Consider the following 57,671-nt stretch of genomic DNA (forward strand, 5'->3'; position numbering starts at 1 on the left):
TGTTGCTTAGAGTTAATCTTAACGGAGGGATGGCATTACGAAACATAAGGATCGGATGTCATTCCTTAGAATAGTATAAGGAGTAAATAAAAAGCATGGGTTTAATACAGAAGTTATTCGGAACACATAGTGAGAATGAATTGAAGAGAATTTATCCAATTGTTGACAATATCGAGGCGTTGGGACCACAGATGGAACAGCTTTCAGACAGTGAACTGCGGGACAAGACCCGTGAGTTTAAAGAGCGTCTGTCCAAAGGAGAGACGCTGGATGATATCCTTCCGGAAGCATTTGCGGTTGTGCGTGAGGCGGCAACCCGTGTTCTGGGCATGCGCCATTACCGGGTACAGCTCATTGGTGGTATTATCCTGCATCAGGGACGTATTTCTGAGATGAGAACCGGTGAAGGTAAGACCCTGGTTTCCACACTCCCGGCATATTTAAATGCGCTTACCGGTGAAGGTGTGCACGTGGTAACGGTCAATGATTATCTGGCAAAACGTGACGCTGAGTGGATGGGACAGGTTCATGAATTCCTGGGACTGAAGGTCGGCGTGGTATTGAATGGCATGGATAATGATGAACGTCGGGCAGCATATAATTGCGATATTACCTATGTGACCAATAATGAACTTGGATTTGACTACCTGAGAGATAATATGGTGATCTACAAAGAGCAGCTTGTTCAGAGAGGCCTCAAGTATGCCATTATTGACGAGGTAGACTCCGTTCTTATTGATGAGGCGAGAACCCCTCTGATCATTTCCGGACAGAGCGGCAAATCCACAAAACTGTATGAAGCCTGTGATATTCTTGCCCGCCAGCTGGAGCGTGGTGAGGCAAGCGGTGAGTTTTCCAAGATCAATGCCATCATGGGAGAGGATATTGAGGAGACGGGAGACTTTATCGTAAATGAGAAGGAGAAGAACATCAATCTTACCGAGGATGGTGTAAAAAAGGTTGAGAAATTCTTCCATATTGAGAATCTGGCCGATCCGGAGAATCTGGAGATCCAGCATAATATTATTCTGGCTCTGCGTGCGCATAATCTGATGTTCCGTGACCAGGATTACGTGGTAAAAGATGATGAGGTACTGATCGTTGACGAATTTACCGGACGTATTATGCCGGGACGCCGTTATTCGGATGGTCTTCATCAGGCAATCGAGGCGAAGGAGCATGTGAAGGTAAAGAGAGAAAGCAGAACTCTGGCTACCATCACATTCCAGAATCTGTTTAATAAATTTGAGAAAAAATGTGGTATGACCGGTACAGCTCTTACGGAGGAAAAGGAGTTCCGTGAGATTTACGGTATGGACGTAATTGAGATCCCGACTAATGTTCCGGTAATCCGTGTAGATATGGAGGATGCGGTATATAAGACGCAGAAAGAGAAGTTCCGTGCTGTCTGTGACGAGGTGGAAGCAGCTCACGCAAAAGGACAGCCGGTTCTGGTCGGTACCATTACTATTGAAGTATCTGAACTGTTAAGCGGCATGCTTAAGAAACGCGGAATCAAGCATAACGTACTGAATGCCAAGTTCCATGAGATGGAGGCTGAGATCGTAGCTCAGGCAGGACAGCACGGAGCAGTTACCATTGCTACAAATATGGCCGGACGTGGTACGGATATTAAGCTTGACGATGCGGCAAGAGAAGCAGGAGGACTTAAGATCATCGGTACGGAGCGTCATGAATCCAGACGTATTGATAATCAGCTCCGCGGACGTTCCGGACGTCAGGGAGATCCGGGAGAATCCCGTTTCTACATTTCTCTGGAGGACGATCTGATGCGTCTCTTCGGTTCAGAAAAGCTGATGAATGTATTTAATGCCCTTGGTGTGGAAGATGGTGAGCAGATCGAGCATAAGATGCTGACCAGCGCAATCGAAAAAGCACAGGAGAAGATTGAGAATAACAACTTTGGAATTCGTAAGAACCTGTTAGAATATGACCAGGTTATGAATGAACAGAGAGAGATTATTTACGAGGAAAGACGCAAGGTTCTGGATGGAATGAGTATGAGAGATTCCATTTACCATATGATTAATGAGTATGTGGAAAATCTGGTAGATACTACAATATCTCCGGATACTGATTCGGAAGACTGGGATCTGACAGAGCTGAATGTAAGTCTCCACTCTACGATTCCAATGAAGCCTGTTACACCGGAAGAGGTTGTGGACATGCGTCAGAAGGAATTAAAGCATATGCTGAAAGAGCGTGCAGTAAAGGCTTACGAGGAGAAAGAGACAGAATTTCCGGAGATCGAGCATCTGCGTGAGATTGAGCGAGTGGTCCTTCTTAAAGTTATTGATGGAAAATGGATGGCTCATATTGATGATATGGACCAGCTTCGTCAGGGAATTGGGCTGCAGGCATATGGACAGCGCGATCCGAAGGTGGAATACAAGATGCTGGGCTACCAGATGTTTGATGATATGACGAAAGCCATTACGGCAGAGACCATTCGTACACTCTTCCATATTAAAGTGGAACAGAAGGTAGAGCGTGAGCAGGTTGCCAAAGTAACCGGAACCAATAAGGATGACAGTGTGGCTAAGGCACCGAAGAAACGCGAGAATAAAAAGATTTATCCGAATGATCCATGTCCGTGCGGAAGCGGTAAGAAATATAAACAGTGCTGCGGACGCAAGTAGGAATTTTTAAAATATAACAGATAGAAAGAGGTGGGAAAGTGGTTGAACTGGATCAGTTTAAAAGTATCTTAAGCTCTTATGTGGAACCTCTTGCTGAAATGAGGGATTCACTTTGACATCCCTGGCAGGGAACACAGATTAGAAGAGCTGGAGCGAAAGATAGAGGAACCGGGATTCTGGGATGATGCGGAGAATTCCCAGCATGTCATGAAGGAACTGAAGAGTCTGAAGGACGGGCTGGAGACGATTCATAGTCTTTATGGGGCTTATGAAGATCTGGAAGTTCTTCTGGAGATGGCATACGAGGAAGAGGACGCCTCCATGATTCCGGAGATAGAGAAAGATATTCAGAAGTTTGAGGATGCTTATGAGAAACTTCGTATTCAGACTTTGCTGTCAGGTGAATATGATAAATATAATGCAATTGTGACGCTGCACGCAGGGGCAGGCGGTACAGAATCCTGTGACTGGGCCAGCATGCTTTACCGTATGTATAATCGATGGGCAGAGCAGAAAGGTTTTGGAATACAGGTGCTGGATTATCTGCCTGGAGATATTACAGGAATTAAGAATGTTACATTCGAGGTCAGCGGAGAGAACGCCTATGGGTATCTCAAATCTGAGAAAGGCGTGCACCGGCTGGTGCGTATTTCTCCATTTAATGCGGCAGGCAAACGGCAGACATCATTTGCCTCCTGTGACGTGGTACCTGATATTGAGGATGACATCGATATTGAGATTGCAGATGATGACTTGAAAATTGATACTTACCGGGCGAGCGGTGCGGGGGGACAGCATGTCAATAAGACATCTTCGGCTATCCGGATAACCCATCTGCCTACCGGAATCGTGGTGCAGTGCCAGAATGAGCGGTCACAGCATCATAATAAAGAGAAAGCTATGCAGATGCTGAAGGCGAAGCTGACGCTTTTGAAAGAGCAGGAGCAGGCGGATAAGGTATCCGACATCCGCGGCGAGGTAAAGGAAATCGGGTTTGGTAACCAGATACGCTCTTATGTAATGCAGCCCTATACTCTGGTCAAAGACCATCGGACGGGCGAGGAGAGTGGTAATGTCACGGCAGTGCTGGACGGTGCACTGGATCCGTTTATCAATGCTTACCTGAAACAGACTAACTAGAAAGGGATACAAAGGGAGGAATTATGGTAAATATAGCAGTACTTGGATATGGAACAGTTGGATCAGGAGTTGTGGAAGTAATCCGGACCAATCAGAAACTGATTGACCAGAGGGTTGGAGAAGAGCTTCGCATAAAATATGTTCTGGATTTGAAGGAGTTTCCGGGAGACCCGGTTAATGAAGTGCTTACCCATGATTTTGAACAGGTTGTGGGCGACGAGGATGTAAAGATTGTTGTAGAGGTTATGGGAGGAATAGAGCCTGCCTATACATTTGTTAAAAGATGTCTGGAAGCAGGCAAAAGTGTGGCAACTTCCAATAAGGCGCTGGTGGCTAAGCATGGTGCCGAGCTTCTTAAGATTGCGAAGGAAAAGAATATCAACTTTCTCTTTGAGGCGAGTGTGGGAGGTGGAATTCCGATTCTGCGCCCGCTGCATTCTTCTCTTACCGGAGATGAGATTGAGGAGATTACCGGTATTCTGAACGGAACTACCAACTATATGATGACAAAGATGTTCTATGAAGGAGCAGACTATGATGAGGTTCTGAAGGAAGCTCAGGAAAATGGATATGCAGAGCGCAATCCGGAGGCAGATGTGGAAGGACATGACGCATGCCGTAAGATTGCAATTCTTTCTTCCATCATTTCCGGTCATCAGGTAGATTTTGAAGATATTTACTGTGAAGGTATTACAAAGATCACAACAGAGGATATGAAATATGCCAAGGCTATGGGTATGACAATTAAGCTGCTTGCTTCCTGTAAGAGAGAGGGAGATAAGCTGAATGCAATTGTTTGTCCGTGTCTGCTGCGTGGAGAGCATCCGTTGTTCAGTGTGAATGGTGTGTTTAATTCTGTATTTGTTCATGGAAATATGCTTGGTGATGCGATGTTCTATGGCAGTGGTGCAGGAAAACTCCCGACTGCAAGTGCTGTTGTTGGTGATATAGTAGAAGAAGCAAAGAATCTGGATCGGAATCTTGGAGTTATGTGGAGCGCAGATAAGCTTGTTCTGGAAGATAAGAATGATGTCAGCAGACGCTTCTTCGTGAGAGTGGAAGGTTCTGTGGATGAATGGCAGGAACAGATCATCAACGCCTTTGGTATGGTTCAGTTTGTGAAGGCAGAAGGGGTAGATGGAGAATTCGGATTCGTGACAGAGAAGATGCCGGAGGGTGTATATGAAGAGAAAGCAAAGGAATGCCCGGCAGTAATCAAAGCCATGATTCGTGTAGAGGATTAGACAGGCATCCTGCCGAGGGGCAGGAATTCAGACAGAAACGCGAAGGAATGAGGAGACAGCTATGAAATACGTAATTGTACTGAGTGATGGAATGGCGGGAAGACCGCTTGAGGAACTGGGTGGGAAGACCACACTGGAGGCAGCAAAAACTCCGGTGATGGATCGACTTGCTGTAAATGCAGAGATTGGAATGGCAGCTATGGTGCCGGAGGGAATGGCTCCGGGAAGTGATACAGCCAATCTTTCTGTAATGGGATATGATCCGAAGATTTATTATACCGGACGCTCTCCGCTGGAGGCGTTGAGTATCGGTGTGGATATGGCAGCAGATGATGTGTCATTCCGGTGTAATATTGTAACTCTTTCTGAAGAAGAGGGAGCTTATGAGAATCGTACCATTATCGACCACAGTTCGGATGAGATCAGTACCGAAGATGCAGCTGTTCTTGTGGAGGCCCTGAAAGAAGGACTTGCAAGGGAAGGATATGAGTTCTATGTGGGAACCAGCTACAGACATCTTCTGATCTGGAAGCAGGGTCAGGTAGTAGAACTGACTCCTCCTCATGATATTTTAACCAGAAGGATTGGAGATTATCTTCCGAAAGATGCAGTGCTTCGTGAGATGATGGAAAAGAGCTATGAGATTCTGGAGCATCATCCAATCAATGAGGAACGCCGTAAGAAAGGACTGAATCCGGCCAATTCCGCATGGTTCTGGGGTGCCGGAACCAGACCTGCACTTACTTCTTTTGAAGAAAAGACCGGTAAGAAGGGTGTCATGATCTCGGCAGTGGATCTGTTAAAGGGAATTGCTGTAGGTGCAGGCATGGATAAGGTCCTGGTAGAAGGAGCCAATGGCGGTTTACATACGAATTACGAAGGCAAAGCGCAGGCAGCAGTAGATGCTTTGACAAAGGATGGATATGATTTCGCATATGTACATGTAGAGGCACCGGATGAAATGGGACATCAGGGAAGTATTACAGACAAGATCCAGGCTATTGAGAATGTAGATGGCCGGGTGCTGGGACCAATTGTTGACGGATTAGAGAAGGCCGGCGAGGAATATCGAATTCTGGTACTCCCGGATCATCCGACTCCGATCTGCGTCAGAACTCACACAGGAGAGCCGATTCCTTATCTGCTTTATGACAGCAGAAAGGCAGTGGCAGGAATTACAGAATATAATGAAAAAGAAGCAGCAAAGAGTGAGGAACGTTGGCCGGATGGCTATCGGCTGATCGAACATCTGCTGGAGGAGGAGACATGTTAATTGTAAAGAAATTCGGCGGAAGCTCAGTGGCTGATAAAGAACGTATTTTTAATGTAGCGAATCGTTGTGTGGAGGATTACAGAGCAGGGCACGATGTTGTAGTCGTGCTTTCTGCAATGGGAGACACAACGGATGATTTGATTGAACTGGCTCACAGTATTAACCCGGAACCAAAGAAGAGAGAACTGGATATGCTACTGACCACGGGAGAGCAGGTATCCGTAGCCCTTATGGCTATGGCTATGCAGTCTATGGATGTGCCCGCAGTGTCACTGAATGCATTTCAGGTACAGATGCATTCTACATCCAGATATGGAAATGCAAGATTCAAGAGAATTGATACAGATCGTATCCAACATGAGCTGGATTCCAGAAAAATTGTAATTGTTACGGGATTCCAGGGCGTGAATAAATATGATGATATTACCACTCTGGGACGTGGAGGTTCTGACACTACGGCAGTGGCGCTGGCAGCAGTGCTCCATGCAGACAAATGTGAGATTTATACAGATGTAGACGGTGTATATACCGCAGATCCGCGCGTAGTTAAGAATGCGATGAAACTGGATGAGGTCACATACGATGAGATGCTGGAGCTGGCAACTCTGGGTGCCAAGGTGCTGCATAATCGTTCGGTGGAGATGGCTAAGAAATATGGGGTTGAGCTGGTGGTAAGATCCAGTCTGAACCGTTCAGAAGGTACAATAATCAAGGAGAAGGTAAAGATGGAAAAAATGTTGATCACAGGCGTTGCTGCCGATAAGAATACTGCAAGAATCTCTGTTATCGGAGTAGAAGATAAACCGGGAACAGCTTTCAAGATTTTCAATACGCTTGCAAGAAATAATATCAATGTAGACATTATCCTGCAGTCAGTAGGACGTGAGGGAACCAAGGACATCTCCTTTACAGTATCTCAGGACGACTTGAAGGATGCACTGGCAGTTCTGGAGGAACATAAAGAAGCACTCACAATTCAGGAAATTACATTCAATGATCATGTTGCAAAGCTTTCCGTAGTAGGAGCCGGCATGATGAGTAACCCTGGTGTGGCTGCAAAGATGTTTGAGTCTCTCTTTAATTCCAGAGTAAATATTAACATGATTTCCACATCCGAGATCAGAATCACCGTTCTGGTCGATGAGAAAGATATTGATAAAGCGGTAAATGCAGTACATGATGGGTTTGCATTAACGGAATAGAAGATAACAAAAGAGAAGAATCCCGGATGTGTGGATATCTTCTCTTTTTTTGAATTATTAAGTATTCGCTTTTATAAAACCATTGAGAATACACCTGTTATCCTCAGATAGAGAGCGGTAGCCTGAAATCAACTTTGTTTCGGCTTCTGTCAAATAGAGTGTATTGCTGGTCTGTGTATCGATTGCCATGTAGTAGGGTTCGGAAGTTTCTTTAATCAATTGGGAAGGAGAAGCAAGGTTTTCATTTACCAGTTTATCCAACGATACATGAAAAATGCCGGATAACCGTATCAGAGAATCAAGATCCGGGGTGCGCTTGCTGTTCTCATAATTTGAATAAGCCTGTCTGGAAATGTTAAGAGCGGCGCTTAAATCATCCTGAGTCATATTATTCAGTTTTCTTAAGTAGCGCAGATTATTCGCAAGCTGTATATTCGGCATTGCCATACCTCCATTCCTTTTGAACTCAGTATAACAATTTACCGATTAAATGGATAATTATGCAACAAAACATAGCAATATTATAAATAGCAACAAATAGTTGCTATGCTACATTTTGCTCAATGTACTGTTGTGATATTCAGTGGAAAATGTCACATCCTCCCCGAACCATTCCGGGGGAACGAATGCGAGAGCAGTCTCTTCATCCGGGAATTCTACTTCTGCCAGCATCAGCGGCTCCAGATCCCCATGGAAAATGTCCAGTTCTATATTCAATGTGTCAGTCAGGGGTATTACATGACGGGTCTTGCTGATGAGTCTTCCGTCAACCTTTGTCTTCAGGTGCTCATATGCCTTTTCATTCAGGGGAAGGTTATACTCTTCCCGAACCATCAGCCCTTTGGATTTGTAGGTCAGGATATAATCATCGTTGTCACGGCGGATGCGTACCACCGGGTCTGTATTCAGATAACCCTGCTCCATGATGTGGGTTGACGTTATGTTCAGGTTGCCCGGCAGGGAAGAAATCAGGAATTTACGCTCGATTTCCATGGTTTAGTCTCCTTTCAGATTGCATTTTCATAAGTTGTTTGTTACTATTGATTATAGCATGGTTTTGAGATGATTTTAAGGAGGAAGAACATGAAAAAAGTAGCAGTTTTACTTGCAGATGGTTTTGAAGAAATAGAAGCGTTAACAGTAGTGGATATTTTACGGCGTGACAGAGTATATGTGGATACCGTATCTATTACAGAGGATTATATAGTACATGGAGCACACGGAATCAATGTGCAGACCGAAGACCTGTTTGAGGAAGTGAACTTTGCAGAATTTGACATGGTAGTGCTTCCGGGGGGACTGCCGGGAACGACTCATCTGAATGAGCATGAAGGGGTTCGCAGGGTTGTAAAAGATTTTGCTGATAATGGAAAATTTGTGGGAGCCATCTGTGCAGCTCCGAGTATTCTCGGAGGAATGGGACTTCTGAAAGGAAAGAGAGCTGCCTGCTATCCGACGGTAGAGGATAAGCTTCTCGGGGCTGTGATCATGAAGATGCCGGTAGTTCGTGATGGCAACATTATTACAGGCAGAGGTATGGGCACTGCTATTGAATTTGCCCTGAAGCTGACAGAAGTACTGATGGGGCGTGAAGATGCGGAAGAAATTGCTGATTCTATCCTTTTTACCGGGAAAATATAATTCATATCTAGCCAACAGCAAAGATTTATGATATAATCATCTAATGAGTGTATGTAGAATGCTTGCCGTTTATGCTACCGGAAGGCAAGATAGAAATAGGAGGAAATGAAGAATGAGTTTACAGGTAGAAAAGTTAGAGAAAAACATGGCGAAACTTACGATTGAAGTTTCCGCAGATGATTTAGAAAAAGCACTCCAGAGTGCGTACAACAAACAGAAGTCCAAAATCAACATCCCGGGATTCCGTAAAGGAAAAGTTCCGCGTCAGATGATCGAGAAGATGTACGGACCGGAGATCTTTTATGATGATGCAGCAAATGCTCTGATTCCGAAGGCATATGCAGATGCATACGATGAGTGTGAACTGGATATTGTATCACAGCCGAAGATCGATGTTGTACAGATCGAGAAGGGCAAACCGTTCATCTTTACAGCAGAAGTTGCAACAAAGCCGGAAGTAACACTGGGAGAATACAAAGGATTGAAGGTTGACAAAGTATCTAACCGTGTAACTCAGAAGGAAGTAGATGCTAAGATCCAGGAAGAAGCTGAGAAGAATGCAAGAACTATCGTTGTTGAGGACCGTGCGGTACAGGATGGCGATGAGGTTGTTCTTGATTTCGAAGGATTTGTTGACGGAGTTGCATTCGAGGGTGGAAAAGGCGAGAATTATCCGCTTACAATCGGTTCCGGTTCCTTTATTCCGGGATTTGAGGAGCAGTTAGTCGGCGCTGAATCCGGAAAAGAAGTAGAAGTGAATGTAACATTCCCGGAAGATTACCATGCAGAAGATCTGAAGGGAAAACCGGCTGTATTTAAGTGTACTGTACATGAGATCAAGGCAAAAGAACTGCCGGAGATCGATGACGAGTTTGCAGCAGAGGTATCTGAGTTTGATACACTGGAAGAGTATAAAGCTGATGTAAAGGCTAAGATCAAAGCACAGAAAGAAGCAGACGGTAAGGCTAAGAAGGAAGATCAGGCTGTAGAGCAGGCAGTTGCTAATGCAACTATGGAGATTCCGGATGCTATGCTTGATACACAGGTTCGTCAGATGGCAGATGATTTTGCACAGAGAATGATGCAGCAGGGACTGACTATGGAGCAGTATTTCCAGTTTACAGGACTTACAGCTGAGAAAATGATGGAAGACTTACGTCCGCAGGCTCTGAAGCGCATCCAGACACGTCTTGTACTGGAAGCAATTGCTAAGGCTGAGAATATTGAAATCAGCGATGAGAAGCTGGATGAAGAGATCGCTAAGATGGCAGAAGCTTATAAGATGGAAGCAGATAAGCTGAAAGAATTCATGGGCGAAGCTGAAAAGAAACAGATGAAAGAAGATATGGCAGTTCAGGAAGCAGTAACATTCCTGGTAGAGAATGCTGAAGAACAGTAGGATCAGAGACCAATTGCAGCAAAGTGAACAGGAGGCGTGTAATATGAGTTTAGTACCATATGTCGTTGAACAGACCAGTCGTGGAGAGCGCTCCTACGACATTTATTCAAGATTATTGAAGGACAGAATTATTTTCCTTGGTGAGGAAGTGACAGATGTTGCTGCCAATATTATTGTTGCACAGCTTCTTTTTCTGGAAGCAGAGGATCCGGAAAAGGATATCCATCTGTACATTAACAGTCCGGGAGGTTCTGTAACAGCAGGACTTGCAATTTATGATACCATGCAGTATATCAAATGCGATGTAGCTACCTATTGTATGGGTATGGCAGCGAGCATGGGCTCATTCCTTTTGTCAGGAGGAGCAAAAGGTAAACGGTTTGCAATGCCGAATTCAGAGATTATGATTCATCAGCCGTCCGGCGGTGCACAGGGACAGGCAACTGAGATTCAGATCGCAGCAGAGCATATCCTGAAGATTCGTCAGAGACTGAACCAGATTCTGGCAGAAAACACAGGACAGCCTCTGGAAGTAATCCAGCGTGATACAGAAAGAGATAATTTTATGTCTGCAGAAGAGGCAAAGGCTTATGGCCTGGTTGATGAGGTGATTAAAAACCGTAAATAAAGCAGGGGGCGGGTAGGTAAAAAACTTGTTTTGCTTATCTGCCCTTTGTGTCTATAATAAAAAATTCGTAACTGTTCCTTCAGAATAATATGAGAGGTGGAAATAAATGGCGGGAAGAAATGACGATCATATCAGATGCTCTTTTTGTAAGAAGCCCCAGAGTCAGGTGAGAAAGCTGATCGCTGGTCCGGACGGAGTCTTTATCTGTGATGAGTGTGTGGACGTATGCGCGGAGATTATCGAGGAAGAATTAGAATATGAACGCAATAGAAATGCGAATCCTTTCGATGATATTAATCTTTTAAAACCGGAAGAAATAAAAGCATTTCTCGATGAATATGTAATCGGTCAGGAAGAAGCAAAAAAAGTACTGTCCGTTGCTGTGTACAATCACTATAAACGTATTATGGCGCAGCGTAATCTGGGAGTGGAGCTTAGTAAGAGCAATATTCTGATGCTGGGCCCGACCGGATGCGGCAAGACCCTTCTGGCACAGTCACTGGCAAAAGTTCTGAATGTTCCGTTTGCGATTGCAGATGCCACGGCTCTGACAGAGGCCGGATATGTGGGCGAGGACGTAGAGAACATCCTTCTAAAGATTATCCAGGCGGCAGATGGTGACATTGACCGTGCGGAGTATGGAATTATTTATATTGATGAGATTGATAAGATTACAAGAAAATCGGAGAATCCGTCTATTACAAGGGATGTCTCCGGCGAGGGCGTACAGCAGGCGCTTTTGAAAATCATAGAGGGGACAATTGCCAATGTACCTCCTCAGGGAGGAAGAAAGCACCCGCATCAGGAACTGATCCAAATTGATACTACCAATATTCTTTTTATCTGCGGTGGTGCTTTTGAAGGACTCGATAAGATTATTGAGACCAGAATTGATAAGAAATCTATCGGATTTAATGTGGAGATTGCGCAGAACCATGAAGATAATATCGATCGTCTTCTGAAACAGGTGCTTCCACAGGATCTGGTAAAATTCGGACTGATTCCGGAGCTTGTAGGACGTGTTCCGGTAACCGTGTCTCTTGAGATGCTGGATAAAGAAGCCCTGATCAGGATTCTGACAGAGCCGAAGAATGCGATTGTAAAGCAGTATCAGAAGATGCTGGAATTAGATGGTGTAAAACTGACATTTGATAAAAATGCACTGGAGGCTATCGCAGAGACAACGCTTAAGAGACGTACCGGTGCTAGAGGACTCCGTGCGATTATAGAAAATATTATGATGGACACAATGTATCATGCCCCGTCGGATGAGACTTTAACGAGCTGCCGCATCACCAGAGATGTTGTGGAAGGCAGAAACAATCCAGTTTATGAGCATGATGACCTCAGGACGGAGAGTGCATAATCGTTGGGGCGGGCACGCAGTAAAAGTGTGCCCGCCCCGATTGTATACCAGATGAGGGATGACTCCCGCCTCTGTAGGCGGTGTGCAGCAATTATGTATCAGTGGCGGGTTTCAATCCCCCATCTGATATACGCTCCGCGAGGATGCGCAGGAATTCGGATTGGAAATATGTCTGCTATGCAGACCCGAATTCCGCGCCAAGACTCGCGAGCGAGTCTTGAATAAATGGAGGATTTTAACAGATGAGCAGAGAAGTGAGGAGTATGCCGATGGTTGCGCTCCGGGGAATGACAGTTCTTCCGGAGATGGTCATCCATTTTGATGTAAGTAGAGAACGTTCCAAAAAAGCGGTGGAGGAAGCGATGCTGGAAGAAGGACAGCGTATCTTTCTTGTTGCACAAAAGGATATTGATGCAGAAGAACCGACACAGGAAGATGTATTCAGTGTGGGTACTGTTGCGGTAATTAAGCAGATTATTAAGCTGCCCAAGAACATTCTGCGGGTGCTTATTGCAGGAGAAAAACGGGCAGAATTAAATGTGATAGAGTTTCAGGAGCCTTACCTTCGGGCAAATATTACAGTAATAGAAGATATTGATGAGATAGAAGAAAAATTCGGCATGGAATCGGATAATCCGAATGTGGAGGCAATGGCCAGAGGATTGAGGGAAATTTATCTGGAATATACCATGCGTCAGCCGAAATATCCTAAGGATATGGCAAAACAGATCAGTGAATATACAGATCTCAGGAAACTCGTGGACAGTGTTGCCGCGAATGTACCACTGGATTATCGGGATCTTCAGGAGATTCTGGAGGAAGCCAATGTGCTGGATCGTTATCAGCTTCTGGCCTTCAAGCTGGTCAATGAAATGCAGATCATGGATATAAAAGAGGACATTCAGAATAAGGTAAAAGAACGTGTGGATCAGCATCAGAGAGAGTATATCCTGAGGGAACAGCTGAAGCTGATTCGGGAAGAGCTTGGCGAGGATAACACGGTATCAGACGCAGAGGAGTTTCAGGCTGCAACAGAAAAGCTGGAGGCATCGCAGGAAGTAAAGGATAAACTGACGAAAGAAATTAACCGATTTAAAAGCTCCATGCAGAGCCCGGCAGAGAGTGGAGTGTTGCGTACCTATATTGAGACTATGCTGGAAATGCCATGGGATAAGATGGTTGAAGATCATGAGGATATCGGATATGCAAAAGAACTTCTTGATAAAGAGCATTATGGACTGGAAAAAGTGAAGGAACGGGTGCTGGAATTTCTGGCTGTCCGTACGCTGACCAGAAAGGGTGAGAGTCCTATACTTTGTCTTGTGGGACCGCCGGGAACCGGTAAAACTTCTATTGCAAAATCTCTGGCGAAAGCGCTGAAAAAACCATATGTGCGCATTTCTCTCGGAGGCGTGAGGGATGAGGCGGAGATCCGCGGTCACAGAAAAACCTATGTAGGAGCCATGCCGGGGCGCATCGCCAATGGTCTCAAAAGTGCCGGGGTCAAGAACCCGCTTATGCTTCTTGACGAGATTGATAAGGTAAGCTCTGATTATAAGGGAGATACATTTTCCGCCCTTCTGGAGGTGCTGGACAGTGAGCAGAATCACAAGTTCCGTGATCACTATCTGGAAGTGCCTATGGATCTGTCGGAAGTGCTTTTTGTTACAACGGCGAATACGCTCCAGACTATTCCAAGACCTCTTCTTGACAGAATGGAAGTAATCGAGGTCAGCAGTTATACGGAGAACGAGAAGCTTCATATTGCGATGGAGCATCTGATCCCCAAGCAGCTTGACAAGCACGGACTCACACCGGAGCAGCTGTCTATCAGTAAGGGCGCAGTATGGAAAATGGCCAGAAATTATACAAAGGAAGCCGGTGTTCGTCAGCTGGAACGCAAGATCGGTGATATTTGCCGGAAGGCAGCCAGAGAAATCCTGGAGGAAGGAAGAAAGAAAATCCGTGTGACAGAAACAAACCTGCATAAATATCTGGGACGGGAGCTGTACACCTACCAGATGGCAAATCTGACGGATGAGGTGGGAATTGTGCGCGGGCTTGCATGGACCAGTGTGGGAGGTGATACTCTCCAGATAGAGGTGAATGTAATGCCGGGCAAGGGAGAAATCATGCTGACCGGACAGCTTGGAGATGTGATGAAGGAATCTGCCAGAACCGGTATCAGCTATATTCGTTCTGTGAGCAGAAATTACGGTATTGACGATGATTTCTTTGAGAAACATGATATACATATACATATTCCGGAGGGGGCTGTTCCAAAGGATGGACCGTCTGCGGGAATTACCATGGCAACGGCAATGCTGTCTGCCATTACAGAGAAAAAGGTACGTGCCGATATCGCCATGACCGGTGAGATCACCCTCCGTGGCCGGGTACTTCCGATTGGAGGGCTGAAGGAAAAGCTTCTTGCAGCCAAGAGTGCCGGGATGAAGACGGTACTGGTGCCGAAGGAAAATGAAAAAAATGTGGAAGAATTATCCGGAGAAATCACAAAGGGGCTGGAGATCATCCCGGTATCTCACATGAAGGAAGTGCTTGAGAAAGCGCTTATCTGCGAATAAATACAATACCGCTTGCGGAAAGAAAGGAGCAACATTATGATAATCAGAAGTCTGAATCTGGAAACAGTATGCGGAATTACCAGTAAACTTCCTGAAAATGATAAGCCGGAGATTGCATTTGCGGGAAAATCCAACGTAGGGAAGTCTTCCCTTATTAATGCGCTGATGAACCGGAAATCATTTGCCAGAACATCCGCCACACCGGGAAAGACCCAGACGATCAATTTTTATAATATTAATGATGAAATGTACCTGGTGGATCTTCCCGGATATGGATATGCGAAAGTATCCGAGAAGGAGAAGATGAAATGGGGACAGATGATTGAGAGTTACCTTCATAATTCCAAACAGCTGAAAGCAGTATTTCTTCTGATCGATATCCGTCATGAGCCTTCTGCAAATGATAAAATGATGTATGACTGGGTCGTGGAACAGGGATATCATCCGATCATCATTGCAACCAAGCTTGACAAACTGAAAAGAAGTCAGGTGGATAAACATGTGAAAATGGTGAAACAGGGATTGAACCTGATTCCGGGAACAAGAGTAATCCCGTTTTCGGCAGAGACAAAACAGGGACGGGACGAGATCTGGGAACTGGTGGAGACAGAGTTTCTTGAGAAAAAAGAGGTGGAATAGATGCAGATGAGCGTCAGGGAAAGATTGAACGACAACCGGCCTTACTGGAAGGTTCTGGTAAGTCTGGTATTCAGTCTGATAGGAACCATATTATTTATATATCTGGGAATCCGGGCATTAATCTATTTTATGCCGTTTGTGATAGGATGGTTTCTGGCTTTTATCGCAAGTCCTCTGGTAACCTGGCTGGAGCAGCGGTTGAAGATCGTAAAAAAACTGGGTTCAGCGATTACCATTATTCTGGTGCTGTGTGCCTGTGTGGGAGTTATATACTTTGCTGTAAGCAGGGTCTGGGCGGAAATTGCGTCACTGATTCAGAATTTTCCCGAAATGTATGAGGATCTGGAGGCCGGTTTTATGGAAATCGGGATAAAAGGGGAACAGTTATTTGCAAGACTGCCCCAGGGTGTCCAGAATGGCTGGCAGGCGATGATGCAGAACCTGGATCAGACTATGGGAAAACTGATCGGAGAGATGAGTGAGCCGACCATGGAAGTTGCAGGAAGTGTTGCCAAGAGGATTCCTTCCATATTTGTCGCTACGATAGTAACATTTGTATCGGCTTACTTTTTCATTGCACAGAGAGAAGAAATTATTATCTGGGCAAAGAAAATTTCACCGAAACCAATTGTAAGCCGAATGACGATGGTTATGGATAACCTGAAATATGCTGTGGGCGGATATTTTAAGGCCCAGTTTAAGATCATGGCAGTGGTATTTCTCATGCTTTTGGCAGGATTTTCTCTGATAGGAGTCCATTTTTCCATCCTGCTGGCACTGGGAATCGCTTTTCTGGACTTCCTGCCGTTTTTCGGAACCGGTACGGCACTGATCCCATGGGCGGTATATAAATTTCTGGTGGGCAATTACCGGATGGCGATCGCACTTCTGATTCTTTATGCGGTAACACAGGTTGTGCGCCAGCTTATTCAGCCGAAACTGGTGGGAGACAGTATGGGAATGAATCCTCTTCTTACGCTGGTACTTCTGTATATCGGGTATAAACTTGGCAGCGTGCTGGGGATGATCTTTGCAGTACCCATCGGTATGATCGTGGTTAACCTTTATCAGGCAGGAGCTTTCGACTATATTTTAGATGATGTGCGGATCCTGATGGAAGGAATCATGAGCCTGAGAGAGTAAGGAGGAGTGGCATGGCAAAGAAAAAAACAAAGATGCAGTTCCGGTACTATACGATGGCACCAGGTTCCCAGGTACTGGCACTTTTGGGCGAGGACGAGTGGAGAAGAGAATACGGAAAAGATGAGCAGGGAAGATATATCCCGGAGCTCCACTTTCACAATTATATGGAGGTTGGTATCTGCCACGACGGGCGGGGCAAAACTATACTGAGAAATGAGGAATATGAATTTAAAGAAGGAAGTATCGCGATCGTGCCTCCTAATTTCCCACATAATAATGTTTCGGAATACGGAACGACCGGTTTCTGGGAGTGGATGTTCTTTGATATGGAGAACATTCTGCTGGATATGAAGGAAATGTCTCATAATAACCTGGATGTGGAATATCTGAAAAATACAATCTATGATGCACCACTTTTCTTTCGGCAGGAAGAATATCCGCAGATCGCGAATCTGATTCTGGAGATCCGGGATGAGTGTGAGAGAAAAGTTTATATGTATCATGAGAAACTGAGAGGACTTCTGCAGGCTTTTACCGTGGAACTTCTGCGGATTCGAAACATCAGGGATGAGATGTCAAGAAAAAATCCCAGAAACATCCAGATCGTACCGGCAATAGAGTATGTGAAAGCACATTATGCCGAAGAAATCCGGATTCAGGATCTGGCAGACGTGTGCAACATCAGTACCAGTCATTTTCGAAAAATATTTCAGGAGTGTATGCATATGCCGCCCAACGATTATGTGAATGCGATCCGGGTATACGAGGCTGCCAGAATTCTCCTGAAAACCCATTTATCAATGGAAGAAACTGCTTACCGGGTAGGGTATGAAAGCGTATCTACATTTACCCGGAATTTTAAGAAAATTATGGGTATGACCCCGTATCAGTGGAAGAAATCTCCGGATAATTATGCGGGTCAGATGCTGAACTTTAAAATCAGTGCTTTGAAAGGGTGGTAGAATATGGATTACAGAATGGTGAAGGAAGTACATAAGCGGGTAAAGCCTTCTACAAAGATTTTAAAGGTCGTGATGATCGTACTGTGTGTGCTGTTTATGCTTTTTGGAATTGTATTTGACCGGGGAATGCTGTTCCTGGCTCTTCTTATGGCGGGGATGTATTTTCTCTATGATGCTTATGTAATTAAGGATTATGAATATGTGATGGAGGGAAATACCTTTACAATCTCGGTCATTCATGCAAAACGCCGGCGCAGGGAAGAACATGTGCTGGATCTGAAGGATATGGAGGTTCTTGCACCGAACTGGCATGAGGCTGTGGCGAAATACCGTCTGAAGGGCGGAACGGAGAAAATCCCCAAATATGACTATACGTCTTATGAGCCGGAAATTCCCTACTATACGATGATTATTGTGGAGGGGAGAAAGAAGATAAAACTGCTTTTGGATCTGGAAGAAGATATGCTATTTGCAATAAAACGCATGTATCCGAAGAAGGTTTTTGTGCAGAAGTTAGAAAAATAATCGAATTTGCCTGTTTTTTAATTGAATATGCGTGCAATCGGGGAATAAAAACGGTATAATAATGCATAGAGAAAAAGAAAAGGAACGATGTTTTGTTGTGCAGATTGCACAACATGCGTTCTAAGAAAAAGGAGGACAATCATATGAAAAAGAAACTTATTTCAATGCTTCTTGCCGGAACTATGGTGCTTTCCCTGGCAGCTTGCGGTAACAATGGCGGCGGAGATTCCGGAAGTGGGGATTCCGAAAGCGCATCCATGGGAACCAGTGATGACGAGAACACCCTGACAGTTGCAGCATGGGACCCGGGATTCAACATTCCGGCACTTCAGGCAGCAGCAGAGGACTACAAGGCAAACGTGAACGAGAATTTCGTTCTTGAGATCAAAGAACAGTCCGGTTCTTCCGACATTGAGACAGCTATTACAACAGCTGCTTCCGCAGGAAATTACGAGACACTGCCGGATATCGTTCTGTTCCAGGATCACTGGTTTGCAAACTACTACACCAACTATCCGGATGCATGGCAGGATATCAACGATGCAGATGTAAAATGGGATGATTTCTCACAGGAGAAACTTGGATATTCTACAATTGATGGTACTCACTATGGTATGCCTGTAGATAACGGTGCGGTTATTACAGCTTATCGTGTAGACCTTCTGGAAGAGTGTGGATATACAATTGATGACTTGACAGGAATTACATGGGATGAGTTTATTGAGATCGGTAAAGTTGTAAAAGAAAAAACAGGCAAGTATCTGATGTGTATGGACGGAGACGGAAATGACCTTGTTTATCTGATGATGCAGGCTGAGGGTGAATCCCAGTTCAAGGATGGAAAGCCATACATCGTTGGAAACGAAACTCTGAAAAAGGTTGTTGAGACAATCGTTAAGATGGCTCAGGAGGGAGTTCTTCTTCTTTCCAACAGCTGGTCAGATTATACAGACCAGGCAATCCAGGGCGACCAGGTTGCAGGTGTTATGAATGGTAACTGGATCATTCCTACAATGGAAAAAGTTGAAGCTAACAGCGGAAAATGGGAGATCACAACAATGCCTACACTGACAGGTGAAGAAGGATATGCTTCCAACGGAGGTTCTTCTCTGTATATCACAGCTAACTGCAAGAAGACAGACCTGGCTAAGGATTTCCTTGCATACACATTTGGCGGAAGCACAGCTACATATGACAAGGCACTTACAGACGGTGGTGTTATTTCCTGTTACGCTCCGGCTGGAGAGTCTGAAGTATACAATCAGGGTGTTGCATTCTTTAACGACCAACCAATCTATTCCACAATCGTAGAGATGGGAACTCATGTACAGCCGGTTGAGCAGAGTGATTATCACTATACATGCCGTACACAGATCGCTGCAGCAATTATCAACATCATTAACGGTGGAAACATCGATGATGAACTTCAGCTTGCAGAGGATCAGCTGAACCACGAGATGGGTAACTAATATCAGGATAATTGAGAAACAGGTTTAGATAAACGGGGAAAACGGTTTTCCGTTTTCCCCCTTTTATTTCTGAGAGGGGGACTCTAAGTGGAAAAGAAAAAAGGTTTGACCTTACTTCAGAAGCAGTCCAGAGCAGGATGGATTTTCCTGACTCCGGCAACTGTGTTGATCGCAGTTATGAGCTTCTGGCCGATGATCAGTGCGTTTATTATGTCATTGAAGACAGGTTCTAGTGCAAACATGCAGTGGAATCAGCCGATATTTAACAACTATGTGAGAATGTTTTCAGATAAGCTGTTCCTGCGTTCTGTAGGTAACACCTTCCTTTATCTGATCATTCAGGTTCCGATTATGCTTGTGCTTGCTATTTTATTAGCACAGCTTTTGAACAACAGAGATCTGAAACTGAAAGGTTTCTTCCGTACATGTGTATTCTTACCATGTGCAACCGCATTGGTTTCTTACTCTTTGATTTTTAAATCTTTATTTGCAACAGAAGGTCTGATTAACACGATTCTTGTTAATCTGGGCATTTTTTCAGAGAATTATAACTTCCTGGGAAATCCGGCCAGTGCAAAGGCAGTTATTATCATTGCGCTGATCTGGAGATGGACAGGATACAACATGGTATTCTATCTTGCAGGTCTGCAGAACATAGAATACTCTGTATATGAGGCGGCTAAGATTGATGGTGCGAATGGCTGGAAGACATTCTGGGGAATTACCGTACCGCTTTTGAAACCAACGATCATTATGACGTTTATCATGTCAATCAACGGTACATTACAGCTCTTCGATGAGTCTGTGAACCTGACCAATGGTGGTCCTGCAAACTCCACCATTACAATGTCACACTATATCTACAATAATACATTCGGTACAGGTGTTGCCAACTTCGGTTATGCAACGGCGATGGCATTCTTTGTATTCGTTATGGTAGGTATTCTGGCTTTAATTAACATGAAAGTAGGTGATACACGTGACTGAGAAAAAGAACAGAAGTATGATTCAGCGTCGATTGATCCCGACATACATTTTCCTGACGATTGTATCATTTCTTTCCGTATTCCCGTTTTACTGGATGATTTCTGCTGCAACGAATACGTCTTATGATGTATCTCAGGGACGTCTTCTTCCGGGTAGTTATCTGGCAACGAACTTTGCCAATCTGACCGCAGGACGTGATCTGTGGGGAACTATGGGAAATTCATTTATTTATGCATTTGTACAGACAATACTGGCATTGCTGGTGTGCTCTCTGGCAGGATTTGGTTTTGAGCTTTATCATGACAAGAAGAAGGATATGGTATTTACCATTCTGCTTCTTGCAATGATGATTCCTGGAGTTGCTACCATGATTCCTTTGTTTAAGATGGTAGCTGCAGCAGGATTCCTGAACTCTGTATGGGGCTTTATTTTGCCGGCAATCTCTACTCCGTTCCTGATCATGATGTTCCGTAATAATTCACGAAACTTCCCGATCGATGTAATGGAAGCAGCCAGAATTGACGGCTTGAGGGAGATTCAGATTTTCTTCCGTATGTATATGCCTATGATGAAATCTACCTATGCAGCTGCAGCAGTAGTAACCTTCATGAACGCATGGAACTCCTACCTGTGGCCGAAGGTAATCATGACAGAAACCAGTGCACAGACTATGCCAATGTTGATTGCCAATCTGGCATCCGGATACACAACTGACTACGGTGTATTGATGTTAGGTGTATTGTTCTGTTCTGTTCCTACAATGGTAATCTTCTTCATCCTGCAGAAACAGTTTGCAGAAGGTCTTACAGGTGCTGTAAAATAAATTTGAATCTTATATGACTATGAATGAAACAGGCGGATATTTTATAGTGAAATATCCGCCTTTTCTACAAAAACAGTATATCCAAATACAGGAGGAAATGTATAATGAGAAGATTTGATTACGAGAAAGTAAAAGACCCGACATATTTTAGAGATGGACGCCTGGACGCCCATTCAGATCATGATTATTATGCATCGATAAATGAAGCAGGAGAAGGCAGCTCATCCTTCAGATACAGTCTGAACGGATTGTGGAAATTCCACTATGCAAAAAATTACCGGTCGGCAATTCAGGGATTTGAAGAAGAGCAGTATTGCTGTAAAAGCTGGGATGATATCTATGTTCCGGCACATATCCAGATGGAAGGGTATGATGCACCGCAGTATGCCAATGTGCAGTATCCATGGGAGGGACATGAAGATATTCATCCCGGGGAGATTCCAGAAAAATTTAATCCGGTGGCGAGCTATGTAAAGTATTTTTATGTACCGGAGCATATGAAGGGCAAGAGACTTTTCATCTCCTTTGAAGGCGCGGAGAGCGGTCTGGCTTTATGGCTGAACGGGCAGTTCGTGGGATACAGTGAAGATTCCTTTACCCCGTCAGAGTTTGAACTGACAGACTATCTCAAAGATGGTGAGAATAAGTTGGCAGCCCAGGTGTTCAAATGGACATCCAGCAGCTGGTGTGAGGATCAGGATTTCTTCCGTTTCTCCGGTATATATCGTGATGTATACCTCTTTACCGTTCCGGATGTGCATATTAGAGATCTCCGTATCCGTGCAATTCCGGATGAGACATTGAAAAAGGCCGAATTGTCTGTTTCCGTGAAATCCTGGGGAAGTGGAAAAGCAGTCGTTACGCTTGCGAAAAACGGTACACAGATTCTGAAAGAGGAGAAGGCGCTTGAGGCTGATGCAGAATATACATGGTCGGTTGAGGAACCGGCATTATGGAGTGCAGAGGAGCCGGAGCTTTACGATCTGACAATAGAGGTGTTTGATGAAAATGGAAACTTGCAGGAAGTGATTCCGGAAAAGGTTGGATTCCGCCGTTTTGAAATGAAAGACAGCATCATGACGCTGAACGGAAAGAGAATTGTGTTCAAGGGAGCAAACCGCCATGAATTCAGTTCTGTCAGCGGACGCCATGTATCCGAAGCGGAGCTTCGCAAGGATCTGGTAACCATGAAGCGCAACAACATCAATGCGATTCGTACCTGTCATTATCCGGATGCGTCACTCATCTACCGTCTCTGTGATGAATTCGGTCTGTACATGATTGATGAGACAAATCTGGAATCCCACGGTTCCTGGGATGTGGCAGAATTTACAAAGGACTTTACTTATACGGTGCCGCATGATAAACCGGAATGGCTGGATATGATGCTGGACCGTGCAAATTCCATGTATCAGAGGGACAAGAACCACCCGGCTATCCTCATCTGGTCCTGCGGAAATGAATCCTTCGGTGGAAAAGACATTTATGAAATGTTCCAGCTCTTCCGCAGAGAGGATCCGACCCGTCTGGTGCATTACGAGGGATTGTTCCATGACCGGAGCTATAATGATACCAGCGATATGGAAAGCCAGATGTATCCATCTGTAGAATCCATCAAAGAATTTCTGGCAAATGACAGAAGCAAACCGTTTATCTGCTGTGAATATACACATGCCATGGGAAATTCCTGCGGAGCCATGCACAAGTATACCGATCTGACCGATACGGAGCCTCTGTATCAGGGTGGATTTATCTGGGATTACATTGACCAGTCTATTTACAAGAAAGACAGATATGGAAAAGAATTCCTGGCTTACGGCGGAGACTTTGGGGAACGTCCGACAGATTATAATTTCAGTGGAAATGGAATCGTTTACGGTGGAAACAGAGATGAATCTCCGAAGATGCAGGAAGTGAAGTTCAATTATCAGAATATCACAGCAGAAGTGAGTGATACTCAGGTTCGCGTTATCAATAAGAATCTTTTTGTGAATACAGACCAGTATGAGTGCCGCGTGACTGTGGCAAGAGACGGTAAGGTGATCCGCACCGCATCTATGGATACGGCAGTGGAGCCATTGAGCGAGCATACCTATGATCTGCCTGTTCCGGCAGAGACAAAAGCAGGGGAATATGCAGTGACCGTATCCTTCCACTTGAAAAATGATACCGTATGGGCAGAGCGCGGCCATGAGGTGGCATTCGGACAGCACGTATACGAGGTGAAAAAGGAAAAGGCAGTCTGCAAAAAGCCGGTAGAAATCATCCGCAGCACCCACAATATCGGTGTTCGGGGAGAAAGTTTTGAAGTCATGTTCTCAGTGCTGAACGGTGGTCTCACATCTTACCGTTATGCCGGAAGAGAGATGATCGAGATGATTCCGAAGCCGAACTTCTGGCGTGCTCCGATAGACAATGATTACGGATGCCAGATGCCGATGCGCTATGCGCAGTGGAAGAGTGCAAGTATGTATCTGAGCTTCAAAGAGTTCCGTGGAGAAAAATGGGGAGAACCTATTTTGCCGGAAGTAGAGGAAAAAGAAAATACAGTGGCAGTTACATTTACTTATCTGATGCCTACCGTACCGGTGAGCGAGTGCAGACTGACCTATGAGGTAGACGGAGACGGAAAAGTAAAGACGACCCTGTCTTATGATCCGGTGAAAGAACTGGGAGATATGCCGGAATTCGGTGTGATGTTCAAATTCAATGCAGATTACGACCATGTGACATGGTATGGTCTGGGACCGGCAGAGACCTATGCGGACAGAAAGCATGGAGCAAAGCTTGGAATCTATCAGAATCTGGTGAAAGATAACATGGCCGAATATCTGGTTCCACAGGAATGTGGCAGCAAGGAAGAAGTGCGCTATGCATCCGTAACCGACCGAAAAGGCAGAGGTATGCTGTTTGAGATGGAAGAGTGCAGCGGGCCGATGGTATTTTCTGCACTGCCATATACACCTCATGAAATTGAAAATGCAATGCATGTTTTTGAACTGCCGGAAGTGCACTATACCGTTGTCAGAGTATCCAAGGCGCAGATGGGTATCGGCGGTGATGACAGCTGGCATGCAAAGACCCATGAGGAATACCTGCTTAAGGCAGATGAGAAGATGGAATTTACATTTTCATTTAGAGGAATTTAGGAGAGGACGGGTATATAGAAGTGAGCAGACAAGTGGAATTTGGACGATTTTTACATGGCGGAGATTACAACCCGGAGCAGTGGCTGCACCGTCCTGATATTTTAGAACAGGACATTGCATATTTTAAGAAGGCACATATTAATACGGTATCCCTGGGAATGTTTTCCTGGGCGATGCTGGAGCCGGAAGAAGGTAAATACGATTTTGGCTGGCTGGAAGATGTCATTAATAATCTGTATGCCAATGAAATATCGGTCATACTGGCAACACCTTCCGGAGCCCGTCCCAAGTGGCTGGCTGAGAAGTATCCGGAGGTGCTCAGGGTCAATGCGAACCGGGAGAGAGCCCTCTTCGGGGGAAGACACAATCACTGCTATACGTCATCGGCATACCGGGAAAAGACAAGACAGATCAACCGGGAGCTGGCAAAGAGATTTGGCAATCATCCGGCGGTGATTCTGTGGCACATTTCCAATGAGTACGGGGAAGAGTGCCACTGTCCGCTCTGTCAGGACAGATTCCGGGAGTGGCTGAAGGAAAAATACGGAACTATCGAGGAGCTGAATGCCCGCTGGTGCACCACTTTCTGGAGCCATCGTTATACAAGCTTCGATCAGGTGGAAGGACCGTCTCCGAGGGGAGAGAATGCGCTACATGCCCTGAATGTGGACTGGAAGCGGTTCGTGACACATCAGACGGTAGATTTCCTGAAAGCAGAGGTGGCTGCTATCCGTGAGGGAGGTTCGGACAAACCGGTTACCACCAATCTGATGTATGATTATGCGATACTGGATTACAAGAAATTCCGGGATGTGCTGGATATTGTATCCTGGGATAATTATCCCACATGGCATAAGCAGGAAGAGTGGAAAACGGCGTTGGACTGTGGTCTGCAGCATGACCTGATGCGCAGTATCCGGAAAGAGCCTTTCCTTTTGATGGAATCCTGCCCGGGTGCGACCAACTGGCAGCCGGTGAGCAAGCTGAAAAGACCGGGGATGCTGATGGCGGCATCCATGCAGGCAGTCGCACATGGTTCAGACAGCGTGCTGTACTTCCAGCTTCGGCAGAGCCAGGGAGCTTCCGAGAAATTTCATGGTGCGGTCATCGATCATTACGGCGGAGACGATACCAGGGTATTCCGGGAGGTAACCGAGGTTGGAGAAGCACTGGAGCAGATTCAGGAAGTGGTTGGAAGCACCACATTTTCACCGGCAGCAGTATTGTATGACCGTGAAAATGACTGGGCAATGAAGGATTCCCAGGGACCTCGTAATAAGGGACTCCATTATATGGAATGCATTCAAAAGCATTATGGGGCACTGCGGGGACAGGGACTGAATGTGGACATTATTTCCATGGAGCATGACCTGAAGGATTACAAAGTAGTTGCAGTTCCGATGGCGTATATGTTCCGGGAAGGATATGCAGAGCAGTTAAAGGCATTTGCAGAGGCAGGCGGAACTCTGGTGCTTACCTACTGGTCCGGAATTGTGGATGATACAGACAGATGCTACCTGGGTGGAACACCTCATGGACTGATGGAGGCAGCAGGACTTCGAAGCACCGAGATCGATGCCCTGTATGACGGAGAAGAGAATCATGCAGTACCTGTGGCAGACAATCATCTTTCCATGAACGGAGAATACAGCTGTCAGTATCTGTGTGATCTGGTCAAAGTGACGGATGCAGAGGTGCTGATGGAGTATCGTGATGATTTTTATGCAGGTATGCCTGCACTGACTCACCGTGCCTGTGGAGAAGGCCATATTTACTATGTCTGTGCAGATATGGAAGAAGCTTTCTATCAGGAATTCTATCCGAAGGTAATCGCTGAGGCTGGTCTTAGCCCGGCACTTCCGAAGATTCCTCAGGGAGTATCCGTAAACAGCAGAGAAAATGCGGATGCGGAATATCTTTTTGTGCAGAATTTTGCAAGAGAAACGGTGAAAATACACAGACCGGAGGATTATACGGTTCTGTATGGAGCAAATGTAGATGAATTCAAACCATTGGAGGGCAGAATATGGAAGCGAAAGAAATAATTAAGATTACGGATGATTTCTATATAAATGGAGAAAAATTTCAGATCATTTCCGGAACAATCCATTATTTCCGGGTCGTGCCGGAATACTGGAGGGACCGTCTGGAAAAGCTGAAAGCTATGGGATGCAATACGGTGGAAACCTATATTGCATGGAACATGCATGAACCCAGAGAAGGGGAATTCTGTTTTGAAGGTGAAGTGGATTTTCGGAAGTTCATGGAGATTGCGCAGGAGCTGGGGTTATATGTGATATTAAGACCGTCACCATTTATCTGTGCGGAATGGGAGTTCGGCGGTTTTCCTGCATGGCTTCTGACTAAGCCTGGAATCCGTCTTCGCTGTAACAATCCGGTCTATCTGGACTATGTAGCACGTTATTATGACAAACTGATCCCGCTCATCGTGCCATACCAGATCACAAACGGTGGTCCGGTAATCCTGGTTCAGGTGGAAAATGAATATGGCTCTTATGGAAATGATAAAGAGTATCTGAAGGCTCTGAAAAAGATGCTGGTGGACAGAGGAATCAACGTACCTCTGGTAACTTCCGACGGACCGGAGAAGCAGCTGGTCGGTGATGGAAATCTGGAGGAAGAGGGCGTATGGCCGACAGCAAACTTTGGATCAAGAGGAGCAGAGAAGTTTGCAGAATTGAAGGGAAATATCGGAGACTGGCCACTCATGTGCATGGAATTCTGGGTAGGCTGGTTCGACCACTGGGGAGACGAGGAACACCATGTGGTTGGTATTGAAGAACACGCAAAAGATCTGGAAGATATGCTGGAAAGAGGACATGTGAACATTTACATGTTCCACGGCGGAACCAATTTTGGATTTATGAGCGGTTCCAACTATGAGGGCAGGCTTCTTCCGGATGTAACTTCCTATGATTATGGTGCTTTGATTACGGAAGATGGCCAGATTACAGAGAAGTACCGGGCATTCCAGAAGATTATTCGGAAATTCCGGGAAATTCCGGAGGTAAAATTTACCACCCCTATTATTCGTAAGGACTACGGAGTGTGCAAAGTTCAGGAGAAAGTGGGATTATTCGAGGTTCTGGATCTTCTGGACACTCCGGTAACGAATCCGGTACCGATGTCCATGGAAGAACTGGGACAGAATTACGGATATACTCTTTACAGAACCAGTCTGAACAGAGGGAAAAAAGTGGAAAGCTGCCGGTTAAAAGGCTGTGCGGACCGTGCAATCCTTTTTGCAGAAGGAAGGCAGCTGGATATCCTCGATGAGTATGAGATGGATAAAAATGTAGAATTCGAGCTTCAGGAAGAAAGGGCAGAATTTACCATTCTGACTGAAAATCTGGGTCGCGTAAACTTTGGACCGGAGCTGGAGTACCAGAAAAAAGGAATCCGGGGCGGCGTTCTTGTTAATGGAACCTATCAGATGGGCTGGGAGATGTATCGTCTTCCGATGGATAATCTGGAGAAACTGGATTACTCAAGAGGCTATCAGGAAGGACTCCCTGCATTCTACCGTTTTACCTTTGATGTGGAGGAAACCGGAGATACCTTCCTGGATGTGACAGGCTTTGGAAAAGGCTTTGCAGTCTTAAATGGAAAGAACATCGGACGTTTCTGGGAAATCGGTCCACAGAAGCGACTGTATATCCCGGCACCGTTTTTGAAAAAGGGTGAGAATGAGCTGATACTTTTCGAGTCAGATGGAAAGGCGGCAGAGGAAATCCGACTGACGGATACACCGGATCTGGGATAAAAAGAGAATAAAAGTAACAAAGAAGTAAAGAAAAGGTACAGAACAGACACTGTTTGTTCTGTACCTTTTTTGATCTGAGTGATATACTAGAGGACAAGGTCAGAAAAACTGACGTAGATGCCATCACAGATACACCGCATGGCATTTTCAGATTTGCAGGGAGATGAAAGAAAGATGTTAGGAACAATCGTAAATACAGGAACTATTATAATAGGAAGTATTACCGGAAGTGTATTAAAAAAAGGAATCGGAGAAAAATATGAAAATGCCATGTTTCAGGCATGTGGACTTGCAGCATTCGGAATCGGGATTAATGCGGTGGTATCCAATATGCCTAAAAGCAATTATCCCGTTCTTTTCATAGTGAGCCTTGTGCTTGGAAGCCTGATCGGGGCAAAACTGAATCTGGATGAGCGCTTTCAACATTTGGTAAACAGCCGTTCCAAAGGGAACCTGGCACAGGGACTGACAACGGGAGTTTTGCTGTACTGTATCGGCTCCTTATCCATTGTGGGTCCGGTCATGAGTGCGCTGTACGGAGACAATACCTATTTATTCACCAATGCCTCACTGGATCTGGTAACCAGCACGGTGCTGGCATCCACTTACGGAATCGGAATAGCACTTGCGGCAGGCGTGCTGTTCTGCTGGCAGGGGAGTATCTTTTTGCTTACCAGATATCTGTCGGCAGGCTTCTTTTCAGATGAAATGATAGCAGAATTATGCATTGTCGGTGGATTTCTGATCATGTGTACCGGATGCAGTATCCTGAACATCCGGAAATTCAAAACACTGGACATGCTGCCGGCATTATTCGTGCCGATCATCTTCTTCGTGTGTAAGCAGGTGATAGGGTTTTAATTAGAAAAAACGTTGTTTTTGTTTCTTTATTTCTATCAAATCATCAATGGCAAGCTCCGGATCCATTGTGTGAAACATCATGTAATTCTGCTTCATGGTTTTTACGTTTGCCTTCCGATATATTCTGGCGCTTGACAACTTCTTATAATAATGCCAGTATCGGTACACATACCCAATCCAATACATGACTTCCGTAGAAAATACACGGTCTGTCTGAATCAGACATCCATTGCTTTCAGCGATAAGTTCTTCAAGTAGATACTCTTCGCCGGCCCATTGCATTCGATTGTATGTGGAATCCAGGGATCTGGCAACTTCAGACCCCATGAAAAAAGGCACAAATTTTTCGCTGTCATAGCCCTGCTGCGCAGACAATTCGAAGAGGCGACCCTGTATGTCACATAATTTAAGCTGAAGGGTATCCATTTTGTTTGACCTCCTTTGCCTGATCCATGATCTCATCAAAGAATACCCCTTCCCGTCTGTAATTTTTACAGATATCATTAGCCATGGAGATACCTTTTGAACGATTATCTGCACTGATATCCCGGAGAAATTTTCTCTCTAAGTACGAAATGGGTATTTCTTTTTCAATTTGAACTGCATCGCACCCCTTCTGAGTTACAGCTACATACTGCCTGCCCGGTTGTAATGCGGACAAACTTTTAACAAGTGCAAGGTCTGTAATGTTCCCCTGGAAAAAGTTGTCAAGAACAAAGAACATACTGTCATTTGCAATACTGCCGATGAGAATATCCTTATTTTCGCAGAGTTGCCGGTATTTCTCGTAGATGTCCGTTCCTTTTATTTTATCCATTTTTCCACGATTGTATGCGACGATCATTGCCCATTCCAAATCAGCCGGGATTTCCAACTTTGTCAGATCATCCATCCCGATAGAAACAATATAAAACTTAGACTTTTCAAAGTCGCAAATCAGAGTTAATGGCTGTATGGGTTCTGTTCCCATATAGAAACCTGCCCCAAAATCACATTTCTTACGACTGATTGGGGCAATATTCCCCTCAATGCCTGATTTGGAACCGTGAAAGAGAAGAATTCTATTATCTTTTAATTCCACTGAGTTAGCCTCGCTGCGAATTCGCCGGAGAGTCATTTCATATACCGGGATATCATTTTCCCTGCAGAACTCGTACAGTTTAATCTGGGCAAGTTTATTGGGCGTTGCTTTCGCATTTTCCCATCGATTGATTGTTGCAAAAGTGACTCCCAATTTATCCGCTAACTCCTGCTGGCTAAGTTTTGCATGAAGACGTATTGATTTAATTACATTCTGCATAATATTCCTCTGATATAACATATTGACTGATTAATATTATAAACTTTGTTATATTTGAAGTCAATCGGCATAAAAAATACACTTTTACACTTTTGTTACACTTTTCGTAGTATTATGGAACAAAAGTAGATGTGGTATCAAAAACCTGATAAGGGGGATGATTTCTGCCTCTATTCAGAATCTATTGTCTTATATAAAAAAATATGTTATTATATTATGTTAGAAAGTATTTTATGGATAAGAAGGACGATCTGTTTATCAGATGGAAACTTCATATCAGAACTTATGAATAAATAGAAAACGTAGATAAATGATTCCTAAAACATGACTGGAAGAGAGGAGTGGAAAAGGATGAAAGATAAATTAAAAAGAATGCGAAAACAATTGTCCGGTAACATGCGAGGCATTCTCCTTGGACTCTGTCTTGTTATGGGAGTCGGCGCTACACTTGTATATGCAGCTGAGAACTCGACAGATAATAGAAAGTTGCAGAATGGTAGTTTTGAAGAGGGACAGACCTGGACAAGTACATATTTACAGCTGGATCAAAGTGCTGTTCCGGCCTGGAATACCACAGCATTCCAGGGGAAGATTGAATTATTCAGAGAGAATCGGAATACATATATATCGGGTGTAACATTAAAGCCTACAGACGGATCTTATGCTGCGGAACTGAATGCAGATGAAGAAAGCACCTTATATCAGAATGTCAAGACATCTCCGTCCAGTGTCTATGAATGGGGGCTGGATCATGGTGCCCGAAACGGTACGGATACCATGGCACTGGTGATTGGACCGAAACAGAGCGTTGATCCGTCAAAACCGAGCAAGGCTGGAAGAGATCAGCTCATGCAGATGGTGGACTGGCTGATTGCACAGGGTAAAACATCTGTAAAAACAAGTTCGGGATTAGGTGAGCGGCTTACCGTATACAGTAAGAAATTTGCAGCAAGTGGTACGTTTGAGGATAATGCAGGAAATAATGCTTTCAGCCTGACTCCAAGTACGATTTATACGGAGGAGTGGCATATCTGGATCATGGCAAGTAGCAGAGCGACAAGTGGTATAAATCCATGGAATTCGTATGGATCCAATGCAAAAGATACTGAAGAAGTGACTACTCAATCTAACAGTATGGATAAGTTTAGCAATGTAGAGAGCTTCAGTGATTCAGATGAAACTCCTGGTATGGACGATAGCGTCGATAGTACAAATATAGAGGTGGGGGAGTATTATCACTATATAGTACCGGCAGGTCAGACGGAGACTCTGTTTGGATTCGTGTCTGTTGGATATGTTGATTCTCCAACCACACCTGATAAAGCAAAGACCTATGGTAATTTCCTTGATAATATTAATTTCCAGATTTACCATCCATTGTCAGGAAGTACAACCACTCATGGAAGCGCTGTAGTTGGAGGAAGTGATGGGAAAACTGAGGGCGAAGGTTCAACAGAAGGTCATGAAATTAGAATAGATAAGAACCTGGCCACTTATGTGAAGGATGGAGAACCACTCAAAGTTCAGGCTGTGGTAAAGAAAGCGGATGCGGAAGCAGGATGCGAGTTTGTTGGTGTCTACTATACAGTACAGGACGAAAGCGGTAATCCGAAGACTAAATTCTTACAGCTGGCAGGGAATGAAATCGAAGATACCGGAAGCTTAACAGATGAGCAGAAAAAAGGAAAATGGATTAAGTCAACGAATGAAGCTGGTGATACCGTTTATACTTACTATCTGGAAGGAATCACTTCGGCAACGGATCTGCACTTTGTATTTATCAAGAGCCCGACAGTTACCTATGATCCCAATGGTGGAAAACCATATGTGGTTGAAAGAAAATATAATACTAAAGAGGCAGAGAATGTGTACAGCTTCAAACCTGCTCTGCTTTCAGAAAATATAAACGGAGTGGATGCAATGACTGGCGCGACACCGCAGCAGTCGTTTATCTCCCCGTATGTATCTGATGCGGCAGAAGGCCAGAATGATGGTTGGAAGTTTATGGGATGGTTATTGACTGGTGATACGGTATATAATGTTTCGGATGATAAAAAGGTGAATGCGGATCAATTAGGTAGTTTAGTACTTCCGGCAGTACACACGATAGCATGTGATTATTCTATAGAAGGAGCGACAGGTGAAGCAGCAGAACAGTATTTTAAGATTTATAATGGAAATGTATCGCTGACAGAAACAATTAATAAAATGGGTGATGAGGTCACAGGTGTAACATGGAATGGTGATGATAAAACAATAGCGTATGCAAATGATCATAAAGGTCTTACCATGGTGGCGCAGTGGCGTTGGCTTCAAGCGTTTATCCCTCAGGTAGGCAGCGGCACTACATACACAGATTCTGCTAAGGGTGGCATCGTGGAGATTACCAGTGTAACAGATAAATCTGATACGAATTATAATGATGCATATAATGCAAACGGCGGTAAATCCTACCATGCGACAACCGATGAAACAATAACAGTCACAGCAACGGCAAAAGATGGCTTTACTTTTGAGGGCTGGTATGATGCGAGCGGAAATCTGGTTACTACAAATACGGAATACAGTTATGTGGAAACCAAAGAAAGTGTGAATACATACTATGCAAGATTTTCCGGAAGTGTGACCCAGAAGTATATCCGTCAGGTAAAAAATGGTGGTACCTGGGAAGATACAACAGATGACAACATCGGAACACTTGGTCGCTATGAATATATTGACGCACCCGGTATGCCAATCAGTTCTACTGCAACTGCAGGAACTGGCTACAAATTTGTCGGCTGGTATGATTCAGACGGTAATAAAGTTGCGGACGATATGCTGATTAATGATGGTGCAACCATCAGTTACACTACAACAAAGGATGCCACATACTATGCACGTTTTGAGACGGCATATACGGTTAAGTTTGTGGCACAGACAAAACAGGCCAACGGAAGTTTTAAAACGGATAATGTTGGCGGTAAGGTTTCGGTAGCTTCTGTGAAGGATGTAGATGGTGCTACGGCAAGCTCCAAGGCAACTGCAAATTCCGGTTATAAATTCCTAGGCTGGTATGACAAGAACGGCAATCAATTAAGTACGAAAGCTACATATTCAACTACGACCACATCAGCAACCAACGGCGTTACTTACTATGCGAGATTTGAGATGGATTATAAGCCAACTGTTGATAGTCAGGTTTACCTCTCTTTTATTGCAGAGAGTGAAGGAACACAGATTCCATCGGCATTTGATGGTCGTAATGCAGGAACCGGAATAAATGCGGAAGGCTATGGTCTTGACAGTAAATTTGGCAATACAATTGCCACCGGATTTAAGTACTCCCTGAATACCATGACGAATGTAAGTACAATCCAGATTACTGTAACCGTACCGGATTCTGCTTATGTTAAGGTGGGAGGAACAGGAACATTTTCGGGTAATGGAAATTCAATTTTAACAGACGGTTCTGGAGTTAAGTACAACAAGGGCAGTATCCAGCAGATCAGTGGAGCAACTACGCTTACCTATTACTGGGATGCGTCAGATCTGGAAGCCAATACAACATACGGTTTCATCATTGACAACCTCTATGCACCGGGAGCAACAGCTACAATTACTGTGAATGGAACGGCAGGAACAAAGGTAACCAATGACAATGGTGTGGTCAATACGGCTTCAGGAGAATATAGAGGTAAATCACACTATCCACAATAAGTGTGAAAACGAAAAATAGAAAAGAGACGAAATGAAACCATAAAAAAGGGGGTGTAAATGGTGAGTTTATACCCCCTTTTTGGAAAGAAGGAGAACCGGAAGATGATATATGAGATTGCCGGGCTGAAAGTGGAGATGGAGCCAAAGTATGGGCGTTTGGCGAGACAGAGTGAATCTTACAGATCTTCCGGCGAACCGGTAATGACAGTAAGGCCGGATCCGTTTGATGAAGCACGTGTGGTGATGGACAAACCTTCGGAGGAAGAGCGGGAATACATTTGCTGCAGTGCGGCATTTTGTCGGGAGATTATACGGCATGGTCGTTTCTTTCTCCATGCTTCCGCGGTTGTCTATGAGGGAGAGGCATATTTGTTTTCTGCACCTTCAGGGACGGGAAAATCGACACACACAGCTTTGTGGAGAGAGCGATTTCCCGGGAGTTATATTTTGAATGATGACAAACCGGTAATCTGGCCGGGAGAAGAGCAGATTACCGTATGGGGAACCCCCTTTGCCGGTAAGACCAATTTGCAGGTGAACCGTGGAGTTCCGCTTAAAGCAATCTGCTTTCTGAAGCAGGGCAGTGAGAATCAGATTCAGAAGGTGACAGAAGACCAGGCATTGGCCTTGATACTTAATAACACCTGGCGACCAATGGATAATGAGAGAATGAATCTTTTACTGGACATGATGGAACAGGTAGTGACACAGATAAATATATATGAGATGAGCTGCACCAGAGAGATGGAGGCGGCGGAACTCTCATACCGAGTGATGAAAGGAAAGTGATATTGATGGATAGGAATGGAAGGATATATGAACCGCCAAAGGCGAAGATTTATCGATTTGACGATAATGACCAGATATTGACAGCCAGTGGAGACAAGCCAATTCCAACACCGGATCCAACTGCTGATTATGCGGCAAGAGCATTGAATGCTTTCATGGATGGAACGAATACAACGATAGAATAATAAACCAGAATGAGAAGGAATCGTTATGCGTCTGATAGAAGATCATATTTTAAGAAAGATACATGAAAATGTGGTACTTGTACCCATTTCTGACAGTGAAACAGATTTCAAAGGGATGATTGTGCTGAATCATACCGGTGAATTTCTCTGCAGAATGCTGCAGAAAGAGACAGACAGAGACAGCCTGATTTCCAGTCTTGCTCAGGAATATGAGACAAAACCGGAGATGGTGGAAGCGGATGTAGATGCATTTCTGGTAGAACTGGATTCCTGTCATATGCTGATACGATGAAACAGATGGGAAATATAGAGCAGTGTCTGCAGGAACAAAGTTTTGCTGTTGTGCCAATCAGAGGAACCAGCATGTGGCCGCTTTTGAAAGCGGGCAAGAGTCAGGTTCAGGTTGCAGCATGCGATGGAATGCAATTTAGAAAAGGAGACATTGTTCTCTACAGAAGAAAAGATGGCACACTGGTTCTGCACAGGATCATAAAAGCTGAAGAGGGCAGATTTCTGGTGTGCGGAGATCACCAGTGGAAGCTGGAGGAAGAGATACAGGAAGAGCAGATCCTTGCTGTGGCGCAGGGATTTTTTAGAAATGGCCGTTTTATAGATGAAAAAACATGGTGGTATCGGTTATATAAAAAATTCTGGAACGGGAATTTAACGGTACGCAGATGTTGCCTTTCGTTTTTGAGGCTAAGCGGTCTGGAAAAGAGAAGTATGAAATAAATGGGAGAGGAGGAAGTCCCCGATGTCTATGGAGACATTAAATGTAATTCAGTTTGTACAGTTATTTATCGCATATATCGGATTTGCAGTAGGACTTCCTGCTCTTGTTTTTTACCGCAAAGTAAAGAGATTTCCTGCAGCAGTACGTTTCCTGATCTATTATACAATCGGAAATTTCTATGTGACTAATCTGGTGCAGGTTTTGGAACTGCTTCACATCTCTTATCGAATCACACTTTTCCTGTTTACCTTTGTTCCTGCATTTTTATTGTCTGTGAAAATTTATCATATCCCTGTTATTTCCTACGTAAAGAAAGTGTTGGGAGAGTGCAGACATTATATTCTTCGGGAGCTGGGATTCAAGAGTTTTGTGAGACACAGATGGCAGGAAATCAAAGTGTTTCTTCGTGTGGTCGCCAGAAATATTTGGCGTCTGGTGAAAGAAAACTTCCTGGATATACCATTCCTTGTGATTTTTTCACTTCTTGTGTGGAAGGTCTGTGGACCGGGAATTCTGCATAACTGGGGGTTTGGAGCTTCTGATGTACCGGTACATAACTACTGGATCAATGGATTGGTTGAGAATAATATCTATATCGCGGGTATTTATCCCATGGGAATGCACTGTATGCTGTACTATCTGTCCATGATGACGGGAATTCCGGTGTATGTGACGCTGCGCCTGTTCTGGCTAATTCAGTACAGTATGATCGCGGTGATGATTCTTGTGTTCCTGAAGGGACACTGTAAGACAAGATTTCTCCCGTATCTGGGAATTATGATGTTTGTGGGAGCCAAATGTTTTGTCAGGATTTCCTATTCCCGATACGGAGCGACACTTCCGCAGGAGTATGGAATGCTGTATATTCTTCCGTCCATCTTTTTTGTGATGGAATTCTTTAAGACGAGAAAGGAAGAACTGGAACAGGGAATCAATCAGATTCGATGTACTTCATCCTGGCATCTGCTCGGATTTGCCATGAGCTTTTCCATGACCCTGTCTTCCCACTTTTATGATACGATCATTGCGGGAATTATCTGTATTGGCGTTGCAGCAGGTTATGGGTACTGGTTCTGGAGAAAAGAGTATTTTTTTCGAATTATGCTGGCGGGAATTTTAAGTATTTTGATGGCATTTCTTCCGATGGCGGTGGCATTACTGACTGGAAAATCATTGCAGGGCTCCATGTACTGGGCAATGAGTATTATTGGACTAAGAGATTATACGGTTATCATATTTCGGATCATCTGTATTGCTGTTGTGGCAATGACGGTGGGAGGAATCCTGATTGTGGTCAGGGGAATCAGGAGTGGAAAGATATCTTTAGAGAATAAAAAAGTTCCGAAATATAATATTTTGCAGAAACTGCTTCTCCAGATTTGCAGTTTTGTGCCTGTGCCTGTGATAATATTAATCGGATGGAAATACAGAGGGACTATATTAATTGGCTGTAAACAAAATGCATTTTCAGTAGCAAATATGAATTGGGTTCTGTATGGAATCGGTGCGGCATTGTGCATTGGTCTGGTTCTGCGCTATCTGATTGAACCGATGCGCGGTTCCGGAATCTTTGCAATGGTGATCGCAGAAATCATTCTGGGGCTGGTGCTTGTGAGTGGCGCACTCGGCTGGCCGATGCTGATGGAACCATACCGTGCATGTATCTATGTGGCGTATCTGATTCCGGTTATTCTTATTATGACATTGGATGGTGCTGTGAATATTCTTCTTCTGGCAAGACTTCCGAGAGTACAGCAGGCAGTAGGATTCATTTTTTCTGTACTGGTGATCTTCTACAGCACAAAGTATGACTGGATTAGAGGATCGTTTGGAGGCGGCAGTCTTGAAATGAATGAGGCAATCCTCTGTACGACCAATATTATGAAAGACAACGAAGGACAGGATTTCAAGTGGACCATCGTGTCTGCAAATGATGAACTTCGTATGGTAGAAGAATATGGGCGGCATACGGAAACTATTGAGTTTTTGGAAGATATGGAATACTGGAATCCTACAAAGGAGGTGACGATTCCGACAGAGAAGGTTTATTTTTATATTGAAAAGATACCTCTCAACTATGCCAATGGCTACGGAGGAGAGATTCCGGTGGTGTCGGAAGAACAGGCTATGGAACCTTTACCTCAGAATTCCGGCTTGTCGGCCTACAATGGTCCCAGGCGTTCGATTACCATGTCCAGAATGTATTACTGGGCACAGAAGTTTATGGAGCTGTATCCGAATGAGATGAAAGTCTATTATGAGAATGACAGGTTCGTCTGCTATTATATTGAGCAGAACGTGTATCGTTTATATAATTTTGCAATTTATTATGGATATAACTAGATGAATGTAAACAAAAGATGGAGTAAATTATGGATATCATGCTTGTAGGTGGTTTATCACCTATGATGAGAAAACTATCATTAAAACTATATAAAGAGGGACACAGGATCTACGTATTATCGGGAAATCGGAATCCATCCAATCATTATGATTATGCATTTGAAAAGTACGATTTTCCCTACGACAGCGCCTCCATAGAAGAAGTGTTTCAGAGTGTCAATCCGGATGTGACGATCCTGCTCGGTGCATTTGACGGCAATTTATCCGGGGAAGATCCCAAAAGAGAAGCGATTCAGTATGCAGCCGGTTTACAGAATATCCTGCTCTCCTGGTCTGCACTGGAGAAAGGACGGCTGATCTACCTGTCTTCTGCAGAGGTGTACGGCAATTCTCATCAGATTCCGGTGACGGAATCCATCCGGCCGGTTCCCAGGGGAATCCGTCCTCTGATGCTTTTTCAGGGAGAAGAAAGCTGCAGATTCTATCAGGAGCAGCTGAAAAAGGATGTTCTGATCCTGCGTGTGGACAGAATCCATGATGTTCCCAAAGACAGAAGAGAAGCGGCTTTTGGAATCTGTCAGAGGAAGTGTCTGGATGCCTTTCGGAATGGTGCAGTTTCTTATCGGAAAAATCATAAGTACGGGCTTACCTATATGGGGGATGCGGTGGAGAGTATCTATAAGCTGGTTGCCTGTGAGAGCCATAAGTATGGGTTCTATCATATTTCTTCCGGTGAAGCGTACTCTGAACTGCAGATCGCCGAGGCAATCGGAAAATATTTGGGAAAAGAACTGGAGAAAATTGACAATACACTGGAGGAACAGAATTCAGTGATACTGTCAAATGAACGAATCAAAGAGGAATTCGGATTTCAGATCTGGTGTGAGCCGGAAGAGACGATTCAGAAGACCCTTTCTTATATGAAAAAACATAGTGGACGTTTTCTGGATCGTACACATCCGGGACTGGATATCTGGCACAGGATTTATTTTAAGACGATGGAGTTGTTTGGCGCACTGGTGCCATATATTGAGAACCTGATTCTGTTTATTCCATTCTTCATGCTGAATAACCGTGCGACAGGAAGTCAGTTTTTTTCCAAGATTGATTTTTACCTCATCTATGTGCTGTTGTTTGCGGTGGTGCATGGGCAGAGACAGGCGACATTTTCGGCATTGCTTGCTGCGGCAGGTTACCTGTTTCGACAGATGTATAATCAGTCGGGAATTACGGTCGTAACAGATTACAACACCTATGTGTGGATTGCAGAAATCTTCATCCTGGGTCTGGTCGTAGGCTATATGAAAGACCAGCTACAATTCCTCAAAGAAGAGAAAGAGCAGGAAGTGGATTTTCTGTCGGAGCGTGTGACAGATATTGCAGATATCAATGACAGCAACCTGCGTGTAAAGGAAGGACTGATTACGCAGGTTGTAAATTATGACTACAGTTTTGGTACGGTGTATGACCTGGTAGAGCAGCTGGAGGAAGATCATCCGGCAAAAATCCTGTTCCATGCGATTGAGTTGATTCAGAATGTAATGGATTGTCAGGATGTTTCGCTCTATCGTATCAACGAGGAAGAGTATGCCAGATTATTCGGCTATACCTCGATAAAAGCAGCCTCCATGAGGCATACGGTACATCTTCCGGATAAAGCTCCTCTTTACGAGGCATTTTCCAGACGGGAAGTGTATCTGAACCGGGACATGGATCCGGAATACCCAATGATGGCATACTGTATTTTTGAAGAGGAAAAAATGGAAATGATGATTCTGCTCTGGAGTATTCCCTTTGAGCGAATGACGATTGATGAATCCAACCGTCTGATCATAACCAGTAAACTGATTCAGAAGGCAGTGAAGCGGTCAGCGGCTTATCTGGATCTCCTGCGAAACGAACGGTATCAGGATGAGAGTCCTGCCCTGAAGCCGGAGGCATTCGAGGAACTGGTTCATACATATTACGGAGCCGGAGAAAAGAATTTAACAGAGTATATTTTGCTCCGGGTAATTTCAGCAGAAGCAGGTATGGAAAAAGCGGGACTTATTATTTCAGGAATGCTTCGTGATACAGACTATATCGGTTATAGAAATGACGGCAATCTCTATATCCTGCTTACCAGTACGGACAGGACAGGATGTGGCTTTGTCCAGAAGAATCTGGAAAAGAAGGGAATCCGTACGCTGATCAGTGAGGAGATGGGACTATGACGCGCAGTGGAGTGATCTTTCTCATCGTATTAATTCTAAATGCACTGGTTGCAGCAGGGTATCTGATCTGGCATCTGATTTATAAAAAAGAAACAGATAACCGAAAACAGTATGTGATGCATGCAGTTGTAATGCTGATCTGTCCGGTTGTGGGAATCTTCTATTTCCTTTTCGCTTTTTTAAAATATCATTTTATGAATTTGGGAGAAAGAGATCTCTCGGATGTGGAATTCAGTAAGCGGAGACATGCGGCAAGGGTCAAAGCAGATGAGGAGAGAGAACGAAATATCGTGTCAGTGGAAGAATCCATTCTTGTGTCGGTTCAGGAACAGAAGCGTATGAATATGCTGAATGTGCTTCTGGGAGATACCGAAGAATCTCTTTCTGCGATTGCACTTGCTTTGGACAGTGATGACTCTGAGGTTGCTCATTATGCGGCATCATTTTTGCAGAGCAGGATGGATATGTTTCGTGATAATGTGAGCAGGATGCAGAAAGAGATAGATGAGAGTGATATTCAAGATGAAAAATGTCAGGAGCAGATTGTGGATCTGATCCGTTATATGAATCAAATGCTGAAACAGAAAGTATTTACGCAGGTTGAGCAGGAGGATTATGTGGAGCAGATGGACCAGCTTTGTGAAAAGTTGTTTCAAAATGCAGGAGACAGGATGATACCGGCCTGTTATGAATGGATTTTGGAAAGGATCATGGAGCGGAAAAGATATGAGAAGGCAGAGCTCTGGGGAAACCGTTTTTGTGAGCAGTACCCCGATCAGCTGCCATCCTACACACTCAGGTTAAAACTGTATTTTGAGACGAATCAGAAAGAAAAGTTCTTTGAAGTGCTGGATCAGCTGCGGGCATCTTCGGTTGTTGTTGATAATCAGACACTGGAACTGATTCGTATCATCCAAAGATAGAGGATATAGACGAAAGAAGGGAGGAAGAGTTATGCTGTCAAAACGGAATCTGGCTATGATGATGACGATGATCATGGTTGTGCTTGTGCTCTTCCTCTCTTCTGTAGTATTAAAGGAATATTATAATGATTATGATGTGAATCACGCGGCGGAGACAGAGGTCATTGAAAAAAAGGAACAGGAGTCTGTTCCGGCAGAACAGCAGGTTTTATATGTCGGTACAGAAGATAATGGTTATTATCCTGCAATGGAAGAATGGGCGGGATATCGTAAGAAATCCCTTCAAATCTGTGCATCTCTGGACACTGCATATGGAATGATCCAGGCGGAGGAAGAGGTAAAACCCTGGCTGCTCATGGATGGAGAACTTCTGGAAGAGAATACAGAAAATGCTGCGGAGACGTTATCCCAATATGTGGAGCAAGGCGGAGTCGTTGTATTTTATCGTCTGCCATCCTGTCAGGTAATTAAAGACAGCGCAGTTCTGCAGAACCTTCTTGGAATCCAGCATGTGCGTGCCGAATCGGTGAAATTGCATGAAATACGCCTTTACAGCGGGTTCCTTCTGGGAGGAGAGACATGCTATTCGTTTGAGGATGTGAAGGAGCCGGAGCTTGTGGATATGGAGAGAGAGATACCCTGGTATGATATTTCTTCCAGAACCAAATCATATATGGTAGGATTCCTCACAGAAGAACAGAAGAATTCCCTGAGTCTGGAGAATGAGGATATGCCGGCCATCATCTGGAGAAGTAATATGGGAACCGGATCAGTATTTGCAGTCAACGGTGATTATATGAAGGGAGAAGCCGCTCTGGGCATCCTGGATGCCATGGTTTATGAGTCCGAAGACTACGCCCTTTATCCGGTGGTAAATGCGCAGAATCTCTCGGTTGCAGGCTTCCCGGATCTGACAGTGGAGAATGAAAAAAAGATGGCGGAGACTTATGGAATGACGACACAGCAATTTTGCCGGGATGTTCTCTGGCCGTCTCTCGTGGCGGGTGCCCAGAAAGGCGGATGGAAGATTACCTCTTTCGTGTCAGTAAAACAAAGTGATCAATCCGGGAATGAACCGAATCAGGAGGATATGATTGATTATCTGAAATATTTTAATGAGGAGTCAGCGGAAGCAGGAGTTTCACTAGGACGAATAGAGAGCTCAGATATTCGGGCGTCAGTGGAAGACGAACGGAACACATTGAAAAAATGGGATCTGGATTATGAATTTGCAGGCGGATACGTCCGTAAGGAAAATAAGGATAAGCTTACATCCCTAATCGATAAGAATGGACAGATGAAATACTTCAAAGATATCCGCACTGTTGTAGGAGAATATGAAAAGAATGAGCAGATTTTGTCCTGGCTGACGGATCAGATTACCCTTCAGAATGCTACAACCAATGCTTACCGACACAGCTATAAAGACAGTTTGAGGCTGAAAAGCCTGGAGACGGCACTGGGCTACAGTAATATTCAGGTAGATATGTATCAGGTATTATGGCCGGAGAGCAGGAACGATGAGTGGGAAAAGGTGGCAGAGAAGATGGCAGCAAATATTGATACATACTGGAAACCATTCGCTGCATTTGATAAGACGACGATTAGTCAGAGTGACAGCAGAGTCCGGAATTTCCTGAATGGAAGTGTGGAAAGTACCAGAAATGGGAATCGAATTTCTATTCAGACAAAGAAATTTACAGGGGATGCCTATCTTTTGCTGAGGACACATGGGGAAAAGCCAGAGAAGATGACCGGCGGAACCTGGAAACAGGTGGAAGAGGATACCTGGCTTCTTCAGATTACGTCGGAGGAGGCTTCTGTTACACTGGAGTCAGAGATAGACCCATATTATAAAGAATAACCAGAGAAGAGGTACAGCTATGCGAATCTGTATTATAGCAGAAGGATGTTATCCATATGTGGTTGGCGGAGTGTCAGGGTGGGTACACAGTATGATCCGGACATTCCCCAAACAGGAGTTTGTTCTGCTTACGATTATAGCAAATAGAGAACTGAGTGGAAAATTTGCCTATGATCTGCCGGAAAATGTGACAGAAGTTCATGAACTTTATCTGGAAGATGCAGACTGGGGCAGTGTCAATAAGAGACATAAGACCCGATTAAATCAGAAAGATTATTATGCACTTCGAAGTCTGATCCTGAATCATGAAGTAGAGTGGGATGCAATGTTTGATTTCTTTCGAAATAATAATGTATCGATCAATCAGCTTCTGATGGGAGAAGATTTTTACCATGCGGTACTGGACTGCTATAATCTGCAGTACCCGGATATTGTATTTTCGGATTTCCTGTGGACCATGCGCTCGATGTATCTTCCTCTTTTTCTTGCAATGGCCATGGAGGTTCCGCAGGCGGATGTGTATCATGCAGTCTCGACGGGCTATGCGGGAATTCTGGGCAGTATGGGAAAGCATTTTTATAACGGTCAGCTGATTATATCAGAACACGGGATTTATACCAGGGAGAGAGAAGAAGAACTGATCAAGGCGGAGTGGGTGCAGCGTCTCTACAAGAAGATCTGGATCCAGCAGTTTAAAAAAATGTCTCAGGTTGCCTATGATAAGGCGGATCTGGTAACCAGCCTTTATCAGCATGCGCGGGAACTTCAGATAGAACTTGGATGTCCGAAAGAAAAGACGATGATTACCCCCAATGGAATTGATTACCGGAGACTGGAGAATCTGCCGGGCATTCAGCCGGAGAATGAAGGATATGTCCATGTGGGGGCTATCCTCCGTGTGGCGCCGATTAAAGATATTAAGACGATGATTCAGGCATTCGCCTATGCAAAGAGGAGGTTCCCCAAACTGAAATTATGGATCATGGGACCTTATAACGAGGATCCGGAGTATGCGGCAGAGTGTTTTAAGATGGTGGAGACGATGGAGATTCCGGATATCGAATTTACCGGAAGGATTCAGGTTGCAGATTATCTGGGATGGATGGATATGACCATTCTGACCAGCATCAGTGAAGGGCAGCCGCTCACGATTCTCGAAAGCTTTGCGGCTCATGTTCCGGTGATTGCGACGGATGTGGGTAACTGCAGGGGACTGTTGTATGGGGAGGACGATGACTTTGGAAAAGCGGGAATCCTGACCCATATCATGAATATTGAGGAAATTGCGAATGCCATGGTCTATCTGGCGCAGAATCCGGAAGTACGCAGACAGATGGCAAATGTCGGGTATCAGCGCTTAATGCGTAAATATAAAATTGAAGACATGAAAAAAACATATGAAGGAATATATCGAAAAGCAGCACAGAGGCAGAATCTGATTTGGGAAGGTACAGAGATAGAGCCGTAACGGGAATCAGAGAAGAGGTCGTGCAGAAAGGAGAAGGCTATGGCGGGAATTGGTGTAAAACTGAACCGGATTTATCATAAGAATACGATTACTACCAATATTGTAGGATTTTTCTATAGTACAGTTGTAACCATCGCACCGGTTCTTGTTGTAATCATTAACCTGATGCTGATGCAAAAAGTACTGAAATTCAATACGGTCCGCTATTTTGACCGGGAATTATTTTCCTGTACAGTTTTGTATGTTTTTATCTTCTCTCTTCTGACAACTTCACCATTCAACGCGGTGTTGTCCCGTTATATGTCGGATGTGATCTTTGAAGAGCGATACGAGGATGTGCAGCCATGCCATAGAGTCGGGTTGTTGACCAATATTTGTTTTAGCTGCCTGTTCGCAATCCCATTTTGCTTCTGGGAGCATCTGGTGGGAGGCGTTCCGATTTATTATGTGTTTACGGGTTATTGCTGTTTTGTCAGTCTGGTTCTGGTATTTTACAATATGCTGTATCTGTCAATCTGTAAAGAGTACAGATTGATTTCCTTCTATTTTCTGGTGGGAATGGTAACGGCATTTTTACTGTCTGTTTTTCTTCGTTATGTGTGTAAAGTCAGTATTACTTACAGTATGCTTTTGGCGTTGACGGTGGGATTCTTACTCACAGCAGTACTGGAATGGGCAAAGATTCATCAGTTTTTTCCGGATAACAGTGAGGAATACCGGAGAGTATTTGAATATTTCCGAAAATACTGGCAGCTGATCCTGATTAATTTTCTTTACACGCTGGGATTGTTTATCCATAACTTTGTGTTCTGGGGAACGGATATGGCAATGCATCTGGTTCGAACCTTTGTGTGTAACCAGCCGTATGATATGGCAACCTGCCTTGCAATGTTTACCAACATATCGGCAAGTGTTATCTTCATCTCCAGAGTGGAAATGTATTTCCATGAACGTTATCGGGATTATGCAGATGCAGTATTTGGCGGAAGAGGGATTGATATCCGGAATACGAGGGAGCGGATGTTCCGGCAGCTGGGAAGCGAACTGATGACATTGGTACGTCTGCAGTTTATTGTATCGGTAATCATTTATCTGATTTTTGTAATCTTTCTTCCGGGAATGGGATATGCGGGACTGGTTATGCGGATATATCCGATGGTAGCAGCCGGGTATTTCATCCTGTTTCTGATGTATGCGGAGATTATCTTTCTGTATTATTTTGAGGATCTGAATGGAGCACTGCTTACAGCTGTAAGCTTTTGTGTGGGAACATTTTTCGCCAGTCTGGTTGCAGTACATCTGAGCCATATATTTTATGGAACAGGTATCTGGGGCGGATCGGCAATCGGATTCGTGGTTGCTTATCTGCGGCTTCGCTGGATGGAGCGCAATCTGGATGAGCATATGTTCTGCAGAGGAAATATTATGAAACAAGCAAAAGGAATCAAGCCTTCCCCGAAGGTATTTGATCTAAGGGAGCAGAAAAAGTCGGAGGCAAGTCTGGAAATCGAAACAAAAGAAAAATAGGGGGGCAGGATACCCGATGAAGAAAATATTATTTGTTATCAATACACTGGGGTATGGCGGTGCCGAGCGCGCCATGCTGAATCTTTTTGATATACTGGATCCGGAAAAATACGAGATATCATTGTTTGTACTGACAGGACAGGGAGAATTAAGCCATGAATTACCGGAATACGTACATCTTCTTAATCAGAATTATAAAGATGTATCCGTACACACAAAAGAAGGAAGAAAACTTCTGATGAGGAGTGTGTTGAGAGTTGGTATAGGAAAAGGGCTGTTCCTGCGTCGAGCTCCATACTTGTTGAAAAACTTTAGGAACATGCGAAGAAATGGAAAAATTCTGCCGGATAAGTTATGCTGGTGTCTGCTTGCCGATGGTGCACCAATTATACGAAAAGAATACGATCTGGCAGTAGCCTATCTGGAAGGCGGGGCAACCTATTATGTGGCAGAACACGTAAAAGCAAAGAAAAAAGCTGCATTTGTCCATATCGATTATGGACAGGCCGGGTATGGAAGAGAACTGGATCAGGATTGTTACAGGAAAATTGACTGGATCTTTACGGTATCTGACGAGGTGAAAGATCATTTCCTGGAGGTGTATCCGGAATATAAACAGAAAGTTTCGGTCTTTCACAACCTTGTAAATCAGGAACGAATCCGGCGGATGGCGGATGAGGAAAGTGGTTTTGAAGATGATTTTCAGGGATATCGGATTCTGACTGTTGGGCGATTGAACCATCAAAAGCGATATGATATTGCAATTCGGGCGATGGCATTACTGAAAGAGAAGAGTAAAGTCCCGGTTCGGTGGTATGTGCTGGGAGAGGGGAATCTCCGAACCAGTCTGGAACAGCAGATCAGAGATGCAGGTCTGGAAAAGGAATTCATCCTTCTGGGCGTAAAAGAGAACCCATTCCCTTATTATAAGAACTGTGATTTTTATGTACATGCGACCGGGTTTGAAGGAAAGAGTATTGCCATACAGGAGGCACAGACACTTGGAAAACCAATTCTTGCAACGGATTGCAGCGGGAACAGAGAGCAGATGACAAATGGAGTAGACGGATGTATGTGTCAGTTGACGCCGGAGGCAGTCAGCAAACAGCTTCTCTGGATGATTGAGCATCCGGAAGAATGCAGATGCTACGGAGAAGAAGCGAGGAAGAAAGTATTGTACCATACGAAAGGGCTGAATCAGTTCCTGGCTCTGATAGACTGAAAAGTGACATAAGAGGATAAAGCATTGAAAGTACTTATTATAATACCGGCATACAATGAAGCAAAAAGTTTAAAGAGGGTAGTCGATCATCTGAGGCACACCTGCCCACAGTATGACTATCTGATTATCAATGACGGGTCAATTGATAATACAGAAGAGATATGCAGGAAGAATCAGTATCATGTTATCAATTTTCCTGAGAATCAGGGATTGATCAAAGTTGTGCAGACGGGGATGAAGTATGCACTGGAGCATGGTTATGATGCGGCATTACAGTTTGATGCGGATGGACAGCATCTGCCGGAATACATAGACGATATGGTAAAGCGCATGGAAGAAACAGATTGCGATATTGTGATTGCTTCCAGATTCTATGGAATTAAAATGCCGGTTCGCATGCGTACTCTGGGTGGCAAAATGATTTCTGCTGCAATCCGGATAACAACAGGTAAGTACATCACTGATCCGACCAGCGGGATGCGCCTTTATAAAAGAAATATAATCCGTCTTTTTTCAGAAGAAACGGATCATGTACCGGAGCCGGACACGATCGCATATTTGATCCGAATGGGAGCGGATGTGCGGGAAGTAAAAGTAAAGATGGAAGACAGGAAAGAAGGTCAGAGCTATCTGACCCCAATAAATGCGATAAAATACATGGTAAGGGTTCTTTCATCAATCCTTATTTTACAATGGTTCCGGGAGAAAGAGAAAGTAACACAAGACACAGGAGAGATCCACCAGGAAGAACATCATGAGATGGGCAAAACAGCCTAGGGAGGAAACCAGTGAAGAAGAGAATCTGCTTTTTTTCAGGTGATATTACAAGAAGTGGAGGAACAGAGCGTGTAGCAGTACAGCTTGCCAATGCACTGCAGGAAGACAAGACATATGATATTTGTATCATGAGTCTGACGGAACAGCAGAAAGCGCCGTTTTATCCACTTCATCCAGACGTTAAAAGATACAGACTGGGCAAGAAGTGGATGAATCCGGGACCCGGTTATATACCATTGATAGGGAGACTTCGGAAATTTCTGAAAGACAGGCAGATTGATATTATTATAGACATTGATATTGTGCTGGATGTGCTTTCCATACCAGCAGCAAAGTGGATGAAGACAAAGGTGGTGTCGTGGGAGCATTTTAACTGTGAATTTGAACAGCAAATATTATATCGAAGACTGATATCGAGATTGACGGTACGTTTTGCCGATTACATCATTACGATTACAGAAGAAGATAAAGTGAATTACCGGAGAATCCTGGGAAGAAAAACACGGATAAGCGCAATCTACAATATGGTTCCAAACATGCAGAAAAATGCAGAAGTAGTACGAGAAAACTGGATCGTAACAGCCGGCAGACTGACTTATCAAAAGGGAATTGAATATCTTGCGAGAATTGTTGTTCCTGTTTTGAAAAAACATCGGGATTGGAAATGGTTCATTTTGGGAGATGGTGAAGACAGAGATATTCTGGAACAGGCTATTTCAGAAAATCAACTGGAAGATCAACTGATACTTATGGGAACAGTTGAAAATGTAGATTGGTATCTGAATCGGGCAAAATTATTTGTACTGACATCCAGATATGAGGGGTTTGGCATGTGTCTTGTAGAAGCGCTGCAAATGCAAGTGCCTTGTATAAGTTTTGATATAAAAATCGGGCCTTCGGAGATTATAACCAATAATCTGAATGGAATATTGATTCCGCCATTTGAATGTGAACAAATGAATCACGAAATTGATAATCTGATAGAAAATCCGGACAAGCTAGAAAAAATGTCGGCGAATACGATGATCGGATTTGAACGATATCAGGATGAGTATATTATAGAGAAATGGAAAAGTTTATTGAGTAAATTGTCATAGCAAAGGGAAAGAACATGGCAGAAGTAAGCATTATTGTACCTGTGTATCAGGTGGAACAGTATATCAGACAATGCGTAGATAGTATTCTGGCACAGACATTTACAGATTTTGAGCTGATTCTTGTGGATGATGGATCAAAAGATCAATCAGGTAAGATTTGTGATGAATATGCCCGGATGGATGCGCGGGTGAAGGTGATTCACCAGAATAACAGTGGTGTAGCTGTTGCAAGAAATAACGGAATTGCATATTCAAATGGAAGATATTTGTGTTTTGTGGATGCAGATGACTGGATAGAAGATACAATGATTGCAAAGTGCGTTTCTCAGATTAAAGAATATGGTGCGGATGTCTTGCGTCATGGTCATATAATGGAATTATGGAAAGATGGAAAATGTGTAAATAAAGAAATAAAGAATGCTCCAAATTTTGTAAAGGTACTGACACACGATCAGATAGCAAAAAAAATGGAAAAATTTTGGCCAAACTGCAGTAATTATGTGTGGAACTATTTTTTTAAAAGAGAAGCAATTGGACAGATTCAATTTCCAGAGATTCAGATATCGGAAGATCATGTATTTGTATTGGAAGTATTGGAAAACTGTAGAAGAATCTGTTTCCTTTCGGAAGATTCTTATCATTATTGTATGAGAATGGGGTCTTCTGCAAACCGCTGGCAGGAGACGGGAATATGTTGTCAGTTGGAAATGATCCGGACGTGTCATAACTTTATGGATAGTTTTGGAATAAAAGCAGAAAGAAAAAAGAGCTTGATGTCAAATAATATATTAAGTGCCTATTCTTACGCAATTTATTTACTGTGTTTTCCTGAGTGTAAATGGTCTGTAAAAGAAAAAATGGCAAAAATCAGCGAAGTGAGAAAAGAGTTGGAAATAGATCAATATACTTCGTATTCTGTATTGACAGGATTGTCTATAGCGGACAAGATTAAGCAACAATTAATCTGCTGGAGGCAGGAGAAGTTGTTGATACTGTTAGGACCAATATTTATGAAGGTTGTGCGAAAGGCAAATGGATAAGAGGAGACTACAGGAGAATGGCAGAGGTCAGTATAATTGTGCCTGTATATCAGGTGGAAAAATATATTGCACAATGTATTGAGAGTGTATTAAATCAGACATTTCAGGATTTTGAATTGATTCTGATCGATGATGGTTCGAAAGATGAATCTGGTATAATATGTGATTTATATGCGATGAAAGATGACAGGATTATTGTGATCCATACGGATAATCAGGGTGCAGCTGCAGCAAGGAATGTAGGGTTGGAGCGTGCCTCTGGAAGATATATCACTTTTTTAGACGGTGATGATTATTTGGCTCCAAATATGGTTGAAAGGCTTTATGAGGTAATAGAGTATTCACAGTATGATATGGTAGTATGTGATTTTTTAAATATTTTGCCGAATGAAAAGGATAACTTTATTGTGCATCTTCAGGAAAAGACTGTGAATGGGAGAGAGGTGCTGGAACACCTGAAAAACGAAAAAAATCATGGACTCTGGACGATTGTCTGGAATAAGATTTATAAAAGAAAAGTCCTCGAAAATCTCAGATTTCCTGATGGAAAATATTTTGAAGATGAGTTTTTTTCGAACCAGTTATATTTAGTCAGTAATCAAATTCATGTAATACCGGATGTGTTGTGCTATCATAGAGTGTTGGAAACCAGCACCATGAATACACAGAAAATAGAGAATTATCTGGATTTGCTTGAGGCTCTGCAGGAAAGATTAGAGATATATTTTATATATGCTTATGCAGATGATGAAATTTATAAAGTACTGATATATTTGCTGGATCCTTTTACAAAATGTGTAAAGGCTAAATTTAGTGGTATAAATGAACAAAGAGTGGAACAGACCAGAAGATTTATTAAAACGACATCAAAAAAATTAATGAAGAGGGAGTTGTCATTTGTAAAAAAGAGTTCTCTGGTTATAATCGGGCTATTTCCGGATCTGACGTATCGATTAGCAATACGGTTTAGAAGTCAGTTAGAAAAATTCTTATAAATATAAAAGATAAGGAAAAAAGCATGCGAAAGATTTGTATTATTATGGGCGGAGTAATGCCGGTTCCGGCAGTATGTGGTGGCGCGATTGAGACGCTGGTTACAAGTATTGTAAAGAAATATTCAAGAAAAGATGATTTTAAGTTGACAATATGTTCGGTTTATCATCCGGAGGCGGTGAAAGTTGCAAAGCAGTATCCGGATGTCCACTTTTTCTGGACACATACAAGAAAGATCAAATACATGTTTATGCATGCGATATTTCTCGGAGTACGAATGACAACCGGAAAATGTGTCAGACCTTTGCAGCGTCATTACAATGAAATTGCAGAATTATTTAAGCAAGAAAAATTTGATCTGATTATTGCAGAGGGTGGGGATACACAGGCAATTATAGATATTGCAAAAGGATATAGACGAGATCAATTTGCAAATCATGTCCATATTCATTATCTGCCACCTGAAAATATTGTAGAGCATTATGGTCATGTCATTGGAGTGAGTGAATTTGTAACAGAAGAGTATCTGAAAGTTTGTAACCTTCCAGTGAAATCACATGTGTTGAAAAATGTAATTGATGTAGAAAGCTTCAGTAGAAATGTATCAGAAGAGCAAAAAAAAAGCATAAGAAAAAGGTTGGGATTGCCTGAAAAGGATTTTGTGATTCTTTATGTCGGAAGAATAATGGAAATTAAAGGGGTACTGGAACTGATGCAGGCGGTTATCGGTCTAGAAGATGAAAATATTAAACTTCTTATTATTGGAAGTGCGAATTCTGGAAAATGGTCATATTCTTCTTATGAAAGAAAAGTGAAAAAACTTTCAGAACAAAGCAAAGAACGTATTATTTTCGCTGGATACATAGATAACTCAGAAGTATATCAATATGCGGCAGTGGCCGATGTGCAGTGTGTCCCTACGTTGGTAGAAGAAGCAGCTGGTTTGGTTCTGTTGGAAGCAATGGCAGAAGGGCTTCCTTTGATTGTGACTAGATCCGGTGGAGTTATGGAGTATATTGATGAAAGTACAGCATTGATTATTGAACGGGAAAATATTGTGGAAAATTTAAAAAGAGCAATTTGCTATATGAAAGAGTATCCAGAAGTACGAAATAAGATGTCAAAAAAAGCTAAACTACAAAGTAAACAATATGATGAAACAATCTATTACAAAAACTTTATTGATATGATTAATGACATAATGGACGAAAACAGGGAGAACAAAAATGGAAATTAAAGATGTATTTTCACTGAAAATAAGAGATATATGTTCTCTGATTATAAGTTTACCAATTACAATATATGTAAATTTTCGTTGCCTTCCGTTTAAGACGGCTTTGAAGCTTCCGATATTTATAGGATATAAAACCCATATTGATAAATTGAGCAGAAATATCAGGTTTGGTTGTGAGCCGACAACATTTATGGTTCGAATTGGATGGGGTGGGACAGAAGGAAGAGAAGTCGGTAAAAAGAATTATCTGTTATTAAATGAAAATTCATCAATTCAATTTAATGGCAGATGTACCATGTCTTCCGGAGTGTCATTAATATTGGATTTAGGAACTTTAGAAATAGGAGAAAATTTCTTTTGTAATAAAAACTGTACCATTTCATGTAATGGTAAAATTACAATAGGGGATAATGTTTTATTTGGCTGGAATGTGGAAGTGCTGGATTCAGATAATCATAAAGTGATACATAAAAATCAGGAAACAATTCGTGACAGGGGAGAAATCAAAATCGGAGATCATGTTTGGGTGGCTGCATTCTCTCATATTTTGAAGAATAGTTCCATTCCAGACGGAAGCGTGGTCGCGTATCATAGTCTTGTGACAAAGAAGTTTGAAGGTGAAAAACTGTTACTGGGAGGATGTCCGGCGAAGGTGATAGAAAAGCAGATAGAGTGGGAGCAGTAGTTGGAGGATAGTATTAATATGAATGATAATCAGCCATTGGTCAGCATTATTATGCCTGTATATAATTGTGAACGCTTCTTATCAGAATCAATAGAAAGTGTTATTTCTCAGAGTTACAAAAAATGGGAACTGTTGATAGTTGATGATGGTTCTACGGATAAAAGTATTTCAATAATAGAATCGTATGCGGAAAAAGACAGTAGAATTCAATTATATAAAAATGATTCAGGAGAACATGGTCCGGGTATTGCGCGTAATTACGGAATAGAACGAATAGGTGGAAAGTACACATATTTTATTGATGCAGATGATTGGATCGAAAAGGCTTTATTGCAGGACACAGTGGCTTTGGCAGAAAAGATGGATGCTGATATTGTTCCGTTTGGGTTTATTGTTGAGAATAATGGAGAAAAGAAAAAAAAACCTTTGAAGCCATGTGGAAATTTTGAATTTCAGGATTTCAAAAAAGTTGCAAATGAAATCGTGCGTGGAACATGGTCGGAATGCCATGAACTTATCAGAAGTGAGTTGTTGAAGGATGTGCGTCATAATAAGTTTAAAACATGTGAAGATATTTGTTTCCAGATGGATTTATTATGCAATGTTAGGAAAGTATGTGGAATAGATAAAGAATATTATCATTATAGAATTGTACAAGATTCTATCTCGCATATTGGAAAATGGGACGACGCATTTATGGAAACAGCTATTGCAGTATGGAATGGGGAAAGAAGATTTCTTGAATATTGCGGTTTGAATGAGAATTCCCAGATAATGAAAAATACAGCAATAGAAAGGTATACAGGATGTTTGTATTGGTTATGTAAAAGGAAATGTCCGTTGTCATTTAAGGAGAAGTATTTGCAGATAAAGGATATTGGCAATAGGATGGAAATTAAGAAGTTTAAATATGAATTTGACTGTACAAGTTATTCTGGTGTGAAAAAGATAACAAAATTGTTAATAAAGCATAATTGGGAAATGGGAATGATTTTAATGGGTACATTTTATTTCAAAATATTTGAAAAAAGCACAAATTTATAAATTGACATAAAGGAGAAAAGTGGTGGGGAAGAAAATAGGAGTAATTACGATAAATGATTTTAATAATTATGGAAATAGATTACAGTGTTATGCTGTTCAGTACTACCTGGAAAATATGGGATATAATGTAGAAAATGTTTATAATGAGTATAATAGTAACAGTTTTATAGTGAATAAAGCGAAGATACTCATTCGATCGTTAAAAGATTTTAATAATAGAAAAACAATCGCTGTTAGAAAACAAAATTTTCTTGAATTTAATAAATATATTAAGTTTTCAGAAAAATCTATAATCAATGGGAAGCTTAATGAAGATTTTAATAAAAAGTATGATTTCTTTATTACCGGGAGTGACCAGGTATGGAATCCTTATGATAAAGGAAGAAGTGGAATAGATTTCTTGAGTTTTGCAAATGATGAAAAGAAAATTTCATTTTCGGCAAGTTTGGGAGTTGAAAAGGTACCTGATTATAAGGTGGAAGAATATAAGCAGTATTTAAAAAATTATAAAAGTATCTCTGTTCGTGAAGAAACAGCTAAGAAAATAGTTGAAGATTTAACTAATAGAGAAGATATAGAAGTATTAGTTGATCCTACAATGTTATTAACAGCTGATGATTGGGAAACCGTATCACAGAAACCGAATATCTTTTATCATTCTAAGTATATTTTGACATATTTTTTAGGCGGATCCAGTAAATGGGAAAATATAACAAAAAGTATTGCTGATAAGTATTCCTGCGAAATAGTAGATATTTACGATAAGAACAGTATATTTTACACATGTGGTCCACAACATTTTCTGAATTTAGTAAAAGATGCTTTTTTAATTTGTACAGACTCTTTTCATTCAGTTGTATTTTCTTTTTTGTTTAATAAACCATTTATTGTTTTTGATAGAGAAAATACAAAAATAAATATGAATTCCCGTATGGAAACATTTTTGGAAAAGTTTGGACTGCAACAAAACAGATATGTTGCTAATCAAGATATAGAGGAATATTTAAACTGGGATTACTCAGAGGGATATATAATATTGGAGCAGGAACGAGAGAAGGCAAGACAATTTATAATACGTGCGTTATCTTGAATTAACGTAAAGAAGGATAATCGATGAGAGAAATAAAAAATCAATTAAAAGCAGGTGTAGTATTATCATATGTATCAACTGCAATAACTATTGTTATACAGCTTATATATATGCCGGTTATGATTCGGCTTCTTGGAAAAAGCGAATACGGGTTATATTCGTTGGTATCCAGTGTGGTTGGTTATCTGAGTTTGTTCAGTTTTGGATTTACAGGAGCATATTTACGTTTTTTTGCAAAATTCTATAGTAACAAGGAAAAACTGGCATCTTTGAATGGAATGTTTTTCACACTTTTTAGTATATTAGCAGTTTTGGCAACAATAAGCGGAATAGTTTTGAGTTTTTTTCCAGAACAGATTTTTGGTTCTAAATTATCGGATTCGGAAATTTCGAAAGCAAGAATACTTATGCTTATATTAGTTATAAATATAGCAATTGCATTGATAAGCAGTATATTTGATTCCATAGTGGCGGCATATGAACAGTTCGTTTTTCAGCGTATTTTGGGACTGGCATCAGTACTGATAAATCCTTTTGTATGTCTTCCATTGCTTTTAATGGGATATGGAAGTGTTATGATTGTAGTTGTTACAACAGTGGTTACACTTGTGCGATTTGTAGTGAATGCATGGTTTTGTTTTTCTATAATAAAAATTCCTATTTCTTTCCAGAAATTTCATTGGAGTTTGTTAAAAGAAGTCGCAGTGTTTAGTTCTTTTTTGTTTCTTAATATGATTATCGATCAGATAAACTGGAATGTAGACAAGTTAATACTTGGTCATACAAGTGGAACAGAAGAGATTGCGGTGTATGGTGTTGCATCACAGATTAATGGACTATTTAATACATTTTCAATTACTATTTCATCTGTATTTGCTCCCAGAGTAAATCATATTGCAGCGCAAGATGGAAATGATTATCAGCTAGAGTTTACGAAGTTAATGGCTAAAATTGGTAGAATACAATGGATGATCCTTGGATTGTTGACAGGCGGGTTTATTGTATTCGGTAAATATTTTATTGTACATATTTTCGCGGGAAAGGGATATGCAGCTGCATATACAGCTGCATTATTTTTAGTAATACCGGCGTTGATTCCTTTGATTCAGAATATTGCGGTTGAAATGCAGAGAGCACTAAATAAACATCAATTCAGAACGATTATTTATTTAATAATGACAATATGTAATGTTGGAATCAGTATACCATTAGCAAGTGAATGGGGGGCAATTGGAGCTGCGATGGGAACGGCGTTTAGTTTTCTAATAGGAAATGGATTGATTTTGAATATCTTTTATCATAAAGTATTGAAGATCAATATGATTTTTTTCTGGAAGGAAATACTAAAAACCTGGAAAGGATTTTTAGTTCCATCAATAGTAGCAGTATTTATTATTCGATGTGTTGTATTTGAAAATTTAAAAATATTTTTAGTAAGTGCAATTATTTTCGTTATTATTTATGGCGCATCAATTTTGATTTTTAGTTGTAATGAAGAAGAAAAGAATTTGATATTTGGTATGACAAAATGGAAAAGAAGATGATAAATAAAAAAGAGTGTTGTGGATGTACAGCCTGTATGCATATATGTCCGTTGAAATGTATTACAATGCAAGAAGATGAAGAAGGGTTTCTTTATCCGATTGTAGAAAAAGAAAAATGTATTCATTGTCATCAATGTGAAAAAGTGTGTCCTATTCAAAATAAAAGTATTTTAAATAAAAAAACAGAGACGTTTGTAGGCTATAGCAAAGATGAAGAAATTAGAAAACAAAGTTCATCTGGAGGAATTTTTTCTGTTCTTGCTGAATGGATTTTACAGCAAAATGGAGTGATTTTTGGTGCCGCGTTTGATGAAGAATTTGAAGTTCGTCATATTGCTATAGAAACGAAAGAAGAGTTGTCAAAATTACGTGGAAGTAAGTATGTTGAAAGTCGACTAGAAAATGTTTATCCCGAGGCAAG

The 57,671-nt window shown here is 42.7% G+C and carries 47 protein-coding genes (1 of these 47 only partly in view); 43 read left to right on the forward strand and 4 right to left on the reverse strand.

All coding sequences use genetic code 11. The annotated features are described in order from the left end of the window. The first annotated feature begins 95 nt into the window (after positions 1-95). The 5 genes from secA (at position 96) to ACQRCC_RS08545 (ending at position 7,519) form a co-directional block, all read left to right on the forward strand. On the forward strand, positions 96-2,660 hold the full coding sequence (gene secA / locus ACQRCC_RS08525) for a preprotein translocase subunit SecA (protein ID WP_427850386.1): 2,565 nt from the start codon (positions 96-98) through the stop codon (positions 2,658-2,660). A 38-nt stretch (positions 2,661-2,698) separates the two neighbouring features. Beyond that, a protein-coding gene (prfB, locus tag ACQRCC_RS08530; RefSeq protein WP_427850387.1) for a peptide chain release factor 2 occupies positions 2,699-3,800 on the forward strand; the annotation gives its coding sequence in 2 pieces (ribosomal slippage) (positions 2,699-2,773 and positions 2,775-3,800; 1,101 coding nt in all). A 23-nt stretch (positions 3,801-3,823) separates the two neighbouring features. Beyond that, positions 3,824-5,044, forward strand: a complete 1,221-nt coding sequence (locus tag ACQRCC_RS08535; RefSeq protein ID WP_427850388.1) for a homoserine dehydrogenase — start codon at positions 3,824-3,826, stop codon at positions 5,042-5,044. Positions 5,045-5,105: 61 nt separating this feature from the next. Further along, positions 5,106-6,317 (forward strand): cofactor-independent phosphoglycerate mutase, encoded by a 1,212-nt coding sequence (locus ACQRCC_RS08540; protein WP_427850389.1) that lies wholly within the window; start codon positions 5,106-5,108, stop codon positions 6,315-6,317. Continuing rightward, positions 6,311-7,519, forward strand: a complete 1,209-nt coding sequence (locus ACQRCC_RS08545; protein ID WP_427850390.1) for an aspartate kinase — start codon at positions 6,311-6,313, stop codon at positions 7,517-7,519. The genes ACQRCC_RS08540 and ACQRCC_RS08545 overlap by 7 nt, the downstream gene beginning before the upstream one ends. Positions 7,520-7,576: 57 nt before the next feature. On the opposite strand, the gene ACQRCC_RS08550 is transcribed toward ACQRCC_RS08545, so the two are convergent. Together ACQRCC_RS08550 and ACQRCC_RS08555 are read right to left on the reverse strand one after the other, a co-directional pair. Further along, complete coding sequence (locus ACQRCC_RS08550; protein ID WP_427850391.1) at positions 7,577-7,960, reverse strand: helix-turn-helix domain-containing protein; 384 nt, start codon at positions 7,958-7,960, stop codon at positions 7,577-7,579. A 108-nt stretch (positions 7,961-8,068) separates the two neighbouring features. After that, positions 8,069-8,512, reverse strand: a complete 444-nt coding sequence (locus ACQRCC_RS08555; protein ID WP_427850392.1) for a CYTH domain-containing protein — start codon at positions 8,510-8,512, stop codon at positions 8,069-8,071. A 90-nt stretch (positions 8,513-8,602) separates the two neighbouring features. Between ACQRCC_RS08555 and ACQRCC_RS08560 the strand changes: the two genes are divergently transcribed. The 16 genes from ACQRCC_RS08560 (at position 8,603) to ACQRCC_RS08635 (ending at position 29,480) form a co-directional block, all read left to right on the forward strand. Then, on the forward strand, positions 8,603-9,160 hold the full coding sequence (locus ACQRCC_RS08560) for a DJ-1 family glyoxalase III (protein ID WP_427850393.1): 558 nt from the start codon (positions 8,603-8,605) through the stop codon (positions 9,158-9,160). A 112-nt stretch (positions 9,161-9,272) separates the two neighbouring features. Further along, a complete protein-coding gene (tig, locus tag ACQRCC_RS08565) occupies positions 9,273-10,559 on the forward strand; it encodes a trigger factor (RefSeq protein ID WP_427850394.1) in 1,287 nt (428 codons plus the stop codon). Beyond that, complete coding sequence (gene clpP / locus ACQRCC_RS08570; RefSeq protein ID WP_427850395.1) at positions 10,543-11,187, forward strand: ATP-dependent Clp endopeptidase proteolytic subunit ClpP; 645 nt, start codon at positions 10,543-10,545, stop codon at positions 11,185-11,187. Before tig ends, clpP begins: the two co-directional genes overlap by 17 nt. A 106-nt stretch (positions 11,188-11,293) precedes the next feature. Then, complete coding sequence (gene clpX, locus ACQRCC_RS08575; RefSeq protein WP_427850396.1) at positions 11,294-12,553, forward strand: ATP-dependent Clp protease ATP-binding subunit ClpX; 1,260 nt, start codon at positions 11,294-11,296, stop codon at positions 12,551-12,553. 242 nt (positions 12,554-12,795) lie between these two features. Then, positions 12,796-15,138: an endopeptidase La gene (gene lon / locus ACQRCC_RS08580; protein WP_427850397.1), complete on the forward strand. Its 2,343-nt coding sequence runs from the start codon at positions 12,796-12,798 to the stop codon at positions 15,136-15,138. A gap of 36 nt (positions 15,139-15,174) precedes the next feature. Continuing rightward, the gene (gene yihA, locus ACQRCC_RS08585) at positions 15,175-15,777 is read left to right on the forward strand and encodes a ribosome biogenesis GTP-binding protein YihA/YsxC (protein WP_427850398.1); all 603 of its coding nucleotides are present in this window, start codon (positions 15,175-15,177) and stop codon (positions 15,775-15,777) included. Next, positions 15,778-16,920: a sporulation integral membrane protein YtvI gene (gene ytvI, locus ACQRCC_RS08590; protein ID WP_427850399.1), complete on the forward strand. Its 1,143-nt coding sequence runs from the start codon at positions 15,778-15,780 to the stop codon at positions 16,918-16,920. A gap of 11 nt (positions 16,921-16,931) precedes the next feature. Next, the gene (locus ACQRCC_RS08595) at positions 16,932-17,882 is read left to right on the forward strand and encodes a helix-turn-helix domain-containing protein (RefSeq protein ID WP_427850400.1); all 951 of its coding nucleotides are present in this window, start codon (positions 16,932-16,934) and stop codon (positions 17,880-17,882) included. Positions 17,883-17,885: 3 nt separating this feature from the next. Next, positions 17,886-18,407 (forward strand): hypothetical protein, encoded by a 522-nt coding sequence (locus ACQRCC_RS08600; protein WP_427850401.1) that lies wholly within the window; start codon positions 17,886-17,888, stop codon positions 18,405-18,407. Between the two features lie 143 nt (positions 18,408-18,550). Beyond that, entirely contained in the window at positions 18,551-19,876 is a 1,326-nt protein-coding gene (locus tag ACQRCC_RS08605; protein WP_427850402.1) for an ABC transporter substrate-binding protein, read from the forward strand. A gap of 87 nt (positions 19,877-19,963) precedes the next feature. Beyond that, a complete protein-coding gene (locus ACQRCC_RS08610; RefSeq protein ID WP_427850403.1) occupies positions 19,964-20,863 on the forward strand; it encodes a carbohydrate ABC transporter permease in 900 nt (299 codons plus the stop codon). Positions 20,864-20,879: 16 nt separating this feature from the next. Then, positions 20,880-21,686 carry a carbohydrate ABC transporter permease gene (locus tag ACQRCC_RS08615; RefSeq protein WP_427850437.1) on the forward strand — a complete coding sequence of 269 codons (807 nt, stop codon included), beginning with the start codon at positions 20,880-20,882 and terminating at the stop codon, positions 21,684-21,686. Between the two features lie 104 nt (positions 21,687-21,790). Then, positions 21,791-24,835: a glycoside hydrolase family 2 TIM barrel-domain containing protein gene (locus ACQRCC_RS08620; RefSeq protein ID WP_427850404.1), complete on the forward strand. Its 3,045-nt coding sequence runs from the start codon at positions 21,791-21,793 to the stop codon at positions 24,833-24,835. Positions 24,836-24,855: 20 nt separating this feature from the next. Next, positions 24,856-26,880: a beta-galactosidase gene (locus tag ACQRCC_RS08625; RefSeq protein WP_427850405.1), complete on the forward strand. Its 2,025-nt coding sequence runs from the start codon at positions 24,856-24,858 to the stop codon at positions 26,878-26,880. Next, positions 26,862-28,619, forward strand: a complete 1,758-nt coding sequence (locus tag ACQRCC_RS08630; protein WP_427850406.1) for a glycoside hydrolase family 35 protein — start codon at positions 26,862-26,864, stop codon at positions 28,617-28,619. The genes ACQRCC_RS08625 and ACQRCC_RS08630 overlap by 19 nt, the downstream gene beginning before the upstream one ends. A gap of 174 nt (positions 28,620-28,793) precedes the next feature. Beyond that, entirely contained in the window at positions 28,794-29,480 is a 687-nt protein-coding gene (locus ACQRCC_RS08635; protein WP_427850407.1) for a DUF554 domain-containing protein, read from the forward strand. On the opposite strand, the gene ACQRCC_RS08640 is transcribed toward ACQRCC_RS08635, so the two are convergent. Continuing rightward, complete coding sequence (locus ACQRCC_RS08640) at positions 29,481-29,906, reverse strand: hypothetical protein (protein WP_427850408.1); 426 nt, start codon at positions 29,904-29,906, stop codon at positions 29,481-29,483. It lies immediately after the preceding gene. After that, positions 29,887-30,780: a DUF3990 domain-containing protein gene (locus tag ACQRCC_RS08645; protein ID WP_427850409.1), complete on the reverse strand. Its 894-nt coding sequence runs from the start codon at positions 30,778-30,780 to the stop codon at positions 29,887-29,889. Before ACQRCC_RS08645 ends, ACQRCC_RS08640 begins: the two co-directional genes overlap by 20 nt. Positions 30,781-31,131: 351 nt before the next feature. Here ACQRCC_RS08645 and ACQRCC_RS08650 point away from each other — a divergent pair, with 351 nt between their 5' ends. From ACQRCC_RS08650 to ACQRCC_RS08755, 22 genes are all read left to right on the forward strand, one after another. After that, on the forward strand, positions 31,132-34,479 hold the full coding sequence (locus ACQRCC_RS08650) for an InlB B-repeat-containing protein (protein WP_427850410.1): 3,348 nt from the start codon (positions 31,132-31,134) through the stop codon (positions 34,477-34,479). A 102-nt stretch (positions 34,480-34,581) separates the two neighbouring features. Beyond that, the gene (locus tag ACQRCC_RS08655) at positions 34,582-35,268 is read left to right on the forward strand and encodes a hypothetical protein (RefSeq protein WP_427850411.1); all 687 of its coding nucleotides are present in this window, start codon (positions 34,582-34,584) and stop codon (positions 35,266-35,268) included. 5 nt (positions 35,269-35,273) lie between these two features. After that, positions 35,274-35,453 carry a hypothetical protein gene (locus ACQRCC_RS08660; RefSeq protein ID WP_427850412.1) on the forward strand — a complete coding sequence of 60 codons (180 nt, stop codon included), beginning with the start codon at positions 35,274-35,276 and terminating at the stop codon, positions 35,451-35,453. Between the two features lie 25 nt (positions 35,454-35,478). Beyond that, on the forward strand, positions 35,479-35,745 hold the full coding sequence (locus ACQRCC_RS08665; RefSeq protein WP_427850413.1) for a PqqD family protein: 267 nt from the start codon (positions 35,479-35,481) through the stop codon (positions 35,743-35,745). A gap of 5 nt (positions 35,746-35,750) precedes the next feature. Further along, positions 35,751-36,185, forward strand: a complete 435-nt coding sequence (locus ACQRCC_RS08670; protein WP_427850414.1) for a S24/S26 family peptidase — start codon at positions 35,751-35,753, stop codon at positions 36,183-36,185. Positions 36,186-36,207: 22 nt separating this feature from the next. Then, positions 36,208-38,529 (forward strand): hypothetical protein, encoded by a 2,322-nt coding sequence (locus ACQRCC_RS08675; protein WP_427850415.1) that lies wholly within the window; start codon positions 36,208-36,210, stop codon positions 38,527-38,529. A 38-nt stretch (positions 38,530-38,567) separates the two neighbouring features. Further along, on the forward strand, positions 38,568-40,742 hold the full coding sequence (locus tag ACQRCC_RS08680; protein ID WP_427850438.1) for an NAD-dependent epimerase/dehydratase family protein: 2,175 nt from the start codon (positions 38,568-38,570) through the stop codon (positions 40,740-40,742). Continuing rightward, positions 40,739-41,665, forward strand: a complete 927-nt coding sequence (locus ACQRCC_RS08685; protein WP_427850416.1) for a hypothetical protein — start codon at positions 40,739-40,741, stop codon at positions 41,663-41,665. Before ACQRCC_RS08680 ends, ACQRCC_RS08685 begins: the two co-directional genes overlap by 4 nt. Positions 41,666-41,696: 31 nt before the next feature. Then, complete coding sequence (locus ACQRCC_RS08690) at positions 41,697-43,529, forward strand: DUF2194 domain-containing protein (protein ID WP_427850417.1); 1,833 nt, start codon at positions 41,697-41,699, stop codon at positions 43,527-43,529. A 19-nt stretch (positions 43,530-43,548) separates the two neighbouring features. Next, entirely contained in the window at positions 43,549-44,997 is a 1,449-nt protein-coding gene (gene pelF, locus ACQRCC_RS08695; RefSeq protein ID WP_427850418.1) for a GT4 family glycosyltransferase PelF, read from the forward strand. A gap of 39 nt (positions 44,998-45,036) precedes the next feature. After that, a complete protein-coding gene (gene pelG / locus ACQRCC_RS08700) occupies positions 45,037-46,524 on the forward strand; it encodes an exopolysaccharide Pel transporter PelG (RefSeq protein WP_427850419.1) in 1,488 nt (495 codons plus the stop codon). A gap of 16 nt (positions 46,525-46,540) precedes the next feature. Further along, complete coding sequence (locus ACQRCC_RS08705) at positions 46,541-47,746, forward strand: glycosyltransferase (RefSeq protein ID WP_427850420.1); 1,206 nt, start codon at positions 46,541-46,543, stop codon at positions 47,744-47,746. Between the two features lie 24 nt (positions 47,747-47,770). Beyond that, positions 47,771-48,523 carry a glycosyltransferase family 2 protein gene (locus ACQRCC_RS08710; RefSeq protein ID WP_427850421.1) on the forward strand — a complete coding sequence of 251 codons (753 nt, stop codon included), beginning with the start codon at positions 47,771-47,773 and terminating at the stop codon, positions 48,521-48,523. An 11-nt stretch (positions 48,524-48,534) separates the two neighbouring features. Beyond that, positions 48,535-49,620 (forward strand): glycosyltransferase family 4 protein, encoded by a 1,086-nt coding sequence (locus tag ACQRCC_RS08715; protein ID WP_427850422.1) that lies wholly within the window; start codon positions 48,535-48,537, stop codon positions 49,618-49,620. 14 nt (positions 49,621-49,634) lie between these two features. Then, a complete protein-coding gene (locus ACQRCC_RS08720) occupies positions 49,635-50,660 on the forward strand; it encodes a glycosyltransferase family 2 protein (RefSeq protein ID WP_427850423.1) in 1,026 nt (341 codons plus the stop codon). Between the two features lie 17 nt (positions 50,661-50,677). Beyond that, positions 50,678-51,655 (forward strand): glycosyltransferase family 2 protein, encoded by a 978-nt coding sequence (locus ACQRCC_RS08725; protein WP_427850424.1) that lies wholly within the window; start codon positions 50,678-50,680, stop codon positions 51,653-51,655. A gap of 275 nt (positions 51,656-51,930) precedes the next feature. Continuing rightward, entirely contained in the window at positions 51,931-52,890 is a 960-nt protein-coding gene (locus ACQRCC_RS08730) for a glycosyltransferase family 4 protein (RefSeq protein ID WP_427850425.1), read from the forward strand. Beyond that, on the forward strand, positions 52,880-53,572 hold the full coding sequence (locus ACQRCC_RS08735) for an acyltransferase (RefSeq protein ID WP_427850426.1): 693 nt from the start codon (positions 52,880-52,882) through the stop codon (positions 53,570-53,572). The genes ACQRCC_RS08730 and ACQRCC_RS08735 overlap by 11 nt, the downstream gene beginning before the upstream one ends. A gap of 18 nt (positions 53,573-53,590) precedes the next feature. Then, complete coding sequence (locus tag ACQRCC_RS08740; RefSeq protein WP_427850427.1) at positions 53,591-54,616, forward strand: glycosyltransferase family 2 protein; 1,026 nt, start codon at positions 53,591-53,593, stop codon at positions 54,614-54,616. Between the two features lie 22 nt (positions 54,617-54,638). Beyond that, positions 54,639-55,706 (forward strand): polysaccharide pyruvyl transferase family protein, encoded by a 1,068-nt coding sequence (locus tag ACQRCC_RS08745; protein WP_427850428.1) that lies wholly within the window; start codon positions 54,639-54,641, stop codon positions 55,704-55,706. A gap of 23 nt (positions 55,707-55,729) precedes the next feature. Beyond that, on the forward strand, positions 55,730-57,250 hold the full coding sequence (locus ACQRCC_RS08750; protein WP_427850429.1) for a lipopolysaccharide biosynthesis protein: 1,521 nt from the start codon (positions 55,730-55,732) through the stop codon (positions 57,248-57,250). Further along, positions 57,235-57,671, forward strand: partial view of a Coenzyme F420 hydrogenase/dehydrogenase, beta subunit C-terminal domain gene (locus tag ACQRCC_RS08755; protein ID WP_427850430.1) — the 5' portion only. It continues 730 nt past the right edge of the window; the window shows 437 of its 1,167 coding nt (coding positions 1-437); the start codon lies at positions 57,235-57,237; its stop codon lies off the right edge, out of view. The genes ACQRCC_RS08750 and ACQRCC_RS08755 overlap by 16 nt, the downstream gene beginning before the upstream one ends.

It is taken from the genome of Sporofaciens sp. SGI.106, from assembly GCF_050314255.1.
Classification (GTDB): domain Bacteria; phylum Bacillota; class Clostridia; order Lachnospirales; family Lachnospiraceae; genus Claveliimonas.

Coding starts and splice junctions, on each gene's coding strand:
- ACQRCC_RS08740 (WP_427850427.1), top strand. CDS start 53,591: ATGAATGATAATCAGCCATTGGTCAGCATTATTATGCCTGTATATAAT.
- ACQRCC_RS08680 (WP_427850438.1), top strand. CDS start 38,568: ATGCTTGTAGGTGGTTTATCACCTATGATGAGAAAACTATCATTAAAA.
- ACQRCC_RS08555 (WP_427850392.1), bottom strand. CDS start 8,512: ATGGAAATCGAGCGTAAATTCCTGATTTCTTCCCTGCCGGGCAACCTG.
- ACQRCC_RS08730 (WP_427850425.1), top strand. CDS start 51,931: ATGACAACCGGAAAATGTGTCAGACCTTTGCAGCGTCATTACAATGAA.
- clpP (WP_427850395.1), top strand. CDS start 10,543: ATGCTGAAGAACAGTAGGATCAGAGACCAATTGCAGCAAAGTGAACAG.
- ACQRCC_RS08620 (WP_427850404.1), top strand. CDS start 21,791: ATGAGAAGATTTGATTACGAGAAAGTAAAAGACCCGACATATTTTAGA.
- ytvI (WP_427850399.1), top strand. CDS start 15,778: ATGCAGATGAGCGTCAGGGAAAGATTGAACGACAACCGGCCTTACTGG.
- ACQRCC_RS08660 (WP_427850412.1), top strand. CDS start 35,274: ATGGATAGGAATGGAAGGATATATGAACCGCCAAAGGCGAAGATTTAT.
- lon (WP_427850397.1), top strand. CDS start 12,796: ATGAGCAGAGAAGTGAGGAGTATGCCGATGGTTGCGCTCCGGGGAATG.
- ACQRCC_RS08735 (WP_427850426.1), top strand. CDS start 52,880: ATGGAAATTAAAGATGTATTTTCACTGAAAATAAGAGATATATGTTCT.
- ACQRCC_RS08720 (WP_427850423.1), top strand. CDS start 49,635: ATGGCAGAAGTAAGCATTATTGTACCTGTGTATCAGGTGGAACAGTAT.
- ACQRCC_RS08595 (WP_427850400.1), top strand. CDS start 16,932: ATGGCAAAGAAAAAAACAAAGATGCAGTTCCGGTACTATACGATGGCA.
- clpX (WP_427850396.1), top strand. CDS start 11,294: ATGGCGGGAAGAAATGACGATCATATCAGATGCTCTTTTTGTAAGAAG.
- ACQRCC_RS08605 (WP_427850402.1), top strand. CDS start 18,551: ATGAAAAAGAAACTTATTTCAATGCTTCTTGCCGGAACTATGGTGCTT.
- ACQRCC_RS08675 (WP_427850415.1), top strand. CDS start 36,208: ATGTCTATGGAGACATTAAATGTAATTCAGTTTGTACAGTTATTTATC.
- ACQRCC_RS08750 (WP_427850429.1), top strand. CDS start 55,730: ATGAGAGAAATAAAAAATCAATTAAAAGCAGGTGTAGTATTATCATAT.
- ACQRCC_RS08550 (WP_427850391.1), bottom strand. CDS start 7,960: ATGCCGAATATACAGCTTGCGAATAATCTGCGCTACTTAAGAAAACTG.
- secA (WP_427850386.1), top strand. CDS start 96: ATGGGTTTAATACAGAAGTTATTCGGAACACATAGTGAGAATGAATTG.
- ACQRCC_RS08535 (WP_427850388.1), top strand. CDS start 3,824: ATGGTAAATATAGCAGTACTTGGATATGGAACAGTTGGATCAGGAGTT.
- ACQRCC_RS08540 (WP_427850389.1), top strand. CDS start 5,106: ATGAAATACGTAATTGTACTGAGTGATGGAATGGCGGGAAGACCGCTT.
- ACQRCC_RS08615 (WP_427850437.1), top strand. CDS start 20,880: ATGATTCAGCGTCGATTGATCCCGACATACATTTTCCTGACGATTGTA.
- pelF (WP_427850418.1), top strand. CDS start 43,549: ATGCGAATCTGTATTATAGCAGAAGGATGTTATCCATATGTGGTTGGC.
- ACQRCC_RS08665 (WP_427850413.1), top strand. CDS start 35,479: ATGCGTCTGATAGAAGATCATATTTTAAGAAAGATACATGAAAATGTG.
- ACQRCC_RS08670 (WP_427850414.1), top strand. CDS start 35,751: ATGGGAAATATAGAGCAGTGTCTGCAGGAACAAAGTTTTGCTGTTGTG.
- ACQRCC_RS08545 (WP_427850390.1), top strand. CDS start 6,311: ATGTTAATTGTAAAGAAATTCGGCGGAAGCTCAGTGGCTGATAAAGAA.
- ACQRCC_RS08635 (WP_427850407.1), top strand. CDS start 28,794: ATGTTAGGAACAATCGTAAATACAGGAACTATTATAATAGGAAGTATT.
- ACQRCC_RS08655 (WP_427850411.1), top strand. CDS start 34,582: ATGATATATGAGATTGCCGGGCTGAAAGTGGAGATGGAGCCAAAGTAT.
- ACQRCC_RS08705 (WP_427850420.1), top strand. CDS start 46,541: ATGAAGAAAATATTATTTGTTATCAATACACTGGGGTATGGCGGTGCC.
- ACQRCC_RS08685 (WP_427850416.1), top strand. CDS start 40,739: ATGACGCGCAGTGGAGTGATCTTTCTCATCGTATTAATTCTAAATGCA.
- ACQRCC_RS08645 (WP_427850409.1), bottom strand. CDS start 30,780: ATGCAGAATGTAATTAAATCAATACGTCTTCATGCAAAACTTAGCCAG.
- ACQRCC_RS08560 (WP_427850393.1), top strand. CDS start 8,603: ATGAAAAAAGTAGCAGTTTTACTTGCAGATGGTTTTGAAGAAATAGAA.
- ACQRCC_RS08640 (WP_427850408.1), bottom strand. CDS start 29,906: ATGGATACCCTTCAGCTTAAATTATGTGACATACAGGGTCGCCTCTTC.
- yihA (WP_427850398.1), top strand. CDS start 15,175: ATGATAATCAGAAGTCTGAATCTGGAAACAGTATGCGGAATTACCAGT.
- ACQRCC_RS08650 (WP_427850410.1), top strand. CDS start 31,132: ATGAAAGATAAATTAAAAAGAATGCGAAAACAATTGTCCGGTAACATG.
- pelG (WP_427850419.1), top strand. CDS start 45,037: ATGGCGGGAATTGGTGTAAAACTGAACCGGATTTATCATAAGAATACG.
- ACQRCC_RS08725 (WP_427850424.1), top strand. CDS start 50,678: ATGGCAGAGGTCAGTATAATTGTGCCTGTATATCAGGTGGAAAAATAT.
- tig (WP_427850394.1), top strand. CDS start 9,273: ATGAGTTTACAGGTAGAAAAGTTAGAGAAAAACATGGCGAAACTTACG.
- ACQRCC_RS08630 (WP_427850406.1), top strand. CDS start 26,862: ATGGAAGCGAAAGAAATAATTAAGATTACGGATGATTTCTATATAAAT.
- ACQRCC_RS08690 (WP_427850417.1), top strand. CDS start 41,697: ATGCTGTCAAAACGGAATCTGGCTATGATGATGACGATGATCATGGTT.
- ACQRCC_RS08600 (WP_427850401.1), top strand. CDS start 17,886: ATGGATTACAGAATGGTGAAGGAAGTACATAAGCGGGTAAAGCCTTCT.